A 57,671-nucleotide genomic window follows, 5' to 3' on the forward strand; every position below is an offset into this window, starting at 1 on the left:
GAACGAAATTTAGCGACTATGCAAAATGCTATAAATAAAAGTATCGAGGGCGACGGTGTATTATCTCCAACTGGTTTAACCGGAGGTGATGCTGTTAAAATTAAAAACTATCGAGAAAATAGGAAAACCCTTTCTGGAGATTTGATGGTGTTAGGGATCCAAAGTGCTATCGGTGTTAATGAAGTAAATGCTGCATTAGGAGCTATTTGTGCAACTCCAACAGCAGGTGCGAGTGGGACGATTCCGGGAGTCCTATTTAGTATTAAAGATACGTTGCAGTTAAGTCATGAAGATATGATTCATTTTCTATTTACTTCAGCGTTATTTGGAACGATAGTCGCAAACAACGCTTGTATTTCAGGAGCGTACGGAGGATGTCAAGCTGAAGTAGGCAGTGCCTCAGCGATGGCGGCTGCAGCTGCGGTAGAAGCTGCAGGTGGAACGCCACAGCAATCTTCTGTAGCTTTTTCGATTGCATTACAAAATTTACTCGGTTTAGTTTGTGATCCGGTCGCTGGTTTGGTAGAAATTCCTTGTGTAAAGAGAAACGCCATTGGAACGGCAAATGCTTTAGCAGCAGCGGACATCGCATTAGCCGGCGTAAACAATATCATCAATGCTGACGAAGTTATTGAAGCGATGTATAGAGTTGGAAGACAGATGCCTCGCGAATTAAGAGAGACAGGTTTAGGTGGAATTGCAGCTACACCTACAGGGATTGCAATTAAAAATAAAATTTTTGGAGAGAAACAATCAAATCAATGAACAATTATCGGGTATATTGTGAAAAAGTTAACAATCTATTCTCTATTGTTCGCCTAAGGATATCTGTATATTGGGAGAATTACTAATAAAATATACTACTATATAAATGAAACATTTTGTAAGTGGTAACAACCCCATCAAGTTGATGCTTCGCTAATTTTTTGATTTTGATTTTGATTAACTTAGAAGAAGGATATACGATGTGGCGCACTTTATGAGTAATTCATTTTTCAAGAACGGTCTATATTCCAATGCCTTAAATAGAGAAGTAAGAATAGGAAACTAGGAGGGATTATTATATGAATGGGAATACTGCAAAAAACATAGAATTTCAAGTTGATAATACTGCAATAAAAAATGAGAAATATCTAGACCCTAAAAAGTGGCATAAACAGGATACTACCTGGGCATTGAGTCTATTTGGAACAGCAATTGGAGCAGGAGTACTCTTCTTACCTATTAATGCAGGTTCAGGTGGTTTATTATCATTACTGTTAATTACCATACTTGCATATCCAGTTATGTATTACTCACATAGGGCGCTTGCTAAAATGATATACGCTTCTAATTCTGCTGATGAGGGAATTACGGGTACTATAAGAGAGTATTTCGGAAATAAGGCAAGTATCATTTTTAACATTGTATATTTCGTCTCAATTTATACGATCGTGCTGATGTATTCGGTTGCACTTACAAATACTGCAAGTAGTTTTATCGTGAATCAATTGCACATGCCGGAGCCTCCAAGGGCCATTTTATCGCTTGTATTAGTACTCGGTCTTATTGCTATACTAAATTTTGGTCAAGATATTACTGTAAAGATAATGAGCATGCTAGTATATCCTTTCATTGTTTCTCTACTTTTTATCGCAATATCTTTAATTCCACAGTGGAATACGTCAATGCTAAGTTTTTCAAGTATTTCTACTGCTTCAACTGGAACAGGATATTTTGGAACAATATGGATGATACTACCAATCATAGTATTCTCGTTTAATCATTCTCCTATGATTTCGTCATTCGTTATGAAACAGAGAGCTACGTATGGAATAGATGCTACTGATGCCAAGTGTGCTCAAATACAAAAAATTTGTTATATCATGACATTCGCTGTTGTTATGTTCTTTGTTTGGAGCAGCACTTTAAGTTTGACTCCAGATGATCTTAAAGTGGCAAAAGAACAGAACTTGTCAATCCTATCATATCTTGCTAATGAACTTAATTCGCCAGTAATCACTATTGCAGCTCCTATCATTGCGTTTGTGGCTATTACAAAATCTTTCCTTGGCCATTATATAGGAGCGTATGAGGTAATGCGTGACATGATTATCAAGTCCGGTAAAAAACGTGGGAAAGATATAGGAGAGAGAACAGTTAAGACAATGATTCTTACTTTTGTCGTATTAACATGCTGGTATGTTGCTTATACAAATCCAAGTATTCTTGGAATCATTGATGCTCTTAGCGGTCCGTTAGTCGCTGCTATCTTATGTCTATTACCGATGTATGCGATTCGTAAAGTACCAGTACTAGCAAAATACAGAGGGAAAATGAGTAATGTATTTGTAATTGTTATAGGAATACTTACTGTTCTAGCAAGTATTAAGTCATTATTTTAATTTACTATTGTTAGTTTAGATGTAAAAATAGTGAGATATGAAAAGAAAATGAAAGATTCCTAGCGGATCTAAATTATATATTGTTAAACCACAGAGATTATAATTTTGGACAAACTATTCACCTTAAATAGTTTGTCCTTTTTTTATTAGAGGTATAACTTCTATTAGGGGTACCGCCACATCGCTATCAAGCTAAGCTTATGTAAAGTCAATTGTAGGCGAGATTTTTTCTTTTTTCTAAAAGGCAAGTGTAGATGATTGAAAAATTTGCATACGAAATAAACCCTAACGGGTTTCACTTTTTAGAATTAAGCGGCTTGATTATCAGACATGGTACAATTGTAAACGACACCTAATATATCAAAGACCGTTTTTTTCTCATATCGATGAGATTTCCGCCCGTTTTGTTGTAGGAGATTGAACAGGCGAAGTAGAACCTTTGATAGCTCTTGGGTGTCTTTCTGTATAGCTTGGAAAAGAAGAAGAAAATAATCTTTAATCATATATATGGCCTTATACTCACTCAGTTCTCGTTTCTTTCTTATAAGAAGTAAATGCCGCATTTGAAACATAATAGAAGAACAGAGTAGAATAGCAATCAATTGTCCATACAAATGGCACTCCCACCTTTCTGATTTTATCTTTTTACACTGATGAATTTGAAAGAATGATTTCCACGTTTTAAATAAAATTTCGATTTGCCAACGTAAAGAGTACCAATCATGTACTTGTCCCATCGGGACAATATCTATAGGGGTGTTTGTCATATATACATTGATACCACTAAGTCGTTTACTACGAGGAGAATACTTCATTCCTTTCTTTTTTTCTCTTACAGTTTGATCTTGTAATCGTTTTTGTTGCTGTTGTTTTGTTAATCGATGAACAATTACACGAGCTGGCACTTTATAAATCATTCCTACATAAGCATCAGCTATTTCACATGTTTGTCCTGGTTGAAGGGAGTTCATTAGAGTCTCCATATCTATCTGTATATACTCTGTACCTTTCTTAATTCTTCCGTCTTGAAAATAATCAGGGTTAGGATTTTTTTGATGCATACGTGTATTCGACTTGATACGAGAGATATAGTAGGCCTCTTTATCTTGTATATGTTGAAGATCTTTCAAGTGAAAATAACCTAAATCTCGGATACATAAATCATTTGCTGTCACAGTTGGGACACACAGAGAGCCGTAAGTGCGATCATGTTGTTTACCTGGACCTGTATGAATATGTAGGAACTGTCCACTTAACAAATCATACTCAAGTTGAATTTTTATTCCAGCTGTATGGCTGCATCCTCCTGCACCTGGATAAACCGATGAAAATACATCCGGGAGTTGAAATGCAGTTGAATCTAAAATACGAATACGCTTGAAAACAGAAGTGTATGGAGAAGAAATCGGCATAAATGCGGCCAATTTTTTGCTTAGTAGTTCGGCTAGTAGGTGTTGTAAAAGTTGGACGGCTGCCTTATTAAACCGTTGATTCAGTCCCTCAGGGCTGATGAGTACTTCTTTTGATGCTTCTAAACAGCTAGATAATTGAGTTAAAGAAGTCATAGCTACATTTTGGCTCACCCATACACACAAAGCTACTAAATCTTTTGCTTGATACTTACTAGTTCGTTGTACAAAACCAACATCTCTAGCATGATCCCGTAAGGTATTTGGAGATAAAAAACTTTGAATCTCTTGAGCAAATAGTTGTAATTCATCAGACACAGAAACAGACATAAAAAACGCCACCCTTTCCTATGATTCTACAGAAAGAATAGCTTATTTTCATTGTTTTTGGGATAATTTCTTAAGTTTCATGAGAATATATTTACAAGCCCAAAATATGTTTGACAATCAAGGATTACATTTGTAATATTAATTTATAGATTACAAATGTAATACAAGGGGTTGAATTTTATAAAATGAAAAAATTACCTAAAATATCGGAAGCTGAATTGGAAATCATGAAAGTTCTTTGGTCAAAATCTCCTCAAACGGCAAATGAAGTGATTGAAGCGCTAGAGGTAACGATGGACTGGAAACCGAAAACCATTCGAACGCTTCTTAATCGATTAGTCCAAAAAGAGGCAGTTTCTTATCATCAGGATAAAGGGCGTATGTATGCATATTATCCTTTAGTGTCGCAAGAAAGTTATTTACAAGTAGAAACCAAATCGTTCCTCAAACGTTTCTATGGTGCAGCATTTAAACCTTTACTTGTGAATTTCTTAAAAGAAGAAAAATTGTCCTCAGAGGATATTAACGAACTCAAACGTATTTTAGATGAGAAGAATGAGGAAAATCAGAGGAAGGATAGATCATAATGATAGATATGTTTGTAAACGTCTATCTACCTCGATATTTTGATTGGGTAATAGAAACCTCCATTATGGCAAGTATATTAGTTGGCCTAATCTTATGTATCAAAATCTTGCTTAGAAATAAGTTAACTCCACGATGGCAGTATTTATTATGGATGATATTAATTGTAAGGCTTTTATTGCCATGGTCACCAGATAGTTCCTACAGTATCTATTCTATTCTTTCGTACAGTAATGAAACTTCAGTTATCTTTCACCAAGACCCTGTAGATCGTATACAAGGATCGACAGATATAGGTGATACAAAGGTAATCACAAAAGAAGATACCTATGCATCTGGTTCAACACAAACAGCGGAGGAAAGTAAAAAACAAACGTACAATAATGAAAAGCAAGATGATGAGACGTTTTCATTTTATACAATCCTTTTATATATTTGGCTTGCTGGGGTTATCATTCTGAGCCTTACTACCATCATTATGAATAGGCGTTTATTACTCTACATAAAAGAACAACCTGTTATTACGGATGAGAGAATTGTCCGGATTTTTGAAAACTGTAAGAAATCTATGTCTGTTCAACGGGATATCCCACTACTTTTAGCCGGAAAGATTTCAAGTCCAACTGTGTTCGGATTCATTCGAACAAAGGTGTTATTGTCTAGTGTACATATGAAAGTATTAGATGAGCATCAGTTACGATACATTTTTCATCATGAATTAGCCCACATCAAACGAAGAGATGTTGGTGTGAATTGGCTTATGCATGGCTTACTGATTCTAAATTGGTTTAACCCGATTCTTTGGTATGCTTACTCATGTATGCGGGAAGATCAGGAACTGGCGTGCGATGCGCTTGCTCTTACATTTATAGATTCAGAGGAAAACCTTGCATATGGCCATACTATTATTACTCTTTTAGAACATTATACAAGTTATTATCAAATGCCTAGTTTAGCGAACTTAAGTAGAAATAAAAGAACTTTAAAAAGGAGAATTCGTATGATTAAAAACTTTCAAAAGAAATCATATCGTTGGTCTGCATTTGGAGTTGTTGCTATTATTGCTGTTTCATCTCTTTCCTTACTAAATGCACGTGCGGATGGAATAAATGCAAACCAAAAAGAGAAAACAATAGGAAAAGCTACAATAAAAGAAGTAAAGGAACAATCTGGTGACTCTCTTCAAAACGCTGTAGAAAAAACACTAGGTACGCCAGAAAATGCAAAGAAAGATTGGGGAATGTCAAAAGAGGCCTATAAAATGGCTACGGATTATCTGTATTTGGCTGAAAAACATTTGACAAAAGAGGAATTTGAACAGTATATACAATTTTATAAGGAGAAACTTTCTATTCAGAAAAAAGCGATGGTTTCAAAAGAAGTACCTGAGAATTTTGAAGGGGATGTAAAATGGTTTAAGGAAGAACTGTTGAGTCAAGAAGATAACAAAAAATTAAATGATCTCTATAATCAATCACAATCATTGGGAGACAAAATTGACAGCCATTTAAGATACACTTTAGAAGAGGCACAAAAGGTTGTTGATTTTCAAATTAACAAACCAACTTATACAGTTGAGGGCTACTCACTAAAGAGCGAATTAGCTGGATCATTCCTTACAAGAAAGCCAGAAATACTTGTTGAATCAAAATATGTAAAGGGGAAATATAGTTATACAATTTATCAGTCACCACTTTTAGAACAGAAAAAAGATCCGTTTAATCGTAATGGCAATGACAATATAGAAACTTATGAATTAGAAGGAAATCAGGTATTCTATGGTACTGTCACTTCAGATAAAAACTTACAAAGTATGAAGATGATTGTTCCCGCAAAAGGAAAGAATAGTGCATATCAGATAGTTATTACAAATCCTAGTACCGGCTATCAATCGGAAACAGTGCCTGATAGGAATGTAAACAAAGCGGAACTGGAAAAAATAATGCTTTCAATGTTGAAATAATAAAAAGGTGTTTTGAAGAATTATATCTTTAGAACACCTTTTCTGGTGCATTGCCAACCAAGCAATTATTTTGGAGCCCCCCAATGCGAAAATTTTATCTCTCGACAGTTATATATGAGCTGACTTCTCAAAAAAACTACCTGTAGATAAAGAAAATTTTCGTTTAGGGGGTACTTCAAAAACTTTGCTTGATAGCGATGGGGTACCGTCACATCACCATCAAGCTAACAAATAAAACTACCCCCAAAAAGAAAAAAACGATATTCTTTCTATCTAAATTGTAGAAGGATTATCGTTTTTTTACTTTTATAAATGTAAAAAACTTTTGACATTTCTGGTGGATTTATATAAACTGAAAATGTAAAAAGTTTTTGACAAAATTAGAGGTGATGTTCATAAAAATGGAGAACATAATTCGTATTTTACGTAAAGAGCAAAAGCTTTCCCAAGAAGATTTAGCTAAATTATGTCGTGTTTCAAGACAAACGATTAATGCGATTGAGAATAACAAATATGATCCTACATTGGAACTTGCTTTTAATCTAGCTAAATCCCTTGGTGTAACAGTTGATCAATTATTTATTTATTAAATCTAGATAAGGAGAAGAAACAAATGAAAAATGGAATTAATATCTTATTTACTTGTTTTTACATTGTGATTATGGGTTTACTTGCTTTTGAATGGTATGAGAAGCAACAGCTCTCTATAACTTCGTTATTTGTAGCAACAATCATTTTGCAATCATTATTTATGAAGAGAATTTTGAAAGGGAAAAAAGAAAGTGAGAATTTTATTGATGAAATGTTTTTACATATCAGACAGAAAAGCTTATCAATTTGTTGTTTTGTAATGTATGTATTAACTTTAGGTACTTTATTTTTATCAGAAGGAACATGGAATTTTAACCATATGCATAATAAACCGTTAATCTTTCTGGTTTTCTTATATCCTATCGTTTACCAAATAAGTCATATATTCGTTTCAAGAAACAACTCTTAATAGACTATTTAAAAGTAGAAAAAAAACGCTATTCTTTCTGTAGAATCATAGGAAAGGATGGCGTTTTTTTGTTTAAATCTCTAGTACACCAATTAATCAAAAATAAAATAATTCTTCAAATTTTTTATCTAGCGCTATACAGAGTACTAATGCTAACTTTGCAGTTGGACAAAATTGTCCTGTTTCAATAGAACTAATTGTTTGTCTAGATACTCCTACCATTTCAGCTAATTCTCCCTGTGATATTTTTTTCTCAGCTCTTGCTACTTTCAAACGATTTTGCAGTACTAATTCATCTTTCAATTATCATCCCTCCAGAAAGAAAACTATGGCACTTGCAATTGTACTCATTATAGCTAAAATGCTTGCAATAAGAAATTTTTGTTCTTTTAACTTTCTAAACTTATAAAAGCTTGTACTAGCTATATAACCAGAAAAAATTGAAATTAATTCGTAACTTTTAATACCATGCATCAATTTCCAAGAACTGAAAAATAGGACTAAAACAAGTACAGCTATTAAGCCGTAACTAGATGAATCTAATTCAATAAGTTCTTTACGTTCATCTCTCCCCATTTTTTTGTATTTTCTTAATATCTCTTCTTTTTGCATGATTTGTAACCACCCCTTATTAATTATATGTTTATTGTACAGTTTTATTATCATTATGACAAGTTAACTTGTCATAATGATAATAAAACTTGTCCTTCAAGTGTAGAGAAATACAATTGGCAAAGATATAAAATTTTCATTATGGGGGTAATTAAGAAGCTTAGGTTGATAGCGATGTGGCTGTACCCCTATTACAGCAATCTTTTTTTGCTGGTTGTTATGATTTTAATCCAAGTATATTAGAGCGTAGAATTCATATACATCAAGCTAATATAATATTTTGAAGTATCCCACATCTGTTTTCTTAGGTTGATGAGAATGGGCCGGGGTACCCCATTGTATGGCTAACAACTAAAATGGCTTCATTTCATTACTTGTCCAAAGCCAATTTATCTCCCACGTATTAACTACGCGTTTCTTGAGGAAGGAACTTTTTGTCTGAAAAAAATTAAAATCTTATTAATTTTTGTAATTAGTAGAATTTTTTATAGAAAAAATTCTCTTAATATATTAAAATAACAACGTATTATGTCAGATTTTAATTAGGGGAGAGAAAATTTTTATGTTGAAAAAAATCATTCCAGTTGCTTTAGCATTAAGTACAATTACTTTTTCAAGTGCATTTGCTGCGCCTTCAGCGCAAGCAAGTACAGATTCAAACCGCTACATAGACGTACAAATGCTCGGTATTAACGATTTTCATGGGCAACTAGACACTGTAAAAAAAATTAACAATAAAGATGCAGGGGGAATCGAGTACTTAGGGGCTTATTTACGTGATCGTGAAAAACAAAATCCAAATACATTAAAGGTACATGCTGGAGATGTTGTTGGAGCAAGTACTCCTGTTTCAGCATTATTACAAGATGAACCTACGATTGAATTTCTAAATGATTTGAAATTCGATGTTGGAACCATCGGAAATCATGAATTTGATGAAGGCGTTGAAGAAATGAACCGTCTTATTTATGGTGGATATCATGAGAAAACAGGTAATTTTAAAGGAGCAAAATTCCCATATGTTGCCGCAAATTTTTATAATAAATCCACTGGTCGTCTATTTTTACCACCATTTACTATAAAAAAGGTACAAGGAGTTCCTGTTGGTTTTATCGGAGTCGTAACAACAGATGTTCCTAACCTTGTTATGCCTACTATGCTAAAGAATGTAGAAATTACAGATGAAGTTGAAGCCATTAACAAATCCGTAAAGCAATTAAAAAAACTAGGAGTTAAATCTATCGTTGTTCTTGCACATAACGGGGGGACAACAGATGGAAATGGCGTAACAAATGGTGATATCGTCCGATTAGCAAATGAGACTGATCCAGAAGTCGATGTTATTTTTGGAGGACATAGTCACACTTATGTAAATGGGACTGTTAATAATAAACTTGTTGTACAAGCAAATTCTTATGGTATGGCTTTTGCTGATGTTGATGTAAAGATTGATCGTAAGACAAAAGATATTGTTGAGAAAAAAGCAGAAATTGTTACAACTTACCATGAAGGCATAGAGCCTGATAAAAAAATAAAGAAGAAGATGGAAAAATATCAAGAAAAAATCGCACCTCTGGTCAATGAAGTAGTAGGTAAGTCTATTGCTCCAATAGATCGCAAACTAAATACAGCTGGTGAATCTACCCTCGGAAATTTAGTTGCTGATGCTCAGCGTGCAACAATGCAATCCCAAATTGCTCTTATGAATCCTGGTGGTATTCGTAATGACTTAGATGCAGGTGATATTACATGGGGAGAGATATATGGTATTCAACCATTCGGAAATCAATTAATAAAAGTAAATTTAACGGGTCAAGACATTCGTGATATTTTAAATCAACAATGGCAAAAAGACATAACAAGAATGCTTCAAATTTCAGGAATCCAATACACTTGGGATGCGAACAAGCCTAATGGAGAAAAAGTAACAAATATTCGCTTAACAAATGGAGAAGAAGTTATTCCTTCTAAAACTTACAGCGTCGTTGCGAACGCATTTCTAGCTTCAGGCGGAGATGGATTTGTGTCCTTTAAAAACGGGAAAGATGCTGAAACAGGACCAACTGATTTTGAAGCATTAGTAGATTATATAAAAAAATCAAAAGAACCAATTCAGGCTATTATTGATGGAAGAATTCAAAAAATAAATTAGTTTTTTATTAATCTCAATAATAAATAGATTACCTGTGCGCTATACTTTTTAGTGTGCAGGTAATCTATTTTTATGGATTTGCAAACTATGGGAATACACTATAACACAAGGAAATGGAAAGAGGTCTCATTTAGATACTCTGATTTGTATGGTATTAAAGCCAATTTGGTAGACAATACAATTTCAGCAATCATTATTCTCACTTTGTAAGCACAAGTATTACACACCCAGTCTATTAACTGCTTATTGATAATATTAGATCATATGATATGTGTCGATGTCCGCTTAAAACACTTAACAGTTTCTGCATCTGCCGGATGAGTTTAGTTAAATTAGTTTCCGATACATGTAGTCTATATTCACGATTCATTTATGCAAGAAACAATACATCTTCTACTAATTTTATGATGCGTTTTGAGTCACCGTACATAATATTTAGAACGTTATATAGCTGATTAGGTCGATCTGCTGTACCCCGTAATAATATTTCTAAGAAACCATGAATTTATGTAAGTGGTGTTCTAAGTTCATGAGTGGCATCAGCAATAAAGAGACCACATTACAAACTATCACAATGACTAAAATTTAACTTTGTAACTGAACTTTCCATTTCTTATAAAAATAAAATAATTGAAAGAGCACTATAGCAACGGAAACAAACGTAATAAGCAAAAAAGTAGTTAATTCTAATTGTACAGAAGATAATATAAATAAAGCTAAAGCAACTAAAGGAATTGAAAAAACGGAATTATAAAATCGTTTTTTATGTATTGAATTATACTTACTAGTTTCACACGTATTATTAACCACTAATGAATCACCTCAATATCTTAATTATATGTAAGTCTATTGTAAAAATGGTAAAGTAATGCATATAAATATATTATCATACAATCCCTTGATTTATCTAAAAATTACGATTATTTATACATTGAAAGAATATTAAATTCTTTTTATTGATACCTAAAAATATTTAAAACAATATATTGGGTTCTGTTACAAAAATTATCAAAAACGTTAAACTCTAGAAAAAAGATCATGAGGAGAATACTGCGTAGGATATTATTTTAGAGATTTTTGGTTTAATAACTGAAAACTTAAGCTCTACAAACGAGAAAGTTTGGTGATTTGTCAACCATTCTCGTTTACTATCAATTAATATAAAATCTTAAGTTGATGAATTAAGGGTACAGCCAGTATTTCGGAAAAACTCTAAGCTAAGAACATGCAAGGTTTTATACAATTTTTCGGATAATCCAGTAACAAAAGAAAGCCTTAAAATCGCGCCAGGATAGGAATGTATAAATAAATGAATAGAGTCATACAAAAATAAAAAGGTGTATTCCTTGTGAAAGTAGTAATCTGCCCTTTTTTTTTCTACCAATAATAGGACGTTATGTTAACTGAATATAAATTTTTATTCATACCTATTTTCATAGTTTAAAGAAACAGTCTAAAACAACTGTATAGAACCTTTTTAAAAAAATCCCCACTTTGTTTTGAGATATATAGCAAGAAGCTGATATATTTTAGTTTCATCAAAAATCAAAATAAGAATTCAATATACAAAACTTAAATTTTACATATTTTATAAAATTTAAGGAAATACTACTACTGAAACTAAAAACAAGGGGGACAATTTATGGCTACTAATTATAGAACATGGCGTGTATATTATCCAAGCAGAACATAAGGATGGGTCAATTTTAGTTTTGGGAAAGAAGTACGTGGAGATGCAGTATTTCATATTTCTGCTACCGAAGCTGAACTTATTGAAAGTCCTGATCCGCTAGTAAGAGCAGGAACTCATAAAGGTTCGGCTCCAAGTTATGTGAAAAATGTTAGTCCCCATTGGTATAGTGATGGCACAAGCGGTATCAACTATTGGATACAAGTAGATTGGGATGAACCATTGAATGTTCGTGTGGATATTACTGTTTTTGATCCTCCAGCTGCAAATGATGTCACTATTTTTTAATCTTTAATTTTAAAAAAACTACAATAATACCATGATATGTATATCTTAAAAGGAGTTGAAATAGTAATAATGACAAATAATAACAACTCAAAGGATTCAGCACTTAATCCTAAAATAACAACCGATTCTATCCGTATTTTAGATGCAAAAGCTTCCAAAGAAATGGAGTCTTTTCTCGATCCCCAGCATTTTGCTGAAGAAGAAGCTAAGTTTGATTTTCCTACGGAACATCATGGAGATACAGCAAATTTCCATGTCTATTACAATCCGCAATTGGGCCCTAATGGAATAACACTTTCAGATGGTGTATTATCAGTATGCGAAAGAGACTATAATACAATCTCATCATTTTTTGGCGGTTTATCAGCTGGTCCTTTTAACATTATTATTTCACCAGGAATACAAGGTGCTTTCCATCATAGTTGTAGTGGGACTGACATATATTGTGGAGTGAAAACAACACCGCATTTAGATATTGATTTCACCCGATTAGTAGCTGTTGCTGAAATAGTTGAAGTGTTTTCTGCAGTACAGAATCGTGGCTGGGATTGTGGGGCAAGTAATGGAGAGGGCCTATCACGTGTCCTAGCTGCTGAAATTTACCCAAAAGCGCTTACCGGGGGATTAGTTACCGCTCCAATCTGGCTTGACGAATCTGATCGACCTAATTATGTCGATAACAACGATTCTACCGATAGAAATCCTATATCAAATGGCTGCTCAGTTCTGTTCTTGAATTATTTACATTACCAACTTGGCTTTAGTTGGAGCCAAATCGTTCAAGCGGGAGGATCTACCCTTGCAGATACTTATAGAGAACTAACAGGAAAATCTGATGGTTTTCAGCAATTTAAAACATTTATAGATGAACGTTATCCTGTAGGAATATCTTCTAACTTAGACAAAGACAATCCATTCAATTAATAAACAGGAAATTAATAAGATAACTGTTATATACCCACAAATTATATCCAGAAAAATTATTTTTAAATAAAAAAAATAACCGGTTCCTTTTATATAAAAGGAACCGGTTTCTATTTTATTAGGAGTACAGAAACAATTCTAAATATGAGAAAGCCAATCTGGAATTTAATCACAATATTTAAAAGAACTTTAGATTCCTTAGTTTTTTATTGCTTTTTGTTTGAAGGGGTCCCACCAATATAACGCCAATTTCGTACACTAAGGAATTTTCCATTTAAAAAACTTGATTTTTCCGTACGTTAAGAAGGTTCCTTACTTAATAAATTTATCTTTATGTAAAAAAACTCTCCACCAGTCAAGGTAGAGAGGTTGAAAAAAATCTTTTTCCATTTGATAATCGTGTGTCCTACACTTTGGCCTGCAGCTGGATCAACCATGATAACATTTGGAGTTGCTGTTAATGTCATGATTTTTAACTCCTTTTAATTATTGATTTTTTATGGGATATCACTTTCGTATTTATAGCCTAGAACTGTTATTGAAGCAAGTTGGTCTGAGTCTTCTTGCCATGGATCCATTATCTTATTTACCCCCGTTAATGGTGGGTTAAGACCAGGGTTATTGTTTTGCCAAATATGCCATAAACGATCAACCTCAGCATGATGTAACCAAAACATTGGATCAGTAGGGGAATAACTGAGGTCATCCATGATCCCCCCGACCCACTGATGCACCTGGTTATGGGCAGGAAGTTCTGTGCCATCTGATCTTACTCCATTTCCTTCTAACCCATACGTGAATTTTGTATACTTGTTAACCGTAAATCCAGAAAGCTGATGATCAAAGCCATTAATGATGTAGTCGACATCACTAGAAGTAGGTTTTAGGCTTGAATCAGCATTCTTATATGTACGAGGAGGTACTGGATTACCACTTTCTGGATCAGTTGCAGGTAGAAAACCTTCTAACCAAGATGGAAAATCATCCACCCATCGCCAATACGGAATAGTAATGAATGTAGTCGCTTGTGGACGTAATGAACGGTCGGCTTTTTGTAACTCTTTTTCAAATTCTAATAGAAAGCGTCTATGCCATGATAAAAATCTTAAGGCTCCCTTTGCACCCATGGAACCATGCTGATTGTGGGACATATCGGCATGGATTTCGGTTAAATTTTTATAAGTCCCATCTTGAATCAACTTATTAACTGCATTCTTAAATGCCTCAATTTCACTATTGTCCAGGTTTTTCTGATTTTTACGAACAATTTGAACGGTGGCATCGTCCATAACTACTGTATCTTCGTCTCTCTCAGTAGGGCTAATGCTAGCAATAAGTGATTCTAACTCATGGCCGATTTTTTCTGTATCTACTTTGATTTCCGAAAAGAGTTTACGATGTTGATGTTGTGTTGTTATCAATTCAAATCCTCCTTTATCATGTAGTGTATATAAGGACATTTAACGTCTATTAAAGTCCTTTTTTATTATTCGACATGCGAAGAAGGTTATCCATATTTCAGATATGTTTTTTTTTTACATCTCAGGGGTCACCATACATCGCTATCAAGCTAAGATTTCGAGACCCTCATCACCATCAACCTAAAGAGTAAAAATTCCCCATAACGAAAATTCTATTCATTATTGACTACTGATAATGAGACGTTATGTAAACCACACATGTATACGATAGACACTGTTTCTTATTCAACTAAATGACAGATCAGTTAAATAAGGAAAAATATAACTTTTATTACTATTTCACTCCATCTTTATATATAATTAATTTGTATTTTTTATATAAATAGGGGGAAATTTATGACTACAAATAAGGACTACATCCGTTATATTCGTGAAAAAGTAGGGCACGATTTAATATTTCTTAATTTTGCTGGAGGTATTGTTTATAACGAACGAAATGAAATTCTTTTACAAAAACGGGGAGATAGAAATGAGTGGGGTCTTCCAGGTGGTGCTATGGAACTTGGAGAATCTCTTGAAGAAACCGCTAAACGAGAAATACTTGAGGAAACAGGATTAAACGTTGAGGTTGAACATCTTATAGGTGTCTACTCTAAATATTTTGGTGAGTTTCCAAATGGAGATAAAGCTCAGACTATCGTTCATTGTTTTCAATGCAAGCCAATTGATGGAGAACTTACTGCAGATGGTATTGAAACTTTAGATTTAAAATACTTCCCAATAGACCAAATACCGAAATTATTCACAAAACTACACGAAGATGCCTTAGAAGATTGGCTTTCCAAAAGAAAAGGTGTATTTAAATAAAAACTTTTAACTTCCTATATCGAAAATTATGTAAATAAGCTATCCATATGGATGGCTTATTTTATTTTTGGTTAACTTTTTCCAAAATGCTGGTGATACCAAAACGCCAACAAGTAAAAATTTTATATTACTCTTAGAACGAGCTTTTTGGGTATTTCTGAATTCTTAGTTTGATAGGAATGCGTCACTAGCCTATATATTAAAAATAGAGGCTTAAAAACGGTTTTTGTCGATTTAAAAGCTTAACAAAATTGTTTAATTTTATGAAGAAAGTAAGAATTACCAATATAATTGGTAGTTCTTACTTTTTTTCACATACATATTATTAACATTATAGCATTAAAAATTTTTGCACGGAGAGTGAGGTTTCTATATGCACTATGATGAAGATATAAGTTTAACAGGACGTATTGTGTCACCTGGTGAAGCACAATATGATTCAGCACGTAAATCGTTTAACACATTTTTTAATAGATTCCCTTTTGTTATAGTCTTTGCACAAAATACTCAAGACGTTGTGAATGCAGTACGATGGTCATTACATAATAATGTACCTATCCGAGTACGTTCAGGAGGTCACAATTATGAAGGCTTGTCAGTTTTAGATGGTGGTATAGTAATTGATGTCAGTGAGATAAATCAAATAAAAATAGATCCTACATCAAAAACTGTTATAGTAGGAGCTGGTTGTAAAAATCTCCAGTTAGCTGAGATTCTTGGGAAAGAAGGATTAGCTATTCCTAATGGGGTCTGTCCTAAACCAGCTATCGCGGGAATAGCTTTAGGTGGCGGTCAAGGTATTCTTTCTCGACCATTAGGACTACTACTTGATCATGTAGTAGAAATAGAAATGGTTGATGCAAATGGATGTGTATTGCAGGTTAATGATCAGGAGCATCCTGATTTATTTTGGGCTTTACGTGGTGGAGGCGGAAGTTTCGGTATTTGTACATCTTTTCGCTTTCGTACTCATGAAATTAAGACTGTTGGTTTTGCTGAAGTTAGTTGGGGGCAACAAGATTTAAAAGCCGTTATACAGGAATGGCAAAAGTATACTCTACCTACTTCTGATAAACGCTTTACTCCTACATTATTATTGTCGTCAGAAAAGACATCTCCATTGTTGATGCATGGGATTTTTCATGGGTCAGTTAAAGACTTACAGAAATTGATACAACCACTTCTCCAAATTGGATCACCTATAAAGGTAGACATAAAAGAACTGTCTTATTTAGAAGCTATAACATTAATATCCAATCATCAGCCTGCAACTCCTTTTCCATTTAAAAGCGTAGCACCTTTTATGGACTCTTTATTACCTGAAGAAGGTATTGCTACGATTGAACAATTTATGAGTCAAGCTCCACCTAATGCCACTGTTTCCATGTTTTTTCAGGGCTTAGGTGGGACGGTTTCTGAAGTACCCGAGGAAGATACTGCTTATTTTTATCGAAAAGCTCTAGTGAATATGGTGTTATTTTCCACGTGGGAAAAACCTGAGGGAGCTGCACAAGGGATTCGCTGGGTAGAAGATTTTCGTCAAGCAATGATTCCTTTTACGAAAGGTGTCTACGTTAACACACCAGATCTTTCAATGAAAGATTGGTCAGATTTATATTATGGTGAAAACTTCAAAAAATTGACTCAAGTAAAAGCTAAATACGATCCAGAAGATATTTTTAATTTTCCACAAAGCATTCCACCTGTATATAGAAAATAGAATTCTTTTGCCGGTCTTAAATTTTGCAATTTAAAAAAACAACTTTCTAGTCTATGAAGTATTCCGTTTTATGTCTTTCTTCAAAATTCTATCCTATTACACAAGATTGATTTAGTTATATAAAACTGTATCTTAAACTTTTTTGTCTAAATAGTTTGTCATTCCTCGTCCTTGTTGTAGAAAGACGTGAAAGTAGGAACTAATTTTATAATTTAAAATGCCGAATTTCCGACGGAGACTCTCCATTTAGTACCCATTCCCTTGTCCTCATATGGAGACAAGGGAATGGGTACTTTTTAAACGGAGACAACAAAGTGGATATTTTTTAAAACGTCTTTATCATGCATGAAAATACTAGTGTGAAAAATAGTTTCTATTGAAATGACTATGAATCCATGTCTTTTAAATAGAGCTGTTGTTACGCTGTAACCAGTTTGTTTATTTCTACTAATTACATAAGTCTTATCGTTTTTGCTCCAGAACCCATACCACTACATTTTTCTGCCTCTTTGGTAAAGCACCGAATAATCCTTACTTATACCATCGCGATTTCTGATAACTTACATGTAGAGGTATCACTCAATATAACAAAAATGTAATGTTAATGAAATGTAATTCCACCGATACTAGTAATGAAATTATATAAAATGAAGGGGAGTTAAAGAATTTTTATAATGAAAAAGGAGAAGTATTAATGCGAAATATATTAAGTGTAGAAAAAATTGAAAAATATTATGGTAATAAAGATAACGTAACAAAGGCTATAGATAATATTAGTTTTAAGGTAGATGAGGGGGAATTTGTTGGGATAATGGGGCCCTCAGGAAGTGGAAAAACTACACTACTTAACTGTATATCAACGATTGATCATGTTACGACGGGAAAAATAATAATCAATAATAGTGACATTACTCGGTTAAAATCAAAGTCACTAGATAAGTTTAGAAAAAATGAATTAGGGTTTGTATTTCAGGACTTTAATTTATTAGATACTCTTACTGCTTATGAAAATATTGCCCTAGCGTTAACTATAAAAGGTGAGGAAAGTTCAAAAATTGATGGCAAAATACAAGCGGTTGCAAAATATTTAGACATTGAACAAGTATTAAGCAAATACCCTTATCAAATATCGGGCGGACAAAAACAAAGGGTTGCTTCGGCAAGAGCTATCGTAACAGATCCATCTTTGATACTTGCAGATGAACCAACAGGATCGTTAGATTCTAAATCAGCTAGATTATTACTCGAAAGATTTGAAAGTCTTAATAAGGATTTAAAGGCTACCATACTTATGGTTACTCATGATGCATTTACAGCAAGCTATGCTCGTAGAATTCTTTTTATTAATGATGGCAAAATATTTATCGAGTTGGTAAGAGGAAATGATTCCAGAAAAGAATTCTTTACTAAAATTATTGAAGTTATAACCCTTCTTGGAGGTGACGATAATAATGTACTCTAAGCTTGCTATTGGGAATGTAAAGAAAAGTCTTAAAGATTATGCAATATATTTCTTAACACTAACACTGGCTGTTTGTATATTTTATAGCTTTAACTCCATAGAATCACAAAAGGCACTTATGGAAATTAGCGCTTCAGATAAAAAGTATGTGCCTACAGTAATGAACGCTATCTCAAATGTGTCAGTATTTGTATCCGTAATATTAGGTAGTTTAATATTGTATGCAAATAATTTCTTAATTAAAAAACGTAAAAAAGAATTAGGAATATACATGACTTTAGGTATGGGAAGAAGAAACATATCCAGAATATTAGTAACAGAGACATTTCTAGTTGGCGTTATATCTTTAGTGAGTGGACTTATAATAGGTATTGGAGTATCGCAGGGATTATCTACATTTGCATTAAAGTTATTTGAATTGCCCATCAATAAATATAAATTTGCAATTTCAACAGGTGCTATAGGTAAAAGCGTATTCTACTTTGGAATCATGTTTTTGCTTGTTATGTTATGTAATGTATATGTTGTTTCTAAATACAAAATAATTGATTTGTTAACAGCAGGTAGAAAAAACGAAGATGTAAAATTTAGAAATCCTCTTATCTATGTAATCACATTTATAATGTGTGTAGCATCACTTGGATATGCATATGTGACTGTACTAAAAATTGGATTGAATTATCAAAATCCTATGCTCGTGGTATCAATCCTTCTTGGCATATTAGGTACATTTCTGTTTTTCTTTAGTTTATCTGGATTTATATTATATGTTGTAAAGAAGAATAAAAAAGTCTATTTTAAAGGGTTAAATATATTTATCATCAAACAAATAAATAGTAAGGTTAATACAAATTTTATATCCATGTCTGTAATCTGTTTAATGTTATTCCTTACAATGGTGGCTTTATCTACAGGAATCAGCTTCAACAGAATGATGGACGCAACAATAAAAGAAGAAACACCATTTGATGCCAGTATTACGTTGATGAATAGGGATGAAAGTTACACGATAGAAGACGTATTAAATACATCAAATTTTAAACTAAGTAATAATGAAAAATATGTATCTTATAATGTATATTCAGCAAAGATGGAAGTGGGGGACGTTGTACCAGAAGTAACTAAAAATGCTAAGAATATCGTTGTGGATTTCATTAAAGTATCTGATTATAATCAAATTTTAAATCTCAAAGGTGAAAAGAAAATTACTATAAATAACAATGAAATTTTACTTTTATCAAATGAAAGCCGGTTGGTTAATTCGATAAATGAAAGATTAAAAAATAGCAATAAGGTGAATATTAAAGAAAAAGAATATCTGGTAAAACACGCTAAAGTTATACAAGAGAATCTTTACACTACTGATGCGCCACTTAATTTCTTCGCAATCGTTATAAATGATGAGTTTTTATCAGGCTACAAAATTGGTACATCCGTACTTAATGTAAATTATTTAGATGGAAATAGAGAAGAATATAATAAAAAATATGATAACGTTGCAAGGGGCTTTTATGACGAAAATGGCCCGAAATTAAATATTGCATATATATCAGGCAAATCAAAGGATGAAGTTCGTGCAGAAAGTAAGGGATTGAAAACCATCATACTGTTTATTGGGATATATATAGGTATTGTATTTTTAATAACGAGTATGGCTGTATTAGCTCTTCAACAATTATCAGAAGCCAGTGATAGCATAGAGCGATATAAATCTTTGAAGAGAATTGGTTCAAACGGAACAATGATCGACAAAACGATTTTTATTCAAACTTTCGTATACTTTAGTCTTCCAGTTATTCTTGCCCTAATGCATTCTGTAGTTGGAATTTATGTAATCAATAATTTTATTAACGCAATTCAACCAACAGACATTACTTTACCAGCATTGATGACTGGCTTAGTATTTCTTGTAGTTTATGTAATATATTTCTACATGACATATGTCGGGTATAAAAATATTATAAAAAGTAATACTTGATTTTATAATGCTCATTAGGGCTATTACACCTTGTTTCTCAAGATGTAATAGCCTTATATTCTGTATAGGGAGGGAAAAGTCATGAAAAAAATCATTCTGATAGAAGATGATGAAATCATCAGAGAAGAATTACAACATTTTTTTATAAAGTATGGATATGAAGTAAAGGCTCCCACAGATTTTAATCATATTATCGAATATATAGAAAGTGAGAATGCAGACCTTATATTACTAGACATAAATCTTCCTGTGTTCGATGGCTATTATATATGCAGAGAAATACGTAAAACTTCAAATGTTCCAATCTTCATGGTTACAAGCAGAGATAGTGATGTAGATGAACTAATAAGTATGAATTTAGGAGCAGACGATTTTATAACAAAGCCGTATAATACAGAAATACTATTAGCAAGAGTAACAAACATTTTAAGAAGAACTTCTGGAGATTTCAAGACGAATCATATCTTAATTTATAGAGATTTTAATTTAAATCTTTCAAATGCAACAGTTACTTATCAAGACAAATCGGTAGAGTTAACTAAAAATGAAGTTAAGATACTCTCATGCTTAATAAATAATCGCGGAAATATTGTAAAAAGAGATTCACTCATAGAAACTTTATGGAAATCTGATTATTTTGTGGATGATAGCACCTTAACTGTTAATATAAATAGATTAAGAAAAAAGCTTGAAGAGATAGGTATAGAAAATCCAATTGCAACAAGAAGAAGCTTAGGGTATATAATGCCATGAATATAGGTGAATTTATTAAAGATAAAATAGTAGTAATACTATCTAATGTACTGGTATTTATTATATTAGCAGGTATATTACTGACTGCGCATGTTCAGTTCATAATCATATTCTTTGTCTTTTGTATTTGGTTTTTTCCATTGATTTCATATATGGTTATAGAATTTATAAAATGTAAAAATTTTTATAATGAGATTAATGGCATATTAGAAAACTTGGAGAAAAAATACCTACTTCCAGAGGTAGTAAAGGAAGCAACCTTTATACATGGGGAAAAGCTTAACACTATACTGAAAGAAGTAAGTAGAGATATGCATGAAAATGTAAAGTATTATAGAGATATGCAATTGGATTACAGAGAATATATAGAGACATGGGTGCATGAAATTAAGACACCAATAGCTTCTACAAAGCTTATAATTGAAAATAATCAAAATGAAGTAACTAATAAAATTGACTCTCAAATGGATCGGATTGAGGGGTTTGTAGAACAGGTTCTGTATTATTCTCGAAGCAGTAACGTTAATAAAGATTACATTATCAAGCCAATCAACCTTGATAATGTAGTAAGGAATGTAATTAAAAGAAACTATAGGGATTTTATTCATAAGAAAATAAAATTAGATATACAGGATATTGATGAAATCGTATATGGTGATGGAAAATGGGTTGAATTTATTATTAATCAAATAATAGGAAATTCTATAAAATACTCAAATAATAAAGAACAAATGATACGTATATACTCAATTAAGAAAACTAACTCAGTAATACTAACTATAGAGGATAATGGAGTAGGGATACTAACTAAAGATATAAATAGAGTTTTTGAGAAAGGGTTTACTGGAGAGAATGGAAGAAGATTTAGCAAAAGTACAGGAATGGGCTTGTATCTATGCGAAAAACTGTGTTCAAAATTAGGATTGAAAATTGGCATTGAATCTGAAATGAATAAAGGAACTAGAGTTACATTAATATTTCCTTTATCAGGTATGGTACCTTTTGAGTCTTATTTATAAAAGAAATGCTACATCTTCCCACAATATAAGGGGTAGCACCACATCGCCATCAAGCTAAGGGTACCAAGAGGGTATATGTGAGTGTACTTTTTTGGGATTTCTACGATTACACTAAAAATGTGCATAACAAATAAGCCTATCAAATTAATGTAAATACTAATGATTTTATAGAATCACTTTAATATACAAGGATGATTACTAATGAAAATAATTACTTATCTTTTAGCTATATTAACTCTAATTGTTATGATTGCTACCATTATTTTTGATATGAATTTACCGTATAAATTAAATTATTGGTTAAGTATTCTATTAGCTCCATTTGTTATTATATTAGGTTTCTATAGTAATGAAAATTCTAATTTTAATAAATAAATTAGAAGAAAAACATAAAAAGATTTCATCATACCGGATGAAATCTTTTTATATTTTTTCTCACTAAAATCTCCTATTGCCATCAAGGTAAGAAATTCGTAGTTACATAAAACGAAATAATGAGCTAAATTCTTATTAATCACTAGCCTTAGAGAAGTGATTTTTTCCTTCTGGGGCATTTATTTTTCTTAAGTTGATGGATGTGTGGCGAGACCCCTATAAAGGTATAGTTTTCTTGCTTTCATATACAATCATGTCACTTAAGTAATGTGAGCGTCGCTGCTATTACATTGTCGACAAATGAACGTTGGGGGCGAGATTTCATCATAACCGTTAGACCGATTAACGCTACAATCAGTGCCTGTGCCAAAGACTTTGCATCTGTGTTGACTTCCAGCTCACCTGATTGGATTCCTCGTTCGATCGTCTCCTGAAAAATGACAGCGAGGTACATTTGATGTTCTCTGGTCAAAATTTCAAATCTCTCATCATGAGGTGCTAATTCAACCATTGTATTGATACAAAAACAACCTTTACTAAGATCCCCCGCGTATTCTTCATTGACGACATCGGCAAAGAAAATAGCAAATGACTCTTTTACAGAGGAGTGACTTTGAAGCCTATTTCGTACATCAGATGCCCGAGACATGGTATATCTACGAAGTGCGGCTTCAAACAATTCTTTCTTATCTCCAAAAGCCGAATAAATACTAGGGCGTTGAATGCCCATTCTAGAAGTAAGATCACTTAATGAGGTAGCCTCATATCCCTTCTCCCAAAATAACTGCATTGCTGCATCTAAAACTTGATCCTCATCAAATTCACGAGTTCGTGCCATTAAGAATTCTCCTTCTCAAACTTTGATTTTATTAATTGTTTTAGGATAGGTGTGTAGGTAATTACAATTGTTTTTTTATTACCAAACAGTATGTAATTATTATATAATTAGCCATTATTTATGTCAAATCAAGCTCCATTCATTTAATGTAACATAAAATTTAGTGCAAAAATCGTTGACATCATAAATGAGACTAAGTTATATTTACCAGTAATCATATTGTACTGAACGGTATGTTATGATTAAAAATCTAATGTGATTGGAGGTTAAGGTATGTTTAAAACAGAGACAAATATAGAAGATGATCCACTCTACACTAAGATAAGTCATAAATCTTCCATAACAAAACCTAATTTGAATCAACAGCCATCCATGTCTCACGCTTTGGCATTATTGTTTGCGACTGCCTGTGGAATGTCTGTTGCCAATATTTACTTTGCACAGCCGTTGCTTGATCAACTATCTAATGAGTTTAGTATTAACCATTCCATTATTGGTGTTGTTATTACCGTTACACAAATTTTTTATGGAGTGGGCTTACTGCTACTTGTACCGCTTGGAGATTTGCTAAACCAGCGACGTCTAATTGTCGGTCAGATGCTATTATCTACAACAGCTCTGGTTATAGTTGGTACTGCTTCCTCCAGCATGGTACTTTTCGCAGGTATGGCTTTGGTGGGACTGCTTGCAGTTGTGACACAGACTCTCGTGGCGTTTGCAGCGACCATCGCTTCCCCTACAGAAAGAGGACGTGTCGTTGGCATTGTAACAAGTGGGATAGTTATTGGCATACTTCTCGCACGCACTTTTGCTGGTATATTAACAGATGTTGCGGGATGGCGTTCTGTATATCTATTTTCTGCTGCGTTCATGCTTTTGATGGTTTTTATGTTTATAAAGATGTTGCCCAATGTTAAACGCGAGGTAAAATCGCTATCCTACCCTGAGTTGATTAGATCGGTGCTTACTTTATTTATTCAAGAACGAACGTTACGTATTCGCTCCGTTCTAGCCATGCTGATTTTTGCTGATTTCAGCATTTTGTGGACTTCACTAGTACTGCCACTTAGTACACCGCCAATTGCTCTATCTCATAGTGCAATTGGCGCATTCGGTCTTGTAGGTGTGGCTGGAGCCTTAGCTGCGGCACGGGCAGGGAAATGGGCCGATCAAGGTTACGGACAACGAACGACAGGTATTGCTTTAGCTCTATTATTGATTTCATGGTTGTTCATCAGTTATATAGAGCAGTCATTAATCGCATTAGTGATAGGGATAGTTCTACTTGATTTGGCCGTACAGGCAATACATGTCACGAATCAAACCATGATCCTTCCATTGCATACAGAAGCACGGAGTCGACTTACTGCTGGATATATGGTGTTTTATTCTATCGGCAGTGCTGGTGGTTCAATAGCTTCGACTCAAATATACGCACACTTTGGCTGGGGAGGGGTTTCCTTACTCGGAGCCTCTGTCAGTGCTTTCGCTCTTCTTTTTTGGGCTATGACCAGACGAGTTAAGAGTTCATGAAATAAACGTGTGTTAGCCAATATGAGAAACACGTTACTACTATAAAGGAAATGATTAATTTTTTTGACTTAAAATCTAATTGGACTAGGAGAGATGACAAATGGAAATAGGTATTACGTCTTTTGTAGAAACGAAACCAGATGTACATAGTGGTGAAGTGATAAGTCACGCACAGCGATTGCGTGAAGTTGTTGAAGAAATCGTTCTTGCTGATCAAGTAGGACTTGATGTGTTTGGTGTTGGTGAGCACCATAGGAAGGATTATGCAGCATCCTCTCCAGCGATGGTTCTATCAGCGGCGGCACCACAAACGAAAAAGATACGGCTGGCGAGTGCAGTAACTGTACTTTCTTCAGCTGATCCTGTGCGCGTTTTTCAGGATTTTTCTACACTGGATGGCATTTCAAATGGACGCGCAGAGATTATGGCGGGTCGTGGTTCCTTTATCGAATCTTTTCCATTGTTTGGCTATAACATGAAGGACTATGAAGAACTGTTTGAAGAACATTTGGACCTACTTCTCAAAATACGTCAGTCCGAAAAAGTGACTTGGGAAGGCGGACATCGACCAGCAATCAATAATTTAGGTGTGTATCCAAGACCTGTTCAAAATCCTTTACCGATATGGGTTGGTAGCGGTGGAAATCAAGAGTCTGCTATCCGTGCTGGTTTTCTGGGATTACCACTTATGTTAGCGATTATTGGTGGTAGCCCAATGCACTTTGCACGAATTGTACAGCTATATAAGAAAGCGGCGGCTCACGCTGGTCATGATGTATCAAAACTTCAGGTGGGATCTCATTCGATTGGATTTGTTGGAGAGAATACGGAATTGGCAGCAGATACATTTTTCCCGTCCACTCAGGCAGGCATGAATAAACTTGGTAAAGAGCGGGGGTGGCCTTATTATGATCGTTCCAGCTTTGATGCTGCACGAAGTTTTGAAGGGGCATTGTATGTTGGTGATCCAGATACAGTCGCCGAAAAAATCATCCATCTTCGTAAGCATGTCGGGATTACACGCTTTATGATGTATGTACCATTAAGTACCATGCCGCATGATCAAGTCATGCGTGCCATAGAATTGCTTGGAACAGAAGTTGCCCCTCGTGTAAGAGAGGAAATTGCCAAATGGGAAGCTGAAGGAGAACAGGAGACACATCTATTCCGTTGATTATTCCATAAGGATTGCATCAAGTCTCATTATTTAACTGGAGGAATTTATATGAAAATTGACAGTCGAGTATTACCAGAATTAAAACAGGCTTTCTCACAGTTTCCAGGCTTTCAATTAGAGGGGGATTTAGAGGCGAGTCGAAGTCTCTTGTCGAATCCATATTTGGAAAAATCAGAGCTTGTACACATGACCAAGCGAATGATTCCTGGCGCTGCTGGCGAGATGTTAGTTAAAATTTACGAACCCGTTGAGAACAATCTTGATAAACTTCCAGCTATGCTGTGGATTCACGGTGGCGGATACGTAATGGGACACCCCGATATGGACGATGTTTTGTGTGAACGCTTTGTTCAGAATGCTAAATGCGTTGTTGTGTCTGTCGATTATCGACTTGCTCCCGAACATCCTTATCCAGCGGCTATCGAAGATTGTTATGCAGGTTTGGTTTGGATGACAAATGAGGCAGACTCGCTGGGCATTGATGTGAATCGAGTTGCGATCGCCGGTGCAAGTGGAGGCGGTGGACTAACCGCAGCGCTTGCGTTAATGGCTCGGGATAAAAGAGGCCCATCTATTATATTCCAGATGCCGCTGTATCCGATGCTTGACAACCGCAACATAGCACCATCAAGCTATGAGATTACAGAAGACCACGCAACATGGAATAGAGCAAACAATTTGACGGCTTGGAGTATGTACTTGGGCAAGGAGAAAGATTCCAACGAGCTATCTCCCTATGCCGTACCTTCGAGAGCAGAAAATTTAGCCGGGCTACCGCCAACTTATACATGTGTAGGTCAACTCGATTTATTTCGAGATGAAACCATTGAATATGTAACACGACTTGCACAAGCAGGAGTAGACGTTGAATTTCACCTCTACCCCGGCTGCTTCCATTGCTTTGAAGTATTTGTGCCTGAAGCCGTAGTAAGTCAGCGTGCCAGTCAGAATTATTTTGATGCGATAGCACGGGCACTACATCCATAATTTATCTTGGCTCAGTCATCAGGGTGTTCAACTGAAGGCATGAGTGATAGCTCTAGGATTATTCGATGAGCAAAGATTACAGGACGAAGTACAAATAGTGCCACCATATACTTTAAATTTTGCACCTTACTCATTGATTAAAAAATAGTAAATACTTCAAAGTTTAAATAGCTAACCAAGGTTTCAAAATAGTGTGCCAGCAATTCAATCTTTTTACTGCGGTTACGATCATAAGCACAATCAACACTTTGGAGCGGATTTCTTTCGTAAGGCGAGTTACTTTTTTAATCGTATTCGTACTAAACAACAGCAGGAAACGGCGATAGACTGCATCCGTAGCTGGATATTCATTTCAAGCTCGAAAAAAATAGAATTAAGTTCTTTTGGTAGTTGATGATATTGGTTATTTTATTTTATCGTAGTTAAGGCACCTCTTCTGTGGTAGTGATTTCTAGGCAAACTCACTATACCAAAGATCGAGGTGTTTTTTTATTTTAATCAAGTTGTCAAGTACACAATTGATAGACTCTAAATTGAATATTGCTAAAGCTTCCCACTTATTTTATAGGTGCGAAAGTTGGTTCTGTCGAAAAGTTTTTTACAGATAGAAAGTTAGGATGGGGTATAGCTGAATTCTATAAAATTGTGAGTAATTGCTGTAATTCATTGAGTTCTGGTGCAAAAAATCGCTTAACCTTGGACATACTGATCACACACATTTTGTAGAGTAATAGTATCAGTATATCCAATATTTATAGATTCGTTGCAATGGTCCTGAAGTTTTTGCATCAGAACCCAAAAGACACCCAAAGGTGCCTTCCTCCGATGGTACGGCGGCATGACTTTAGGTGGCATTGCAAAAGTGGGTCAGTTACAATATTTACAACCATTTTTAATGATTATTTTTTCAGTTTTATTCTTAGGTGAATCAATTACATGGCTAACGATTGTCTTAGCTTTTATTGTTGTCATCTGTGTAATTGTAGGTAAAAGTGAGCCTTCAGCTAAGAAGGAATCTTACTATGAAAAGCATGTACTTCATAAATAAGGTATCAAGTTTATACCAAGCTAATTATTTATTTCAGTTAGAAACATCATAAAAAATTCAATGTCTTAGAAATGAAATTCAAACAAATTAAATATTAGATATTCACTCCGCTTTAATAGGGTGAATCTTGAGATGTATTTAGTTATCCATGAAAAGAAAATTGGAAGTTATGGGACCAAATAGTAACGGAAGAGAAACAACATACAGATTAATTTAATGTACTACTAAATACAAAGCGATTGAGGATAGTACAGATTTTACAAGATCGAGAAAAAACTTCACTTTTAATTTGTTAATCATGGTAAAAATTAAACAACATGAAGTGTATTACTAGCTATTATAGTAGTAGCGATCGGTTATTACATGTTTCAATCTATTACAAATCCTAAGCTAGTAAATGCGGCAGAGGGAAACAATGTTCAACAAGTGAGCAGTCTACCTAAAAATAAATTAGAAAAATCGATACCTAATCGTTTTGATGGTAAAGAAAGAAAAGTTGTATATTTAACTTTTGATGATGGACCAGGAAAATATACAGCTAACTTATTAGATGTATTAAAGAAAAATAATGTGAAAGCAACATTCTTTTTAATTGGTGCCAATGTGAAAAGGTTACCAGATTTAGTGAATCGAGAACATGTAGAGAATCATTATGTTGGAATGCATAGCATGACACATGATTTTAAAAAGCTATACACCAATCAAGAATATGTTAAAGAAATGAAAGAGGACCAATCTTTAATTAGAAATGTTATTGGAAACTCACCGAAATTAACACGGCCACCATATGGATCAATGCCTGGCTTAAATGAATCACTTCGAAATGAAGTGTTTAGAAATAATTTGAAAGTCTGGGATTGGACTATTGATTCATTAGATTGGAAATACAATAAATTACCCGTTGATGTAGCAGCCCCAAAAATTGTGCAAAATGTATTGGCAGGTGCGACATCTTCAAAAGAAATTGTTTTAATGCATGATATTCATCCACAATCTGTCGCGGCAGTTCCAGCAATTATAAAAGGATTAAAAGAAAAAGGTTATGAATTTGAAGCTTATGATGAGAATAATCATTTTCCAATAAACTTCTGGCATGATAATCGTATATAAAAAGATATATATTAGTTAAAAGAAACTCAGAATGGAATTAGCAATTTATATAGGGTTTATATATTCGTAAGAGCGTGTTATTTTTAGTGTATAAAATGCTGAATTACCTAAGGAAAAAGTTTATTTAGTATCCTTTTTCACGTCCGCATAACGAGACAAGAAAATGGATACTTTTTTAAACGGAGACTCCAAAGTGGACACTTTCTAAAAATAGCAAATACTAATTAAATGTGAAGTTAAAATTCAATTCTGCATAAATAGGGGTATCACCACATCGATATCAAGCTAAGGTTTTAAAGTACCTCCTAAATGAAATTTTATCTTGCTAAGATATTTTTGCAAATCTTATTATACTACGTTAAGGGACTATTTATTCTCTATTTATGATATTGAAGTTTAAGTGAGATATATGTAGAAACAACTTAAATATTTAAGGGTTGTATTTAATATAATTAATATTTAAAAATAACTTTGACATACAATTCACTTTATCTTATAGTAAGTACTACACTAACTACTAAAGGAGTTTTTATGGAAGAACTATATAAAGAACTTCAAAAATGGGGATTTTCACAATATGAATGTAAAGCGTATATAGGCCTTTTAAAAAATTACCCCATAACAGGATATGAAATAAGTAAAAGGTCGGGTGTACCTCGTTCAACGATTTATGAAGTGGTGGCGAAATTAATAGATAAAGGTGCGGTTTATACAGTTCCTTCTGATCCTGTAACCTACGCTCCCTTACCAGCTAAAGAATTAATTCGTCGATTGCGTAACAATCTCGAAAATTCTATGGATTATCTTGAAAAAAATTTATCTGCTTTAGAAAGTGAACAAGAAGTAGATGTAATTCATCGTATTAGCAGTGATGAGCATGTTGTTACTGAAATGATTGATATCATAGATAAAGCAGAAGAAGAAATATGGTTGTCGATTTGGGAGCCACAAGCCTCGTCTTTAAAAAGTGCTATAGATAGACGAATAAATGAAGAAATCCATGTTTTCTCTATTCTTTTTGGAGCACCTGATATGCAGCTTGGTGTAACTACTCATCATAATTATATGGCTCCAGAAGTAGCTGAGGAACGTATGAATGGTCGATTAACGATTGTAGCACGGGACAATAAAGAAGTATTAATTGCAAATTTTTCTCCAAATACACCTGCATGGGCAATAAAAACAGAAGATCCAGCCCTGGTACTAATTGCAATGGAGTACATTCGACACGACATTATGTTCTCAGAATTAGTTAAAGAAGTTGGTCCAGAGAAAACGGAAGCTCTTTGGAAAAACAATGCTAATCTATTTCATGTTGTCACTGGAAAACGGTTCAAATAAATTGAACCGTATTTTCTTTCATTTTTTTCGTAGTAGTTAGTGTGTTAGCTTCTATTTTTAAAAAAATAAGGAGGGAATGAAATGAGTCTGTCGAACGTCCAAGTGAATTCATCTCAGAGAGATGAAGATAGCTTTATCAAAGGAGTAAAAGATTGTATCCCTACATTACTGGGTTATTTAAGTATCGGAATAGCGGCAGGTGTTATCCAAAAGACTGCGGGACTTAGCATAGCTGAGATAGCTCTTATGTCTTTAATCCTCTATGCTGGCTCTGCTCAATTTATTGCTGCAGGAATGATGGCAACAAGCAGTGCTCTTACTGCTATTATTATTACGATTTTCTTTGTTAATCTTCGTCATATATTACTTAGTGCAGCACTAGCACCTTATTTTCGGCATCTTTCTTCATTTAGGAATATGTTAGTAGGTTCTCTACTAACCGATGAGACATTTGGTGTTGCTATTAGCGAGGCTGCAAAGAAAAAACAAATCAGTGAAAGATGGATGCATGGCCTTAACATAACAGCTTATATAAATTGGCTTGTAGCTAATTTAGCAGGAGCATTTTTGGCACAGTGGATTTCCAATCCTGAAGAATTCGGTCTAGGATTTGCCTTGCCAGCAATGTTTATAGGGATCCTTATACTAACAATGTTAGGACGAAGTACAATTAAACTAGATATTGTTGTCGCAATTATAGCAGTTGTTATTGCTGTGGGAAGTTCTTTCATATTGTCCAGTAGTATGGGAGTTATTGTTGCTACAATTATTGCTTCAACAATAGGAATGGTGGTGGAAAAATGGAAGTAAGATGGGGAGTTTTTTTAATTATTCTAGGGTCAGCTATAGTAACGTTTATTCCAAGGGTCGTTCCTCTTATGGTACTAAGTCGTTTCGAATTACCAGCATGGGCAATGCGATGGTTACATTATGTCCCTATTTCTATTATAGCTGCTTTGATTGGTCAAGAGATATTTATACATGATGGAAAGATTACATCACTTACAAGTAATATTGAATTTTTTGCAGCCATACCAACTTTCTTTATTGCAATAAAAACACGTAGTTTATTGGGCACCGTACTAGGAGGTATTATTTCCATTATAGTTTTGCGTTTTTTGTTTTAAAACTAAATACTGTATTCAATCAATTATCACGTTTAAATGCCAAGCCATTGTACGAAAGATAACTATAAAACCGCGGGATAGAAGAGAAGGATTGAAATATATGTTGAATTAATATCGTACCATACTTGAATTGAACTGATATTCCGCGTCTTAATAATCTTGTAAAGTCCTAAAATAAAAAAATATGCATTTTAACTTGGAAAAACAATTTTTTCATTTTGGTGTATTTATTTTTTTTACTTGAGGAGCATGTGATTTTATCAGATTGAAAAGCTATCTTGCTTGGTCTTGAATTTGAAAGTAGTTTAATCACTCATGATTCTATAGTATTTCCAGATAAACTAGAGAAAATAGATGAAGAAATAAAAAGTACAAGGGATAAAAGCTCAGCTTTAATATTCCCAGAAGAAGATTAAAAAAAGAAGTAGAAGATATATCAATCGTTTTACAGAGCAATAGTGAAATATCCCCTCTAAATAGACGGATAAAATAATAAATTTAGATACCGATATGGAATAATGTTTATGGAATCGATTTCTATAATTTTCTACAGAAAAATATCTTTGATTTTTTGCATACTTTCACAATATATATTGTGAATTTAATAATTTTGAATTAGCCAATATCTATATACATGTATGCATGCCATAAGCATTCGAAGAACACACCTTATTTTTCAAAGGGGATACAAAAGATATGAGTAAGTTATTTAAAAAGAAATCTGTTACACAATTATTGGAGCATAGTAAGAGTAAAACCTTAATGAAAACATTGGGTTCATTTGATTTAGTTATGTTAGGATTAGGTTCAATAATTGGAACAGGAGTTCTTGTGTTAGCAGGATTAGTAGCAGCAAGAGACGCTGGACCAGCAGTTGTTTTTTCATTCGTATTGGCAGCAATTGTATGTGGATTTATAGCTTTATGTTACGCAGAGATTGCTTCTATACTTCCGGTTTCAGGAAGTGTATATATGTATGCCTATGCAACAATTGGTGAATTAGTTGCACATTTAGTAGGTTGGATGCTACTTTCAATATATATTTTAGCGACAGCAGCGGTTGCTAGTGGATGGACAGGTTATTTCCACAATTTAATAAGTGGATTGGGTTTAGAGATGCCAAAATCACTGCTAATGATTCCATCTCAAGGTGGTATGATGAATCTACCAGCGATAGTCATTACATTGATAATTACATGGATGTTATCGCGTGGTACAAAAGAAAGTAAACGTATCAATAATATAATGGTGTTAATTAAAATTGGAATGGTTATATTATTTATTGTAGTCGGAGTATTTTATATAAATCCGGGGAACTGGGTACCACTTACACCATATGGTATAAGTGGCGTTTTAACTGGTGGGGCAGCTGTATTCTTTACTTTTATGGGATTTGATATATTAGCAACTTCGGCAGAAGAAGTAAAAGATCCACAACGCAACCTTCCTATTGGTATTATTGTATCGTTAATCATATGTACACTTATATATGTTATAGTGTGCCTTGTTATGACAGGTATGGTTTCCTATAAAGAATTAAATGTACCTGAAGCAATGGCTTATGTAATGGAAGTAGTAGGACAAGGTAAAGTTGCTGGAGTAATTGCTGTAGGAGCAGTCATTGGTCTTATGGCTGTTATTTTCTCTTCGATGTATGCAGCAACACGAGTATTCTTTGCAATGAGTCGTGATGGACTGTTACCCAAATCACTCGCGAAAATTAATACGAGGACTGGAGAACCGACTTTTACAATAGGCTTGGTAGGGATAGGAAGTTCTTTTATAGCTGGGTTTATTGATTTGAAAGAATTAGCGAATTTAGTTAATATTAGTGGTTTGGTAACGTATTCAATGGTGGGGGTATCAGTTATTATCCTTCGTAAGACTCATCCGAATTTAAAGCGCGGCTTTATGGTACCATTTGTACCTATATTACCAATCATTTCGATTGCAAGTTGTATATTATTGATGGTAAATTTACCATTAGGAACATGGTTGTACTTCTGTATTTGGATAACTATTGGGGTAGTAATATATTTCGTATATTCAATAAAACACAGTAATTTAAATGAGGAAGCAATTTCAAAAGCAAACAGTTTCGATACCGATTAATTTAAACACCAATAAAATATAAAAATGACTTTTGTTAATTAACAAAAGTTATTTTTTATATTATCTTATATCTATATATAAGATAATATTTATCATAGAGCTAGTTTTAATTTAATTCGATATGTTAGGTATTTTCTTAGTTCGGTGGAGTGAAAGCGATACAAGAGTAAAAGAAGCGGAACAAAAAGCAAAAGAAATCCGTTCAAGTATTAATATCAAACCAGAAATGAAACATTTATATATTAAAGAAGTGTAGAAGGACATGAATCTCTAAACTAAAATCGCATTAATAAACAGGGTGAAGTAGCTACTTTTATGAATTTTGTAGGTACTTTTATGTCCCAGAAAAGAGACATGAAAGTCTAAACTTTTGGAACTAGGGACAAGAAACCTTAAACTACTTAGCTTATAATAAAATATCCATGAAAGTATTCTAAATAAATAGATTTATACAAAAGACAAGAAGCTTCTTAATTGTAAGAAGCCTCTTGTTTTTTTGTTTTAGACAAAGCAAATTTATATCAATTTTAAATAACTAACACAACCATAGATATTAAAGAAATAGCATCTATATACTTATTAGTATGGGGATTTTCCCATTGGAAACCTAATAGTTATTTTGCCAACTTTTCAATGATTGGAGCTTTAGCAGATAATTCACCAGTTGCCATATTACTCATAAAAGATGCCCCATAAATAGTAACTGTATCCCCAACTTGAATATCCTCAAGCACTTCAGAAGAAACAACAGCAGTAACAGTCAGGCCTTCACTAGAAATTTGGACAGTTTCCTTCGTTTTATTGATTACACTTCCAGTGTGCATTTTATATTGTTTTTTTAACACGTTTTCCTCATTTTCTTTTTGAACAATTGCATATTTAGCTGTAGCTGGATCACCTGGTATTGAGCCTATAAACATAGGAGCATAAATGGTAACTGTATCCCCAATCTGAATATCTTTAAGTACCTCAGGGGAAGAAACGATAGCGTATACGCTTGAGTTTTTACCAGAAACCACTAATCCGTCTTCTGTTTTTTCAATTACTTTACCTGAAAGTTTTTGATGTTGATCCAGAGCATTTTGTTCTTTTTTATCGACTTCTGATATAGATTTCGATTTATCTACACTTGTATTAGCAGTCACTGTCTTACTTGCCAACTTTTCAATGATTGGAGCTTTAGCAGATAATTTACCAGTTGCCATATTACTCATAAAAGATGCCCCATAAATAGTAACTGTATCTCCAATATTTATATCTTGTAAGACTTCAGAAGAAACGGTAGCGCTAACCGTCGAACCTTCACTAGAAATTTCAATAGTGTCCTTTGTTTTATTGATTACACTTCCAGTGTGCATTTTATATTGCTTTTTTAGAACGTTTTCTTCATTTTCTTTTTGAACAATTGCATATTTAGCTGTAGCTGGATCACCTGGTATTGAGCCTATAAACATAGGAGCATAAATGGTAACAGTATCCCCAATCTGAATATCTCTAAGGATCTCAGGGGAAGAAACGATAGCGTATACACTTGAGTTTTCACCAGAAACCACTAAACCTTCTTCTGTTTTTTCAATTACTTTACCTGAACGCTTTTGATGCTGATTTAGAAGAGGATTAGTATTTGTATAGTCTTTTTCTTTTAAGTTACTATTCATTTCTCTAGATATCATATCAGTTTTAGCAGTAAGTTGAGCGGCCTCGGCGCGTGTTATGGATCTATTTGGTTGCCAGCCGTTATCAGTACCATTAGAAATTTTTAAGTCAATCAAAATATTTGCATATTTTTCTCCCCAATGTCCTTTTAAATCTTCAAATTTACTTTGGCCATTATCATTTGTTGTACTCTGTAGTTTATAAGCATTTACTAGCATAGTAGCCATGGCAGCACGAGTAACTTTTCCGGATGGATTGAAGATTCCATTCCCTTCTCCTTTAATAATGCCCGTTTTTTCAGCGGCAGCAATATATGGAGTAGCCCAGTGGCCTTGGGTATCTGTAAAAGAAGGTTTTGCTTTTGTATCAATTTTTATCCCTAAAGCTTTTGTTATAATTGTTGCGGCGGAAGCTCGATCTAACGTAGCGTTTGATCCAAAGGTACCATCTGGTAAACCTGATACAGCTTGTTTTTCCAATAAATAATTAACAGATTGCTCTGCCCACTTTGGAACATCAGGAAACTTTTGAGTATCCGCAAAAATACTAGAAGAATAGGATAATATAGCCCCTGCGAGAAGACCTGTTGTGATTAATTTGCGCTTCATAAAAATATACACCTCTACCAATCTATTGTATTACCAAATTGAGATTTTTTATTTTTATATTTATATGTTTGTGATGATGCTGATATTAAATAGACATCTATTCGATTTGGTGTAACGATTATAGTTACTTATATGTACAAGTGTCAATGAATAAGATTTACATAAATGCTTAAAATTTACATAAATAATAAGTATATATTATTTTTATTAAATAAAACTTAATATTATGTTGACGTATTAATGTAGGCTTAATTATAATAAGATTGACAACGAGAGATTACAAGTGTAATATTCAGTTATAGATTACAAATGTAATACAGAGAGGTGTAATTTTAAACAATGAAAGAATTACCTAAAATTTCGGAAGCTGAATTAGAAGTTATGAAAGTACTATGGTCGAACTCTCCACAAACGGCAAATGAGGTGATTGAAGCGTTAGAGCTGAAAATGGATTGGAAACCAAAAACAATTCGAACGCTGATTAATCGATTAGTCCAAAAAGAAGCAGTTGCTTATCATCAAGATAAAGGACGTATGTATGCTTATTATCCTTTGGTATCGCAAGATAGTTATTTACAAGTAGAAACGAAATCTTTACTTAAACGTTTCTATGGTGCAGCATTTAAACCTTTGCTTGTAAATTTCTTAAAAGAAGAAAAGCTTTCTTCAGAAGATATTAACGAACTTAAACGTATTCTGGATGAGAAAACTGAGGAAAATCAGAGGAAGGATAGATTATAGTGATAGAAAGATTTATAAATATCTATCTACCTGCTTTTTTTGATTGGGTGATTGAAACCTCTATTATGGCTAGTATATTAGTGGGTCTAATCTTATGCATCAAGATCTTGTTTAGAAATAAGTTAACTCCACGCTGGCAATATATGCTATGGATCATATTAATTATAAGACTTGTATTACCTTGGTCGCCAGATAGTTCCTATAGTATCTATTCTGTTCTTACTTACAAGAATGATGATGCATTCATTTCTAGCCGAAATCCTGTAGCTAATTTTCTTACACAAGAGCGTATACAAGAATTAAAAGATATAGACGATACAAAGGTTCTCACAAAAGAAGATACTTATACCTCAAGTTCAACACAAACTACTCAGACAAATAAGACACAAACATACAATAATGAAAAGACGGTTCCATTCTATACAATCTTTATATACATTTGGCTTACTGGAGTTATCCTTCTAAGCTTTGCTACTTTTATAATGAACAGGCGTTTATTACTTTACATAAAAAAACAACCTGTTATTACAGATGAGAAGATTATCCAGATTTTTGAAAATTGTAAGCACTCTATGTCTATTCAACGGAATATCCCTCTATTTGTATCTGGAAAGGTTTCCAGTCCAACAGTGTTCGGATTTATTCGTCCCAAGTTGTTATTGTCAACTGTACATATGGAAATATTAGATGAACAACAGTTACGATATATTTTTTATCATGAATTAGCTCACATCAAGCGAAGAGATGTCGGTGTGAACTGGCTTATGCATGGCTTACTCATTTTAAATTGGTTTAATCCAATTCTATGGTATGCCTACTCATGTATGCGGGAAGATCAAGAACTAGCATGCGATGCATTAGCTCTTACATGTATAGATTCAGAGGAACAAATTGCGTATGGACATACTATTATTAGTCTATTGGAACACTACTCAAGTTATTATCAAGTACCAAGTATAGCAAATTTTAGTAAAAACAAGAGAGCGTTAAAAAGGAGAGTTCTAATGATTAAAAAATTCCAAAAAAAATCATATCGTTGGTCTGCGATAGGGGCTGTGGCAGTGATTGCAGTATCATCTCTATCCTTATTAAACGCCCGTGCTGATAAGCCGACTAACCCTGAGAAACAACAAATAGAAGTGAAAAATAATATGAAAGAATTAAAAACACAAACCAATATTCCTATACAGCAAATTGTAGAAAAAATGATTGGTACAAAAGAACAAGCAGAAGCAGAATTTTTTGTTTCAGAAGGAGACTATAATACTTTACTTACAGAGCTTGGAGTGGCGAGGAATCTGTTTACGAAAGAAGAATTTGATCGATTCATTACTTTGGAAACAGAAGCACATATTTTAGATAAAAAAGTAAGGCAAGTAGGAAGTCCTGAAAAGTTAGACCCAGAAGAGGAAAAAAAATATGAGAAAAACAGTGAGGAAATTGGACCATTTAGAGATAAAATTTATTCGCATTTTAGATTAACTAAAAAGGAAGCACAGAAATATGTTGATTTTCCAATTAAGACCCCAAGTTATGTGGTAAAAGGGTATAAATTAACTGGACAAGATGTTCAAACACCGATGACTACTGAAAAAATGAATCCCACTATTGTTTCTCAATATCAAAATGAAGATAATGTGTATTTTGTGTACCAAACTGCAGATACTGATCAGGGAGTAGCGGAGAATAATGAAAAGGTAACAAATTATGAATTAGAAGGTACAAAAATAAGCTTAATTGAAAGTCTCGATACAGAGGAACACTATAAATTCATGCAAATGATTGTTCCTGCAAAAGGAAAGAATAGCGCTTATCAAGTCATAATTCTTGCAGGTGATTTAAGTAAAGAAGAAACAGAGAAAATTATGCTGTCCTTTTTAAAATAAAAATAGAGTCTCAGGATCCCGTTCTTGAGGCTATATTTTTTTAGCTTAAACGAAACCTATAAGTGGGAAGAGAAATTAGTATAGTCTATATAATAAGAAAGTAAAATGATATTTAGTTTTGCTAGCTTGATTGAGGTGGATAAAAAATAACAATTAAAAACATAAATTGAATCTAGGTAGGTATATTGTATGGAGAACAGGAGGGAATATGATTCAAAAAGAAGTAATGGAAGAATACTAGCAAATGGTGATGTATTTTAACACTATCACCTGGATTGAGAAGTAAAACCTCATCATTTAGATATAGTTTTACTTGCCCTTTTATAATAAATGCTATTTCTTCACCTTTATGTGCCACAGGCTCCATAGATGAAGCGGTTTGAGGTAGCAGATTCATATTAAAGCCAATTCCAGTGATCCATCTAAATTAGGAGAGAATAACTCATACGAAACATTACAGCTTTCAGGGAAAGTTATTTTTTTCTTTGATCCGCTCTTACAACTAATTCTTCTGTATTAGTATCTTCCAAGAAAAAATTAAATAAAGGAATAGTTAATGCTAAAGAAATTAACTTTAGTGTTTGTAAGGATGGATTCGTGATCCCTTTCTCAATCTTACTTAACATGGAAGGTGTTATATCAGCTATTACAGCTAAACGTTTACTAGTTAATCCTGCACCTTTTCGAAATGCCATAATTTTTTGAATAACATTAATATTTTTCATTTAAATAATTTCCATTAAATGAGCGGAGTATATTAAATTAAAATTAATTTTATTTACTTATACTTAATATACTGTTAATATATATTTAATTAAAATAAATTATGATTAATTTTCAAACTGGCAACTGATGCGAAAACGTGGAAAAAGAATCTACTTAGAAGTAAAGAGATTACTGTTATTGAATATACAACAGACTATAGTAAAGCGGTAGAAAAAGAAGAATACAAGCTAATAATGTATTCTTAAGTTTTTAAAGGACGTGAAATGAATATGAAACCAGTTTTAAAATATATAATTATTTCCCTTGTTTTTTCAATAGTAGGGGTGTGTTGGGCGCTGTTTGACATCTTTATGTTAGATGCAGACTGGCTATTGATTTGGATAGGTGTATTAATGGCATATCTATCGTTGTATATTGTGATAGGTCTATATAGTAGAAAAACGTACGACTCAAAATTGGCTAAAGTGCTTCTAAAAACAATAATTACAACCTTTAGTTTTGGAGCATTAGGAATATCATTCGGAGTTGTACACGAGATATTAGGACCATTGAGTATTACTTTAATGACATGGTATTGGTTTATAATGCTATTTTTATATTTAATACCCATAATATTATTAGTGATTTTAGTATTGGTAAATAGTAAAAATCATAATTTCCCTTGGGTATATAGTATACTTATACTTCTAAATATACTTCTTACGTTATGGCCGTTATTATGGCCGTTATTTATTAATTTTATGGGATCTGCTATGAATGCAAGTGCAGGATGGTAGCAGCTCACAGATTATAAAAAGATTAAAAGAAAAAGGTTATGAATTTGAAGATTATAGCCGAATATAAAAAAGTATGAATGAATTAAATGAATGGAATAAGAAATTAATATAGGGTTTAAATATTTGTAAGAGCGTGTTTAGCAAAATATATAACAACACGCTCTTTTAACTGGCTATTTTTTATTATTTAAATTTAAAAAATAGTATTGCTGAAATGAAAAAGAGAGTTTTGCTCTCTTTTTTTGCATTTCAGCAAAACCTAATTAAATGTGAAGTGAAAATTCATTAGGAATTTATATTAGTAGCGAACGATATTCAAGAAGTATCTACTTTCGTGTCTAAAAAGTGTCCATTTTCATGTCTTTCTACATTACTGTAGAAAGACATAAAAGTCTAAACTAAAATCTCATGAACAATCGTAGATAAATAGCCATTATCATAAATTTTGTCGGTACTTTCATGTCTCAATAACAGGACATGAAAGTCTAAACTTTTTGAACATAGGACAAGAAACTCTAAACTACTTAGCCAGTAATAAACTAATATCCGAAAGTAAACTTTTGAATATTAGTTTATTTTCACAGTTTCAAAAAGAAAACCCACAGCAATTGCTATGGGTTTTCTTTTAATCGACCAAGATTATATTGTAAATGCTCATAGCATTATACGTTGTATTTTATTCATGTTGAATCCTCCAGGTTAATTTTATTAACTTGATAATGACCTCAAATAAGCTTAAATCTGTTTGATCTTTTTTTACTGTATATACTTAGCTTTTTATTTGTTTTATTAATGCATTAGCTGCTACAAGTAACATGAAACTATTGAAGACTAAACCTCCTATATTTACGTAAAAGAGTTTTGTTTGTGTGAAACAATACTTTGATGAAGCGTATGTTCAACATATAGGAGATGATTCCATTTACCACTTGAATAAAGAAGATGCAACAGAGATAGCGACGCAATTTGCAAATCGTTAATACTTTTCTTTAAAATTCATGTTTTATAACTTTCAATTTTAAACTACAAAAATCCCCAAACTAATTTTTTTGTTTTGGGGATTTTTCATTGTCTTGGCTTGATGGTAATGTGGCAATACCCCAGCATACAGTATAAATTTCGAATTTTCGTTTTATCTATTTTTTCCGAATAACATATATTGACAAAGCAACAGTTACGATATAGAATTGGTTTTGTTCACCGGTGAACATTAAGTGGGATTTTTGATTAGTATCATTTTTATTAATCTTATATAACATCAAGATATTCTATCTCTTTTCTATATAGTTTAATATATTATTAGTTATTTAAAATCAATAAAACGGTTTATATTGATAAAATTATTTAAAGGGATGATTGTATGAAAAATGCTATAGCGGTAAGAAATGTTCAAAAGTTTAGTTCTCACCCCTTATCTACTAATTGTGCTGAGATATTTAAACGTAGTAACCATGCATTAATAGGTATTAGTCCGTTTAATAGTAGATTTTCAGACGAATATATTAATAGACTGATTGAATGGGCATTACATACGTTTGATGATGTCAGTGTTTTATTAGCTGGAAAAGAAGCTGCAAATTTACTTGAGGCTTTAGGAACACCAAAAGGTAAGGCGGAAAGAAAGGTTAGAAAAGAAGTATCACGAAATAGAAGATCAGCTGAAAAAGCACTAAAAGAGCATGGGGGTAATGTAAATGCTATCCATACTTTTTCTGATTTTAGTGACAATTATGCATATAACAGCATGAGAGCAGAAGCGGAACATATCTTTGTAAACGAAACTCATTTTCGAAATGCTTGTTTAGAAATGTCACACGCTGCCATTCTAGGTAGAGCAAGGGGAACCAATATAGATATTGATCAAATTTCAAATGACATGCTAAATATTGCAGTAGAATATGTCATTGCAGAACTTCCATTTTTCATTGGAGGAGCTGAAATTTTGGGAACTCAAGAAACTGTACTTATTTATCATAAACCATGGGAACTTGGTGAACAGATAGTTAGAAATGATTTCTCTATCAAGATGAAACCAAATCAAGGATATTTGATGGTTCAAGAAACGGAATGTTTATCTTAATAAATATTAAGTATCCAATACAAGGGGGAAGTAATATGTCAAATACAGTGCAAACGGTAAATATATTATCAGAAGAATTTCAAGAAGATCCATATAAGTATTTTTCATACCTACGTCAGAATGACCCAGTGCATTATGAACCTGAGATTGATAGTTATTTTATTAGCAGATATCAAGATGTTCGTAATATATTAAATGATACTGATACATTTACAACAAAATCATTAGCTGAACGTGCTGAACCAGTAATGCGTGGGCCAGTATTAGCACAAATGCGTGGAAAAGAGCATGTAGCTAAAAGAAAAATTGTTTTAAGAAGTTTTATGGGAGATGCTTTACAAAAATTAATGCCCTTAATTAAAAAGAATGCAGAAGATTTACTATCTCCACACCTTCCAAATGGAAAGATAGATTTAATTAATGATTTTGGCAGAACATTTGCTGTTTATGTAACAATGGATATGATTGGATTAGATAAGAAAGATCATAAGAAGATAGGTGAATGGCATAGCGGTGTAGCTGAATTTATTACCAGTATAAATCAACCACCGGAGGCAAGAAAACATTCTCTCTGGTGTAGTGAACAGTTAGCTAATTATTTAGAACCGATTATTAAAGAGCGGCGGTTAAACCCGCAGGAAGATTTAATTTCTAAATTATGCAGTGCTAAATATGAAGGCATAGCTATGACTGATACTGATATTCTAGCATTAATTTTAAATATACTATTAGCTGCAACAGAACCTGGTGATAAGACTCTTGCTTTATTAATCTATAATTTAATTAACCAACCGAAACAATTGCAAGATGTATTAAATGATCGTTCATTAGTACCCTTGGCTATTGCTGAAACTTTACGTTATAATCCACCAGTGCAATTGATTCCTCGTCAATTAGCAAAAGACACGGAAATAAGTGGTATCCAATTATCAAAAGGAACTACTGTATTCTGTATGATTGGTGCGGCGAATCGTGACCCTAACGCATTTGAAAGACCTGATGAATTCAACATTTATCGTCCGGATCTTGATATTAAAAAGGCATTTAGTGGTGCTGCAAGACATCTTGCATTTGGATCAGGTATTCATAATTGCGTAGGGGCAGCGTTTGCAAAATCAGAAATTGAAATAGTTGTAAATGTAGTCTTAGATAATATGAAAAACATTAAATTGGAAGAAGATTTTCAATATGTTGAAAAAGGACTTTATACACGTGGACCTATTTCTATGCCTATTCTTTTTGATAAGTTAGTTTAAAAATCATTGCTATTTTGATTGTTAATAAAATTCGATTTTTGCTAAGGGGCTAAAAGCCCCTTAGTTTTTCTATTTTTATGGAAAGGTTAAACATATATACTTTTTAAGCTAAAATAACAAAACATTAAATACATTTTTTCCAAGCTTCTAAAAAATTAGTTACAACTTGTAACTCGGAATCATTAAATTGTTGGAATAACTCATTGTAACGTTCATGTGCAATTTTGTGTAACCTCTTATGAACAATAGCTAACTGAATTCCTTTATCAGTTAAAGTATAAAAGATTTCCTTTTTATTATCTGCATTTTGATGCGGCAATAAAATTTTATCATCTATAAGAACGCGAATAGCTTTAGAAATAGTTGCTTTAGAAATATTTAATTCCATAGATAATAGAGTGTTATTCATTTGTTGTTTATTCTCATGAATTACCGAAACTATATGTAGTTGCGTCAGAGTCCAATTTTTATTTATGTTCTCAGATTCACTAACTAATTCTTTTATCATTTCTTGAGATGCATATTTTTTCTTTTCTCTTGTTATGACAAAATCTTCAATAGCTTTTAAGGTTTGTTCATGGACAATATTTATCATTATAAATTCCCCCTATCTAGAATTATTGTTTACCGGTTAACTATATAGAAAGTTTACCAGTAAACAATAATTCGGTCAAGAATTTTAAAAAAGTGACTTGTATGCATTAAAAATAACTTTTATAAAATAATAGAACTTTATTAAGTTTGTTTATGAAAAGGGTATACAGTTAAAATGCTTATGTAATAAGCTAAATTCTAATTTTGCAATTGACAATTGTTAGGTGAAGATATAAAATCAAAATAGTTTACCGGTAAACAAAAAGATAAAGAAGGGTAGAAGTATTTAAATGAATAAGGGCATAAAACAGAAAATCTACGATAATTATTTACATTTATTACATCTCAATGAACAAAAGGCAGATAAGGACGTTGAGACTTTTTTTAAGCAGGCTAAAATGGAACAAATAGAACATGTACCAACAAATATGACAAGTATACACGTAATAGCCTGTATTGGTGAAAACCAACCAATAAATAATATTACAATTGCAAGGAAAATGAATTTATCTAAAGCGAATATCACAAAAATTAATACCAAATTAATAAGAGAAAATTTAATCACTCGTTTCCAGTCGATTGATAATAAGAAAGAGGTATATTATGAACTAACTCCAGCAGGACAATCACTTTGTGAATTGCATCAGAAAATCCATGATCAGAAAGAGAATGAATTTTATCAGTTTGTCGATTCATTTTCCGAAATAGAACAAAATGCAATATTAAAATTTTTACAGAATACAAACGAAAGAATGTTGGGGAAATAAAGTTATTTCACCTTAAATTAGTTAGCTGATTATTAATAATCTTTTAGGAGGGATAGTATGAATCGCGTTAAATCAAGTACTTCTTTTCTTTTATATTTGTTGTGTATTAGTGCTTTTTTCGCTTCTTTAAACCAAAATATTTACTCTCCAATAATCCCAATAATTCGAGATTCATTTCATGTTTCTATAACAATGGTTAATCTTTCAGTCTCAATATTTATTTTTATTACGGCAATTATGCAAATTGTTTTTGGTTCTATAATTGATTTTAAAGGGGCTAGGACTATTCTTATTCCTAGTATTATTTTGACAATTATAGCGAGTATTGGTTGTGCGATTACAAGTAATTTTACAGTGTTTTTAATTTGTAGAATTTTACAGGCTATAGGAACAGCTGCAATACCACTTATTGCGGCAACTACAATTGGCTCTATATTTCAAGGAGAACAACGAGGAAGTGCAATGGGTACATATCAAACAATGTTATCTATTGCGCCTGCTGTTGCACCTGTACTAGGAGGTTTTATTGGCGGAAAATATAACTATCCGGGTGTTTTTTGGCTACTTGTAGCAGTATCTTTAGTTCTGTTTATTATTAATTGGTTATATTTTCCGAAAGATCAGGTGGAGAGCAATAAAGCTTTGAATGTTAGAACTTTACTATCGCACTATGCTTCTATATTTAAAAGTAAAGTGGGAAGTTCTATATTAATATTAAGCTTCTTTGCATTTTTTCTCTATTTTTCTTTCATCGTTTACTTACCAATTTTATTAACAGATTATTACCAATTAAGTTTACAGATAGTAGGTTTACTTTACTTACCGATGGCAATAAGTTTAATAATTGGCAGCATGACTTTTAAAACTATTCAATCTAAAATTTCAATAACTAAACTTTTTATAACTGGAAATGTAGTCTTATCTTTGAGCGCTATATTATTTGCTGTGACACACTCGAATACTTTAATTGGCGTAACAATTGCTTTAATTCTCCACGGAATATCAATTGGTATCCTCACTCCTTTATTTGCTACTATGATTGCAAATGAATTTGAACATAATAGAGGAAGCGCGATGGGAATGTTTAACTTTATTAGATATATGGGAATGGCAGTAGGACCAATTGTTTCGGGGGTATTATTAACATATTTCCAACCTACATTTGTATTTCTTATATTTGGAGGATTTTTTATCTTTCTCACTTTTGGTATGCTTATTCGGATTAAGAAGAGATTTATTAAAATTGTGACAAAAGAAGAAACTCTAAAATAAGAAAAACATTTAAGATTCCAGCATAGAAAGTTCATAGTGCTTAAACTACCCCACTTTCACTTCGTTTAGAAGTGAAAGTGGGGTAGTTGGTAGTTCCAGTTGATTTTTCTTTAATCTGTAATAACTGTTATAAATTAATTTTAATCATCTTATGAATTAGGAGAAATCGTTATACGTTATAATTATTAATTGTTTTTTTGTTTTACTTGTTCTTTTAATTCATCAGGGGTCTTACCGCTAATTACAAATTTAAACTTCATTATATTTGTTGTTAATCCATCTATAATCTTAGAAGAAATTAATATGGAGTAATACAGTTCTAATAAGAAGTGTAGAACGGCATGAAAGTCTAAACTAAAATCACACTAACAAACGTTGATAAATAAAAAGTAAATAAATCTTTTACTTTCCTATCAAAATAGTTTAGAGATTCACGTCGTTTGTAAAAAGTCATGAAAGTAAGAACTAATTATATAGTGTAAAATACTGAATTATCTACAGAGAAAGTTCATTTAGTACCCATTTTCTTGTCTTTCTACATTTGTACAACAAGTGTAGAAAGACGTGAAAGTAGGAACTAATTTTATAGTGTAAATTGCTGAATTTCCGATGGAGACTGTCCATTTATTATCCACCTTCTTGTCCTCATATGGAGACAAGAAAATGGGTACTTTTTAGAACTGAGACACCAAAATGGATATTTTTTAAAACTTCTTTATCATGCATGAAAATAAATGTTTAATAAATAGTCCCTAATTTAAATATAATTATATAAAAAAACATAGATGTAATAGTCATTTTTTCTTATACTTAATATAAAGAGGGGAACAACAATGAAATTTAAGATAAAACAAAATCCTATTCATATGATTATATTTTTATTAACCATTTTCATTTTTATTGCTATGCTTTTCACACAAGGAACTAAAAATATTTACCTCAGTTGCATGATTCTATTAAATATAATTAATTTTATATATATTTACTTTAGATCTACTTATAGAATTACTGACAAATCATTAATTATCAAATATTATTTTACAAATACTGAAATACCTTATAAAGATATTCAACAGATTAGATACAACGGAAAATCACTGAATTCAACATATTGGTCAAGACAGCGATTAGAAATTATATATGGATTATTTAATACTTTAACAGTTTGTATACCAAAAGAAGAAGAGAAATTCATTAATTTATTAAAAGATAAATGTCCTAACATTAAAATAATAGACAAGCCCCTTAAATAATAAAACTGATAGAATTGTTTTTATTTAATATCTAGGAATTTACGAATATAAAAGAGGTCTGAAAATGAATCTAGCAACATTCAAAAAAGAATATAAAATAAATTTTTTGTTTTGGGGTATACCAATGTTTATCTTTATGAATTTAATATTTTATAAAGATATTATCGAATACGTTCAAAATAAAGATTGGATTAATATTATTTCAGATACTTTTATGTCTCTATTGATAGTAATACTAGGAACAATATTATATCTAGCAATTTCAAAACTCAAAAACAAATGAAATTTAAGTATAGAATAAAAAAGGAGATCTAAATAAAATGATCTCTTTTTTTAGTTCTCAGGAAAACTTAGTTAAATGTGAAGTGAAGTTAAAATAAAATTCAAATCTACATTATTAACAAAAGATATTCATGAAGGATCTACTTTCTTGTCTAAAAAGTATCCATTTTTATGTCTTTCTACAACTTTCTACAAAGAGGGGGAGGTCTACTTCCCATCACCGAAGTGTTCGTTAAATTCATATTTAACGAACAGTTCAAGAGGTTGGAAAGTATATGCTATAATTAAACTATTAAAATCATATATAGGGGTGGCAATTTTGAAAGAAGACACTCGCATTAATCCTCAAGATTACTCGTATGCATTTAGATTTAGCAGATACGACTGTTTTAAAGTGCGAACAGGAATTTGTTCTTTACATTTAACGAATGAACAGTATCAAAAAATTAAAGAACGTGAAAAAAATAAAGATTTTAAAGCAGGATCAGTTGATTACTGTAGACTCTTTGCTTCTCACATGATTAAAGAAGATTGGTTTAAGAAGAATACTTTAATTGATGCCGATCACTATAAGTGTGGACATGTGGCATTGGCTAGCGGTCAGCACCGGACTTGCATCGCAAAAACAATAAAGCGAGATAGCTTAACTTTAAATACATTTAAGTATAATGATGGAATATGTAGAGTCTGTTCTTTTAAAAAAGGTGAAGGTCAAAAGACAACCCTTCAAAAATTAATAAATACATATAAGAAAAGAAAAAGAAAAAAATTCGCAAATCATAATTTTATAGATGATGAGGGAATTTATTATTACTAATGAGAATTAAGGAGCAAATGTATGAATAATAACGTTCTATACGATGTTACTACGTATGATTTAAAAGGTTTATGCACACATTTCAATATTGAGGAAGAGGATATTTTAGAATTTTTTGATGCAACTGCTTTAAATGGGATTCAATCTAATGCAGAATCATTTCTTAAATATTTTAAAATAGATAGTGCTAGAGTTTTAGAAAAAGAAATTTATCTTACTTCCCTCCACGTTACAACAGTAAATGATCAACTGGATTCAATAAAAAGGTTTGGGCTAGTAAATCTGCAACAAGCTGTTACATTAGAAACACCTATACAAAATTATTTATTGAAAAAAGGTATTTCGATAGATATTGAAAGGAAAACTATTGGCTACAATGGACAAATAATTGATATAAGTAGAAAATTTAATGGTACATTTGACAGTTTAGGTTGGGTTACCTTTAAGTTATTTACAGACTATGCAATAAATGCATTTTTTACAACTGACGATGTTACCAATTATGACGCAAAAGTTCATGAGCGGCCGGAATTTTTAAAAAATCTATCGGAATTAATAGATGCCCCTGAGATTAATAATGATTGGAAGGAAAAGCATTGTTGCTATGTACTAAAATTCCAATCACATTTAAGTAATTTTGATTGCATGAGCTTTAGAGGTGTCGAATCTGACGATCAAGAATTAGAAAAAAGGATCTGGATCATAGACAAAGTATTAGAAAATCAAAGGTATGGATATAAAGAAACTTGTTATTCACATTTAAAAGGACATGTATCAATCCCCTTCCGAGATATTAAAACCATTTATACTCTCGATGAGTACAAAAACGCTTATCATGTGAAATAATCAGTGTTTACAATAAATAAATATAATTCAAACTGTTCGTTAAAAGTGTATTTAACGTAAACAACAAATGTAGGAATCTTAAATTTTAATTTATATCCATCAAGAGAGAGTCTTTATATACCAATTATATTAGGATTCAAATTATGTATTTTTCACATAATAAAATCTAATTTAAAACAAATAATAAAAGTTCAGCAACTTTGCATTGCTGAACTTTTATTATTTATTCTTTCCAATTCTTCCTAAGCTATCTTTAATAGTTGTTTCCCCAAGTTGAGTGTATAACAAAGCTGTATCTTGACTAGTATGCCCAAGTTGCTGCATCACTTGTAATGAATCTTTTTCTTCCATATATAATTTATTTGCCAATGTATGTCTTAATTTATGAGGAGACATTCTTTTTCCATAGGCCTTAGTATATTTTTCTACTATATCTTGGATAGCTCTAACTGAAAGAGGTTGTGCAGTATGTTTATATTTCGATAAAAACACATTTTTCAATTCTTTCCCTGGAGCATATTTGTTATCTCTAATCTCCATATATTTTTCAAGATCATTTAATGCAATTGGGGTAATCCAAACGGAATCTTCTTTGTTTCCTTTTCGGATTACATCAATTAGTCTTTCCTTTAAGTTTATGTCTTCCATGCGGAGATCGGCCAATTCACTTACACGAATACCGCTACCAAGAAAGAGGGAGAGGATAGCTACATCACGCGCCTTATCTCTTAGGAAATAGAATAACTGATGTTTTGTTAAAGATTTTTCATGTTCGTACTTAACATAATTCAGAAATTCCTGATCATCATCATTATGGAATATTTTAGACCTCATACGTTTTGCACGAGCATTTAATGTTTCTTTATCTTTATGTATTTCAATTTTAGCCATTACATTTCTATAAAAATAGCATTCTCCATCTTCATTCTCTGATAGGGAGGTGAGGTACTTAAATAAAGACTTTAAGGCCGAAATTTTTCTGTTAACAGAGGAATTCTGCATATTTTGTTGTAGTTTTAGAAACCTCATAAAGTTCTCAACATCTTTTTTCTTTAAATTCTCCAAATCAGAGAAGGATATGTTTTTAATGGGCTTAAATTCAATAATTTGTTCAGATAATAGCCAATTAAAGAAGACTCTAAAATCATATACATAATTCAGTAGGGTGGAGGGAGAGGCATCATGCAATTCTTTGTACTCCACAAATTCTTCTATGTAAAAGGGCATTTCATTTAAATTCTCGTATAATTTCTTACGATGTACGGATTTTTGACGTTGTTTATTGTAATCCATAAAAATCACCTCATATATACTATAACAGAAAAGAGATACGAACACAAGTTCGCATTAAATTCAATTTTTACACAAACTTATTTATATAATTAAATTATGAGATGCTAAAAATACTAAATAGTGAATGGAATAATGTATTTACTCAAGTAAAAATTATAGATAATTAAGCGAGAAATTTGTATTTGACCATAAAAATTAGTGCAAAAACTAGATATAAATGTATGGAAAATAAAACAAATTTGCTATAAAAATTCATACAAAAGAATAATACATGAATATAGTTTAAAAGTCTTTATAAAAATATAAATTGATTTATATAATCATAATTATGGGGGTTTAATTAGATCAACGTGAGAAAAAATCTTATAAAGTAAAATGTAATTTGCTATAAAAATTAGTAATGAGTTATTTAAAATTTAATAATTTCTATATAAAGTATGAATTATATAGATACATACCAACATACTAAGATTCATGCAACTAAGCTCAAAATCCCTAGATACGGTTAGTAGATTTTTATTTAACTCCTTTATTGTTCGTAAAATTGGTATTTCGTGCGAACTTTGTTTGCATTTTTAGAATATATAATTACCGCTCTTCTATTGTCGAATTTCGTTGATTCCGATATTCTCTCTCTATATTAGAAATATCCTATGGAATGAGTTTTTTCTATTTCTATAAAATAAGTTTTTTATGGAAACTCTTATCTTATATTGATTCTTTCTTATACGGAACAAAAGAGTAAAGATAACAGACATTTATATATAATAACTTCTCACTTAAATTCATGTTTAATGTATGATTTCCATATAACAAAGAAAAAAGCATCCGTTTGGGACGCTTTTCTAGTTTTATTTTAAAATTATCTCTTTGGGATCAGTAATAATTTGCTGACTCTCATCACCTTTATCAATTTCTTTTCTTAAGTATTCAAGTGTAATTTCAATTTCTTCCTTATTCTCATAATAAATTCCTTTTGTACTTATAATTTCTTGCTCTATTTGTTTTTCTCTTTCTTGAAGCGGATTGATTTCTGCTCTTATGAATAGTTTTTTTCTTTCCCCTTCAAACTTTTCACTCGTTTTTTTTAGAATTTCAATTTTTTTCATTAGAGTACAGGATTCAAGTTCCTTTTCTTTTTCTACTTTTACAATCGCTTTATACTTTTCTATTAATTTTTTTTCCCACTTTAATAATTCATCAAGAATATATTTTTCCATCGCCTAATCCCCTCCAATTAAACTATTCGATAAGAACTATAAATATCCTTTTATATGAATAAACTAATTATATGTTTGGAATAATAATCCTAAATAGAATGTGGGAAAATAAATGAAAAATTCCTTTTTAAGTTAAGATTGATTACTCTCAAGCCACCGTATCATTTGTTTTCTTAGCTCCTATTAGCTAAGCGCTTTACGTTCAGTAACTGGGAGAAGACTAAGAATCTTATAGTTTATAAAGCGTGGAGTTGGCTCAATATTTCAGCTACTTAATGTGACTTTTTTCTTTTGGCTTCAAATGCGATAGCCCGTCCTTATACACAACATAATAGTGTATTGGGCCCTTAGCTTTATAGAAGCCCATTTAACTCACGGCCACCTTCACAGAATCCAGTTGCTTGTTTATAAGTGCCACTTCACCTCTTTGATATATTTATTCGCTAGATTGACAAGCATTTCAAATCCCATCCCACAGTTTCCTAGTTCCATTTTTATTCAAAGAATTATTTTGTTGAGTTTGATTATGCAATATTGCATAATCTCTACTTTCAATCTTTATACATGTGATAATTTAATTATAAAAATATAAAGTATTAGCAAGGGTGATTTATATGAGCAAGTTTCGAAAGAAGATGATTAAACATTTACAAACCTTCTGGGGATGCTTAGCATTCGGTGTATTAATGTTGGCTATCTTCTTAATTATGGATTTAACAGAAACACCTTTTAATGCATTAGGATGGAGAGACTGGCTAGGTTCTTTAGTAGGCGCAGTCATTTTATCCATTGGAATGTTTACTTTAAGTAAATTGGATTCAAAATAGATATTCCATCAATACAGTTTGTAGGCTGTATGCTAAAACTCAGTACATGTAGTTTTCTATGTATCTCTTTGCATTGAGCAGTTTGCAAAAGCTAATCGCTCAATGCAAAATAAAATTTTTACTAATACAATAAATGTATTGTTTACTTCAAATAAAGTTTTAGTTTTAAATGCTTTTCGTGCTTAGAAATCAATATATAATTGATTTCTCACAATGCTTGCGTTAAATGAAAAGATGCGAAGTCTTAGAATAAACTTCGCATCTTTTTTATTTCTTCCATCGTTCCTATACTCAAGTTATTATTCTTCTAACTTATACAACTATTACTACAAGGAAATTAGCATATGATTTAGGAAAATATATTGCGCTTGTAGACATTTATAGCAAATATAAGAGCCCTCCCAATTCAGGACGGCTCCTATATTCGCTATAATTAAATTCAATTTTATGAACTGAATTTTGTATGATAAATCCCTATAACTTTTCAAATTATTTATTTGATATAGATTGAAGTTCGCATTGTATTAAATGGAGCGTTTATAGATGTTTTTTGATATTCAAATGTTCCTTGCTGATGCCCAGAAGCATCCCACTTATAATACCAACCAACAATTGGTTTTCCGCCAATTATAGTGGATCCAATACTTTTCACATTAAAACCATCCATTTTCGTAAATGGATTTTGACCATATCCCATTTCCTTTGTAGTAATATATAAGTATTTTCCCCCGTGGTCACGTGTTGTGCTAAAACTGTTTGGATTAATCGTTTCTACTCCGCCCTGCTCAGATTCTACTTGTACAACGTTTAGTGAAGTAAGTGGTGCTGCAGGTCCAGCATAAGCTTCTGTTGCCATTCCTAATCCGACAAACGCAGTTATTGCTAACGATGAAATACCAAGTACTGCTTTTTTAAACATAATAACATCCCCTTCTATCTATTATTTTCTCTTTCATTGCCAATATAATCCTATTACCTTTATATGTATATAGTTTAAAACTGTAGAAATATTAATGAGAATATTCTATTTTATGTTTCTACAATTCTATTCCATATTATGACTAATTCACAATGTATAACAAAATACGCGTACCAAATATATCCTAATCCGCTTTTATCTTATGAATCTATTTGGTTCTTGCTTTTTTGCTTCATCAGGCCATTCTTAATTATTAGGGGAAAACTACAAAATGAAGGATAGGAATAAAGGGAGAAAAAATATAATCCATGAATGCATTTGCTAAGTATCATTATCAGTATTCTCATTGTCTTACTATATGCATGTCAAGTTTAAAAATTATGATATAAAAATTGTCTTGGAAATAGAATAATAAGAGAATTAAAGATGCAAAAACTGCAGGTTACAGAGCATCTAAAAGATATACTTAAAAACCCGACTCTTATGAGTCGGGTTTCGTTTGTCACTCCTTTATATTATAGGACGTATATATCAACACTCCACTAGTTTGCAAACCTAAAACTTCAATAACCTATCTTGCCTTGGGGTTAACAATATATTATTACATCTTTGACCTTATAGATTCGTATAAACTCGACATTGCCCTTTCCTCTACTTAGGCTTACTTTTGTTTTAGGTCCTCTTGCAATTTCACTAATTTTTCTGCCATATCCTCTGTTTGAATTAATGATGAAATAGGATCACTTGAAAAATAATCTTTCATATCAATTTCAATTACACGCCCATTTTTCACAGCATCTAACGACTTCCAATTTGATGGAGCTGTATCGACACCCTTTTCTTTTGAAGTGATGACAAAAATATAATCTCCTGCATAGTCACCAATTTTTTCCCATGAAACATCTTTGCGTGACTCGCCTTTATCTATAATATTTTTTTTAATACCTTCACTTGGCTTTAATGCCAACATCTCATAAAGTGCGTTCCCACCACGTTCACTTGTATTTCCTACAACAATTGCTTGCTTAATTGTGGCAAGGTCAATAATTGAGTAGGTCGCATCTTTTGGCATCGCTTTTTCTACTTTCTCCTTAGCAACAGCAACGCGCTTATCAAAATCAGTCAAATATTCTTCCGTTTCTTTTTCACGATTTAAAATTTTCCCCATTGCACGTAGTTCTTCGTGGACACCATTATATTTTGATGTATCATACACAACCGTAGGTGCAATTTTTTTATATTTCTCTACTGATTTCGGATCCCAAGTAATAATTAAATCTGGCTTTAATTCAAGCATTTTCTCTACATTCGGTGTATTACCTGAACCAATATCCGCAACAGTTTCATCTACATAGGGCTTCATTAATTGTCCATACTCTAGCATCGTAATTGTTGTGCCGACAGGTTTCATACCTGTTGCTAAAACATGTCCTAAATTCCAATCAACAATGACACGTTTAGGATGCATCGGTACTTTCACATCGCCTTGATCCGTTTTTAAAATACGTTCTGTTTGTTTATTTTCCGCCTTGCTTTCTTCTTTGTTATCTGAACAAGCTGCAAGAGCAATCATGCTAAATGCGACTAGGAAAATCATCAACCATTTTTTCATTTTTTACACTTCTCTTTTCTTTTATTTTGAAATCAATTCGGCTATTTCTTCATCTTTTAACAGTGCCAAATAAATTGTAAAGTGCTTCTTCTCAGCCATATACTATTGCAATGGCTGGTGTATTGAACATGCCCGATTTCATAACAGTACATCTGTTCGGTCATACTCTAACTGCTACATTCTATTATGGTATTCTTATTGTGCTTGCTTTATCGTTCTTTCTACTTCTGTTTGTCCATAAGCCAATCCATACGGTAAGCACAGTGGTTCACCTGTACGTGGATCATCGATTACATCCGCTTCAATATTAAACGCGTCTCGTAGTACATTAGGTGTCACAACTTCTCGCGGCGTTCCTTCACTTACAACGGTTCCTGCTTTAATTGTTATCATGTGATGGGCAAATTTTGTAGCATGGTTCAAATCATGTACAACCATAACAATCGTACGTCCTTCTTCTTCGTTTAACTTTTTCAACAGTGTCAATACTTCAAGCTGATGTGCCATATCTAGGAAAGTCGTTGGTTCATCAAGAAATAAAATTTCTGTTTGTTGTGCAAGTGCCATTGCAATCCAAGCACGTTGTCGTTGACCACCCGATAGTTGGTCAACACCTCGATTAATAAATTCCTCCATACCCGTTACATGAATCGCCCAATGAACAATTTCTTTATCCTCTCTTGATAATGCCCCCATCCCTTTTTGATGAGGGAATCGTCCATAACTAATTAATTCATACACTGTTAGACCATCTGGAGCTTTTGAATTCTGAGGAAGAATCGCGAGCTCCTTTGCGACTTCTCTGGTGGATTTTTTGTGAATCATTTCTCCATCTAACATTACACAACCAGCAGTTGGCCTCATCAAACGAGCCATTACTTTTAAAATAGTCGATTTACCTGATCCGTTTGAACCAACTAAAGCCGTAATTTTTCCATTCGGTATTGAAATATTCAAGTTATTTACAATAATACGTTCGTCATAACCAATCTTTAAATCTATTGTTTCTAATCGACTCATTTTGCGCGACCTCCTATTTTCACATCTGAAACTGTGCTTTATACAGTCGACTATAATTACCACCACTTCGAATCAATTCCTCATGTGTTCCTTGTTCTTTAATGCCTTCTTCCGTCACAACGATAATACGGTCAACATTACGAATCGTTGCTAAGCGATGCGCAATAACAAATGTTGTGCGCCCTTTCGATAATTCTGTTAACGCTTTTTGAATTGCTGCTTCTGTTTCCGTATCAAGTGCCGAAGTAGCCTCATCTAAAATTAAGATTGGTGGATTTTTTAAGAACATACGTGCAATAGAAAGACGTTGTTTTTGACCGCCTGAAAGTTTCACACCACGTTCTCCAATCAATGTATCCAATCCATCTTCTAAATCTTTAATAATATCAGCAAGTTGTGCTCGGCGAGCAGCTTCCCAAATCTCTTCTTCGGTAGCATCTAATTTTCCATAGGCAATGTTTTCGCGAATCGTGCCATCAAATAGGAACACATCTTGTTGAACAATACCAATTTGCTGGCGAAGCGACCTTTGTGTCATGTTTCGAATATCAATACCGTCTACCTTAATACTGCCTTCTTGAATGTCATAAAAACGAGGAAATAGACTACAAATCGTTGTTTTCCCCGCACCTGATGGACCGACAAAGGCGATGGATTCACCATGCTTTACGTGGAAACTTATATTATTCAGAATCGGTTCTTTTCCTTCATAAGCGAATGTGACATTTTCATACGAAATATCTCCATTTACTTGTTGAATCTCAATCGCATCCTTTATGTCCTTCTCATCTGGTTCTGTATTCAATAATTCTAAATAACGTTTAAAACCTGCGACACCTTTTGGATATGTCTCAATAACCGAGTTAATTTGATTAATTGGTCCTAAGAAAATATTTGATAGTAAGATGAACGCCATAAATTCACCAAACTCCATCTTTCCTTGAATTACAAACCAAGATCCACATGCTAATACGAATATCGAAACACTTTTGATTAAGAAATAACTAACTGACGA

49 protein-coding genes and 2 pseudogenes (2 of these 51 cut by a window edge) are annotated in these 57,671 nt (G+C 32.6%); 35 read left to right on the forward strand and 16 right to left on the reverse strand.

The annotated features are described in order from the left end of the window. Nucleotides 1-765 carry the 3' portion of an L-serine ammonia-lyase, iron-sulfur-dependent, subunit alpha gene (gene sdaAA / locus ACXY7N_RS16695; RefSeq protein WP_016135624.1) on the forward strand. 126 nt of this gene lie to the left of the window's left edge, so only the last 765 of its 891 coding nucleotides appear in the window; its start codon lies off the left edge, out of view; its stop codon occupies nt 763-765. Between the two features lie 299 nt (nt 766-1,064). Beyond that, entirely contained in the window at nt 1,065-2,384 is a 1,320-nt protein-coding gene (locus ACXY7N_RS16700) for an aromatic amino acid transport family protein (RefSeq protein WP_016135623.1), read from the forward strand. A 308-nt stretch (nt 2,385-2,692) separates the two neighbouring features. On the opposite strand, the gene ACXY7N_RS16705 is transcribed toward ACXY7N_RS16700, so the two are convergent. Further along, nucleotides 2,693-4,123 carry an IS4 family transposase gene (locus ACXY7N_RS16705; protein WP_353811635.1) on the reverse strand — a complete coding sequence of 477 codons (1,431 nt, stop codon included), beginning with the start codon at nt 4,121-4,123 and terminating at the stop codon, nt 2,693-2,695. Nucleotides 4,124-4,308: 185 nt separating this feature from the next. Between ACXY7N_RS16705 and ACXY7N_RS16710 the strand changes: the two genes are divergently transcribed. The 4 genes from ACXY7N_RS16710 to ACXY7N_RS16725 all read left to right on the forward strand — a co-directional run bounded on the left by ACXY7N_RS16710 (nt 4,309) and on the right by ACXY7N_RS16725 (nt 7,671). Beyond that, nucleotides 4,309-4,710, forward strand: coding sequence for a BlaI/MecI/CopY family transcriptional regulator (locus ACXY7N_RS16710; protein WP_000735928.1), 402 nt, complete (start codon nt 4,309-4,311; stop codon nt 4,708-4,710). Continuing rightward, a complete protein-coding gene (locus ACXY7N_RS16715; RefSeq protein WP_353811634.1) occupies nt 4,710-6,671 on the forward strand; it encodes a M56 family metallopeptidase in 1,962 nt (653 codons plus the stop codon). The genes ACXY7N_RS16710 and ACXY7N_RS16715 overlap by 1 nt, the downstream gene beginning before the upstream one ends. A gap of 401 nt (nt 6,672-7,072) precedes the next feature. Continuing rightward, a complete protein-coding gene (locus ACXY7N_RS16720) occupies nt 7,073-7,261 on the forward strand; it encodes a helix-turn-helix transcriptional regulator (protein WP_002165486.1) in 189 nt (62 codons plus the stop codon). Nucleotides 7,262-7,284: 23 nt separating this feature from the next. Beyond that, the gene (locus ACXY7N_RS16725; protein WP_016135620.1) at nt 7,285-7,671 is read left to right on the forward strand and encodes a hypothetical protein; all 387 of its coding nucleotides are present in this window, start codon (nt 7,285-7,287) and stop codon (nt 7,669-7,671) included. A gap of 96 nt (nt 7,672-7,767) precedes the next feature. Here ACXY7N_RS16725 and ACXY7N_RS16730 read toward each other — a convergent pair whose 3' ends face one another. Together ACXY7N_RS16730 and ACXY7N_RS16735 are read right to left on the reverse strand one after the other, a co-directional pair. After that, complete coding sequence (locus ACXY7N_RS16730; protein ID WP_000651002.1) at nt 7,768-7,974, reverse strand: helix-turn-helix transcriptional regulator; 207 nt, start codon at nt 7,972-7,974, stop codon at nt 7,768-7,770. 3 nt (nt 7,975-7,977) lie between these two features. Next, on the reverse strand, nt 7,978-8,283 hold the full coding sequence (locus tag ACXY7N_RS16735; RefSeq protein WP_016135619.1) for a DUF6442 family protein: 306 nt from the start codon (nt 8,281-8,283) through the stop codon (nt 7,978-7,980). Nucleotides 8,284-8,845: 562 nt separating this feature from the next. Here ACXY7N_RS16735 and ACXY7N_RS16740 point away from each other — a divergent pair. Continuing rightward, on the forward strand, nt 8,846-10,435 hold the full coding sequence (locus tag ACXY7N_RS16740; RefSeq protein ID WP_353811633.1) for a bifunctional metallophosphatase/5'-nucleotidase: 1,590 nt from the start codon (nt 8,846-8,848) through the stop codon (nt 10,433-10,435). 2,047 nt (nt 10,436-12,482) lie between these two features. Further along, nucleotides 12,483-13,337, forward strand: a complete 855-nt coding sequence (locus tag ACXY7N_RS16745; protein WP_016135616.1) for a hypothetical protein — start codon at nt 12,483-12,485, stop codon at nt 13,335-13,337. 299 nt (nt 13,338-13,636) lie between these two features. On the opposite strand, the gene ACXY7N_RS16750 is transcribed toward ACXY7N_RS16745, so the two are convergent. Together ACXY7N_RS16750 and ACXY7N_RS16755 are read right to left on the reverse strand one after the other, a co-directional pair. Further along, nucleotides 13,637-13,804, reverse strand: coding sequence for a hypothetical protein (locus ACXY7N_RS16750; RefSeq protein WP_016135615.1), 168 nt, complete (start codon nt 13,802-13,804; stop codon nt 13,637-13,639). Between the two features lie 30 nt (nt 13,805-13,834). Further along, nucleotides 13,835-14,758, reverse strand: coding sequence for a tyrosinase family protein (locus ACXY7N_RS16755; RefSeq protein WP_016135614.1), 924 nt, complete (start codon nt 14,756-14,758; stop codon nt 13,835-13,837). Nucleotides 14,759-15,154: 396 nt separating this feature from the next. Here ACXY7N_RS16755 and ACXY7N_RS16760 point away from each other — a divergent pair, with 396 nt between their 5' ends. The 6 genes from ACXY7N_RS16760 (at nt 15,155) to ACXY7N_RS16785 (ending at nt 22,557) form a co-directional block, all read left to right on the forward strand. Beyond that, nucleotides 15,155-15,625, forward strand: a complete 471-nt coding sequence (locus tag ACXY7N_RS16760) for an NUDIX hydrolase (RefSeq protein ID WP_016135613.1) — start codon at nt 15,155-15,157, stop codon at nt 15,623-15,625. 373 nt (nt 15,626-15,998) lie between these two features. Continuing rightward, on the forward strand, nt 15,999-17,345 hold the full coding sequence (locus ACXY7N_RS16765; RefSeq protein ID WP_016135612.1) for an FAD-binding oxidoreductase: 1,347 nt from the start codon (nt 15,999-16,001) through the stop codon (nt 17,343-17,345). 694 nt (nt 17,346-18,039) lie between these two features. After that, nucleotides 18,040-18,807 (forward strand): ABC transporter ATP-binding protein, encoded by a 768-nt coding sequence (locus tag ACXY7N_RS16770; RefSeq protein ID WP_016135611.1) that lies wholly within the window; start codon nt 18,040-18,042, stop codon nt 18,805-18,807. Beyond that, entirely contained in the window at nt 18,797-20,785 is a 1,989-nt protein-coding gene (locus ACXY7N_RS16775; protein ID WP_016135610.1) for an FtsX-like permease family protein, read from the forward strand. The genes ACXY7N_RS16770 and ACXY7N_RS16775 overlap by 11 nt, the downstream gene beginning before the upstream one ends. A gap of 81 nt (nt 20,786-20,866) precedes the next feature. After that, nucleotides 20,867-21,538 carry a response regulator transcription factor gene (locus ACXY7N_RS16780; RefSeq protein WP_016135609.1) on the forward strand — a complete coding sequence of 224 codons (672 nt, stop codon included), beginning with the start codon at nt 20,867-20,869 and terminating at the stop codon, nt 21,536-21,538. Then, entirely contained in the window at nt 21,535-22,557 is a 1,023-nt protein-coding gene (locus ACXY7N_RS16785; protein ID WP_016135608.1) for a sensor histidine kinase, read from the forward strand. Before ACXY7N_RS16780 ends, ACXY7N_RS16785 begins: the two co-directional genes overlap by 4 nt. A gap of 631 nt (nt 22,558-23,188) precedes the next feature. Here ACXY7N_RS16785 and ACXY7N_RS16790 read toward each other — a convergent pair. Next, a complete protein-coding gene (locus tag ACXY7N_RS16790) occupies nt 23,189-23,770 on the reverse strand; it encodes a TetR/AcrR family transcriptional regulator (protein ID WP_016135606.1) in 582 nt (193 codons plus the stop codon). 273 nt (nt 23,771-24,043) lie between these two features. Here ACXY7N_RS16790 and ACXY7N_RS16795 point away from each other — a divergent pair, with 273 nt between their 5' ends. From ACXY7N_RS16795 to ACXY7N_RS16805, 3 genes are all read left to right on the forward strand, one after another. Then, on the forward strand, nt 24,044-25,303 hold the full coding sequence (locus ACXY7N_RS16795) for an MFS transporter (protein ID WP_488592491.1): 1,260 nt from the start codon (nt 24,044-24,046) through the stop codon (nt 25,301-25,303). A 100-nt stretch (nt 25,304-25,403) separates the two neighbouring features. Beyond that, complete coding sequence (locus tag ACXY7N_RS16800) at nt 25,404-26,477, forward strand: LLM class flavin-dependent oxidoreductase (protein WP_016089100.1); 1,074 nt, start codon at nt 25,404-25,406, stop codon at nt 26,475-26,477. Nucleotides 26,478-26,528: 51 nt separating this feature from the next. Then, nucleotides 26,529-27,467 carry an alpha/beta hydrolase gene (locus tag ACXY7N_RS16805; protein WP_016135604.1) on the forward strand — a complete coding sequence of 313 codons (939 nt, stop codon included), beginning with the start codon at nt 26,529-26,531 and terminating at the stop codon, nt 27,465-27,467. Nucleotides 27,468-27,649: 182 nt separating this feature from the next. Here ACXY7N_RS16805 and ACXY7N_RS16810 read toward each other — a convergent pair. Further along, nucleotides 27,650-27,819, reverse strand: a pseudogene (locus ACXY7N_RS16810) (IS4 family transposase); the annotation flags it as partial. A gap of 435 nt (nt 27,820-28,254) precedes the next feature. On the opposite strand from ACXY7N_RS16810, the gene ACXY7N_RS16815 reads away from it, so the two are divergent. The 6 genes from ACXY7N_RS16815 (at nt 28,255) to ACXY7N_RS16840 (ending at nt 34,205) form a co-directional block, all read left to right on the forward strand. Continuing rightward, nucleotides 28,255-28,515, forward strand: a complete 261-nt coding sequence (locus ACXY7N_RS16815) for an EamA family transporter (protein ID WP_267865372.1) — start codon at nt 28,255-28,257, stop codon at nt 28,513-28,515. 336 nt (nt 28,516-28,851) lie between these two features. Further along, nucleotides 28,852-29,625: a peptidoglycan-N-acetylglucosamine deacetylase gene (locus tag ACXY7N_RS16820; RefSeq protein ID WP_050582732.1), complete on the forward strand. Its 774-nt coding sequence runs from the start codon at nt 28,852-28,854 to the stop codon at nt 29,623-29,625. 531 nt (nt 29,626-30,156) lie between these two features. Next, on the forward strand, nt 30,157-30,966 hold the full coding sequence (locus ACXY7N_RS16825) for a TrmB family transcriptional regulator (RefSeq protein ID WP_016135601.1): 810 nt from the start codon (nt 30,157-30,159) through the stop codon (nt 30,964-30,966). Between the two features lie 81 nt (nt 30,967-31,047). Then, a complete protein-coding gene (locus tag ACXY7N_RS16830; protein WP_454497760.1) occupies nt 31,048-31,776 on the forward strand; it encodes an AzlC family ABC transporter permease in 729 nt (242 codons plus the stop codon). Then, nucleotides 31,767-32,093: an AzlD domain-containing protein gene (locus ACXY7N_RS16835; RefSeq protein ID WP_488592492.1), complete on the forward strand. Its 327-nt coding sequence runs from the start codon at nt 31,767-31,769 to the stop codon at nt 32,091-32,093. Before ACXY7N_RS16830 ends, ACXY7N_RS16835 begins: the two co-directional genes overlap by 10 nt. A gap of 696 nt (nt 32,094-32,789) precedes the next feature. Then, complete coding sequence (locus tag ACXY7N_RS16840; protein WP_488592493.1) at nt 32,790-34,205, forward strand: amino acid permease; 1,416 nt, start codon at nt 32,790-32,792, stop codon at nt 34,203-34,205. Nucleotides 34,206-34,819: 614 nt separating this feature from the next. Here ACXY7N_RS16840 and ACXY7N_RS16845 read toward each other — a convergent pair. Continuing rightward, on the reverse strand, nt 34,820-36,469 hold the full coding sequence (locus tag ACXY7N_RS16845) for an S-layer homology domain-containing protein (RefSeq protein WP_488592494.1): 1,650 nt from the start codon (nt 36,467-36,469) through the stop codon (nt 34,820-34,822). Nucleotides 36,470-36,808: 339 nt separating this feature from the next. Between ACXY7N_RS16845 and ACXY7N_RS16850 the strand changes: the two genes are divergently transcribed. Together ACXY7N_RS16850 and ACXY7N_RS16855 are read left to right on the forward strand one after the other, a co-directional pair. Beyond that, a complete protein-coding gene (locus ACXY7N_RS16850; protein WP_098412692.1) occupies nt 36,809-37,210 on the forward strand; it encodes a BlaI/MecI/CopY family transcriptional regulator in 402 nt (133 codons plus the stop codon). Next, on the forward strand, nt 37,210-39,096 hold the full coding sequence (locus ACXY7N_RS16855) for a M56 family metallopeptidase (RefSeq protein WP_098412693.1): 1,887 nt from the start codon (nt 37,210-37,212) through the stop codon (nt 39,094-39,096). Before ACXY7N_RS16850 ends, ACXY7N_RS16855 begins: the two co-directional genes overlap by 1 nt. Nucleotides 39,097-39,349: 253 nt before the next feature. Here the strand turns inward: ACXY7N_RS16855 and ACXY7N_RS16860 are convergent. Further along, nucleotides 39,350-39,821: pseudogene (locus tag ACXY7N_RS16860) on the reverse strand (helix-turn-helix domain-containing protein); the annotation flags it as partial. A gap of 270 nt (nt 39,822-40,091) precedes the next feature. Here ACXY7N_RS16860 and ACXY7N_RS16865 point away from each other — a divergent pair. From ACXY7N_RS16865 to cypX, 3 genes are all read left to right on the forward strand, one after another. After that, entirely contained in the window at nt 40,092-40,598 is a 507-nt protein-coding gene (locus ACXY7N_RS16865) for a DUF3902 family protein (RefSeq protein ID WP_141533922.1), read from the forward strand. Nucleotides 40,599-41,958: 1,360 nt separating this feature from the next. Continuing rightward, nucleotides 41,959-42,678 (forward strand): tRNA-dependent cyclodipeptide synthase, encoded by a 720-nt coding sequence (locus ACXY7N_RS16870; RefSeq protein ID WP_098412697.1) that lies wholly within the window; start codon nt 41,959-41,961, stop codon nt 42,676-42,678. A 35-nt stretch (nt 42,679-42,713) separates the two neighbouring features. After that, on the forward strand, nt 42,714-43,934 hold the full coding sequence (gene cypX / locus ACXY7N_RS16875) for a pulcherriminic acid synthase (RefSeq protein ID WP_078205084.1): 1,221 nt from the start codon (nt 42,714-42,716) through the stop codon (nt 43,932-43,934). A 124-nt stretch (nt 43,935-44,058) separates the two neighbouring features. Here cypX and ACXY7N_RS16880 read toward each other — a convergent pair whose 3' ends face one another. Further along, entirely contained in the window at nt 44,059-44,529 is a 471-nt protein-coding gene (locus ACXY7N_RS16880) for a MarR family transcriptional regulator (RefSeq protein ID WP_070169561.1), read from the reverse strand. Between the two features lie 289 nt (nt 44,530-44,818). Here ACXY7N_RS16880 and ACXY7N_RS16885 point away from each other — a divergent pair, with 289 nt between their 5' ends. The 6 genes from ACXY7N_RS16885 to ACXY7N_RS16910 all read left to right on the forward strand — a co-directional run bounded on the left by ACXY7N_RS16885 (nt 44,819) and on the right by ACXY7N_RS16910 (nt 49,765). Beyond that, a complete protein-coding gene (locus tag ACXY7N_RS16885) occupies nt 44,819-45,295 on the forward strand; it encodes a MarR family transcriptional regulator (RefSeq protein WP_046956890.1) in 477 nt (158 codons plus the stop codon). Between the two features lie 57 nt (nt 45,296-45,352). Continuing rightward, complete coding sequence (locus ACXY7N_RS16890) at nt 45,353-46,567, forward strand: MFS transporter (protein WP_088060823.1); 1,215 nt, start codon at nt 45,353-45,355, stop codon at nt 46,565-46,567. A gap of 833 nt (nt 46,568-47,400) precedes the next feature. Further along, complete coding sequence (locus tag ACXY7N_RS16895; RefSeq protein WP_098412699.1) at nt 47,401-47,820, forward strand: PH domain-containing protein; 420 nt, start codon at nt 47,401-47,403, stop codon at nt 47,818-47,820. A gap of 64 nt (nt 47,821-47,884) precedes the next feature. Next, the gene (locus ACXY7N_RS16900) at nt 47,885-48,103 is read left to right on the forward strand and encodes a hypothetical protein (RefSeq protein WP_098412700.1); all 219 of its coding nucleotides are present in this window, start codon (nt 47,885-47,887) and stop codon (nt 48,101-48,103) included. A 318-nt stretch (nt 48,104-48,421) separates the two neighbouring features. Next, nucleotides 48,422-48,919 carry a hypothetical protein gene (locus tag ACXY7N_RS16905; RefSeq protein WP_240523606.1) on the forward strand — a complete coding sequence of 166 codons (498 nt, stop codon included), beginning with the start codon at nt 48,422-48,424 and terminating at the stop codon, nt 48,917-48,919. Between the two features lie 21 nt (nt 48,920-48,940). Next, nucleotides 48,941-49,765 (forward strand): hypothetical protein, encoded by an 825-nt coding sequence (locus ACXY7N_RS16910; protein WP_098412715.1) that lies wholly within the window; start codon nt 48,941-48,943, stop codon nt 49,763-49,765. A gap of 219 nt (nt 49,766-49,984) precedes the next feature. Here ACXY7N_RS16910 and xerS read toward each other — a convergent pair whose 3' ends face one another. After that, nucleotides 49,985-51,058, reverse strand: a complete 1,074-nt coding sequence (gene xerS / locus ACXY7N_RS16915; protein WP_488592495.1) for a tyrosine recombinase XerS — start codon at nt 51,056-51,058, stop codon at nt 49,985-49,987. A gap of 851 nt (nt 51,059-51,909) precedes the next feature. Then, on the reverse strand, nt 51,910-52,278 hold the full coding sequence (locus ACXY7N_RS16920) for a hypothetical protein (RefSeq protein ID WP_016135590.1): 369 nt from the start codon (nt 52,276-52,278) through the stop codon (nt 51,910-51,912). Nucleotides 52,279-52,892: 614 nt separating this feature from the next. Here ACXY7N_RS16920 and ACXY7N_RS16925 point away from each other — a divergent pair. Next, complete coding sequence (locus ACXY7N_RS16925) at nt 52,893-53,105, forward strand: hypothetical protein (protein ID WP_016135589.1); 213 nt, start codon at nt 52,893-52,895, stop codon at nt 53,103-53,105. Nucleotides 53,106-53,598: 493 nt separating this feature from the next. Here the strand turns inward: ACXY7N_RS16925 and ACXY7N_RS16930 are convergent, their stop codons facing one another. The 4 genes from ACXY7N_RS16930 to ACXY7N_RS16945 all read right to left on the reverse strand — a co-directional run. After that, nucleotides 53,599-54,024 carry a DUF4879 domain-containing protein gene (locus tag ACXY7N_RS16930; RefSeq protein WP_016135588.1) on the reverse strand — a complete coding sequence of 142 codons (426 nt, stop codon included), beginning with the start codon at nt 54,022-54,024 and terminating at the stop codon, nt 53,599-53,601. A gap of 661 nt (nt 54,025-54,685) precedes the next feature. Next, entirely contained in the window at nt 54,686-55,636 is a 951-nt protein-coding gene (locus tag ACXY7N_RS16935) for an ABC transporter substrate-binding protein (RefSeq protein ID WP_016135587.1), read from the reverse strand. A gap of 195 nt (nt 55,637-55,831) precedes the next feature. Continuing rightward, the gene (locus tag ACXY7N_RS16940) at nt 55,832-56,656 is read right to left on the reverse strand and encodes an ABC transporter ATP-binding protein (RefSeq protein WP_016135586.1); all 825 of its coding nucleotides are present in this window, start codon (nt 56,654-56,656) and stop codon (nt 55,832-55,834) included. 19 nt (nt 56,657-56,675) lie between these two features. Further along, nucleotides 56,676-57,671, reverse strand: partial view of an ABC transporter ATP-binding protein gene (locus ACXY7N_RS16945; RefSeq protein WP_016135585.1) — the 3' portion only. The gene runs 720 nt beyond the window's last position; only the last 996 of its 1,716 coding nucleotides appear in the window; its start codon lies beyond the right edge, outside the window; its stop codon occupies nt 56,676-56,678.

This window comes from Bacillus sp. 5w2 (assembly GCF_054353775.1).

What these genes read in the sequence shown, in the direction of transcription:
- ACXY7N_RS16715 (WP_353811634.1), top strand. Translation starts at nt 4,710, where the DNA reads ATGATAGATATGTTTGTAAACGTCTATCTACCTCGATATTTTGATTGG.
- ACXY7N_RS16705 (WP_353811635.1), bottom strand. Translation starts at nt 4,123, where the DNA reads ATGTCTGTTTCTGTGTCTGATGAATTACAACTATTTGCTCAAGAGATT.
- ACXY7N_RS16780 (WP_016135609.1), top strand. Translation starts at nt 20,867, where the DNA reads ATGAAAAAAATCATTCTGATAGAAGATGATGAAATCATCAGAGAAGAA.
- ACXY7N_RS16835 (WP_488592492.1), top strand. Translation starts at nt 31,767, where the DNA reads ATGGAAGTAAGATGGGGAGTTTTTTTAATTATTCTAGGGTCAGCTATA.
- ACXY7N_RS16830 (WP_454497760.1), top strand. Translation starts at nt 31,048, where the DNA reads ATGAGTCTGTCGAACGTCCAAGTGAATTCATCTCAGAGAGATGAAGAT.
- ACXY7N_RS16735 (WP_016135619.1), bottom strand. Translation starts at nt 8,283, where the DNA reads ATGCAAAAAGAAGAGATATTAAGAAAATACAAAAAAATGGGGAGAGAT.
- ACXY7N_RS16890 (WP_088060823.1), top strand. Translation starts at nt 45,353, where the DNA reads ATGAATCGCGTTAAATCAAGTACTTCTTTTCTTTTATATTTGTTGTGT.
- ACXY7N_RS16770 (WP_016135611.1), top strand. Translation starts at nt 18,040, where the DNA reads ATGCGAAATATATTAAGTGTAGAAAAAATTGAAAAATATTATGGTAAT.
- ACXY7N_RS16870 (WP_098412697.1), top strand. Translation starts at nt 41,959, where the DNA reads ATGAAAAATGCTATAGCGGTAAGAAATGTTCAAAAGTTTAGTTCTCAC.
- ACXY7N_RS16800 (WP_016089100.1), top strand. Translation starts at nt 25,404, where the DNA reads ATGGAAATAGGTATTACGTCTTTTGTAGAAACGAAACCAGATGTACAT.
- cypX (WP_078205084.1), top strand. Translation starts at nt 42,714, where the DNA reads ATGTCAAATACAGTGCAAACGGTAAATATATTATCAGAAGAATTTCAA.
- ACXY7N_RS16865 (WP_141533922.1), top strand. Translation starts at nt 40,092, where the DNA reads ATGAAACCAGTTTTAAAATATATAATTATTTCCCTTGTTTTTTCAATA.
- ACXY7N_RS16920 (WP_016135590.1), bottom strand. Translation starts at nt 52,278, where the DNA reads ATGGAAAAATATATTCTTGATGAATTATTAAAGTGGGAAAAAAAATTA.
- ACXY7N_RS16845 (WP_488592494.1), bottom strand. Translation starts at nt 36,469, where the DNA reads ATGAAGCGCAAATTAATCACAACAGGTCTTCTCGCAGGGGCTATATTA.
- ACXY7N_RS16925 (WP_016135589.1), top strand. Translation starts at nt 52,893, where the DNA reads ATGAGCAAGTTTCGAAAGAAGATGATTAAACATTTACAAACCTTCTGG.
- ACXY7N_RS16840 (WP_488592493.1), top strand. Translation starts at nt 32,790, where the DNA reads ATGAGTAAGTTATTTAAAAAGAAATCTGTTACACAATTATTGGAGCAT.
- ACXY7N_RS16885 (WP_046956890.1), top strand. Translation starts at nt 44,819, where the DNA reads ATGAATAAGGGCATAAAACAGAAAATCTACGATAATTATTTACATTTA.
- ACXY7N_RS16850 (WP_098412692.1), top strand. Translation starts at nt 36,809, where the DNA reads ATGAAAGAATTACCTAAAATTTCGGAAGCTGAATTAGAAGTTATGAAA.
- ACXY7N_RS16825 (WP_016135601.1), top strand. Translation starts at nt 30,157, where the DNA reads ATGGAAGAACTATATAAAGAACTTCAAAAATGGGGATTTTCACAATAT.
- ACXY7N_RS16880 (WP_070169561.1), bottom strand. Translation starts at nt 44,529, where the DNA reads ATGATAAATATTGTCCATGAACAAACCTTAAAAGCTATTGAAGATTTT.
- ACXY7N_RS16910 (WP_098412715.1), top strand. Translation starts at nt 48,941, where the DNA reads ATGAATAATAACGTTCTATACGATGTTACTACGTATGATTTAAAAGGT.
- ACXY7N_RS16940 (WP_016135586.1), bottom strand. Translation starts at nt 56,656, where the DNA reads ATGAGTCGATTAGAAACAATAGATTTAAAGATTGGTTATGACGAACGT.
- ACXY7N_RS16805 (WP_016135604.1), top strand. Translation starts at nt 26,529, where the DNA reads ATGAAAATTGACAGTCGAGTATTACCAGAATTAAAACAGGCTTTCTCA.
- ACXY7N_RS16760 (WP_016135613.1), top strand. Translation starts at nt 15,155, where the DNA reads ATGACTACAAATAAGGACTACATCCGTTATATTCGTGAAAAAGTAGGG.
- ACXY7N_RS16745 (WP_016135616.1), top strand. Translation starts at nt 12,483, where the DNA reads ATGACAAATAATAACAACTCAAAGGATTCAGCACTTAATCCTAAAATA.
- ACXY7N_RS16785 (WP_016135608.1), top strand. Translation starts at nt 21,535, where the DNA reads ATGAATATAGGTGAATTTATTAAAGATAAAATAGTAGTAATACTATCT.
- ACXY7N_RS16895 (WP_098412699.1), top strand. Translation starts at nt 47,401, where the DNA reads ATGAAATTTAAGATAAAACAAAATCCTATTCATATGATTATATTTTTA.
- ACXY7N_RS16795 (WP_488592491.1), top strand. Translation starts at nt 24,044, where the DNA reads ATGTTTAAAACAGAGACAAATATAGAAGATGATCCACTCTACACTAAG.
- ACXY7N_RS16720 (WP_002165486.1), top strand. Translation starts at nt 7,073, where the DNA reads ATGGAGAACATAATTCGTATTTTACGTAAAGAGCAAAAGCTTTCCCAA.
- ACXY7N_RS16710 (WP_000735928.1), top strand. Translation starts at nt 4,309, where the DNA reads ATGAAAAAATTACCTAAAATATCGGAAGCTGAATTGGAAATCATGAAA.
- ACXY7N_RS16740 (WP_353811633.1), top strand. Translation starts at nt 8,846, where the DNA reads ATGTTGAAAAAAATCATTCCAGTTGCTTTAGCATTAAGTACAATTACT.
- ACXY7N_RS16775 (WP_016135610.1), top strand. Translation starts at nt 18,797, where the DNA reads ATGTACTCTAAGCTTGCTATTGGGAATGTAAAGAAAAGTCTTAAAGAT.
- ACXY7N_RS16930 (WP_016135588.1), bottom strand. Translation starts at nt 54,024, where the DNA reads ATGTTTAAAAAAGCAGTACTTGGTATTTCATCGTTAGCAATAACTGCG.
- ACXY7N_RS16900 (WP_098412700.1), top strand. Translation starts at nt 47,885, where the DNA reads ATGAATCTAGCAACATTCAAAAAAGAATATAAAATAAATTTTTTGTTT.
- xerS (WP_488592495.1), bottom strand. Translation starts at nt 51,058, where the DNA reads ATGGATTACAATAAACAACGTCAAAAATCCGTACATCGTAAGAAATTA.
- ACXY7N_RS16700 (WP_016135623.1), top strand. Translation starts at nt 1,065, where the DNA reads ATGAATGGGAATACTGCAAAAAACATAGAATTTCAAGTTGATAATACT.
- ACXY7N_RS16765 (WP_016135612.1), top strand. Translation starts at nt 15,999, where the DNA reads ATGCACTATGATGAAGATATAAGTTTAACAGGACGTATTGTGTCACCT.
- ACXY7N_RS16790 (WP_016135606.1), bottom strand. Translation starts at nt 23,770, where the DNA reads ATGGCACGAACTCGTGAATTTGATGAGGATCAAGTTTTAGATGCAGCA.
- ACXY7N_RS16750 (WP_016135615.1), bottom strand. Translation starts at nt 13,804, where the DNA reads ATGACATTAACAGCAACTCCAAATGTTATCATGGTTGATCCAGCTGCA.
- ACXY7N_RS16725 (WP_016135620.1), top strand. Translation starts at nt 7,285, where the DNA reads ATGAAAAATGGAATTAATATCTTATTTACTTGTTTTTACATTGTGATT.
- ACXY7N_RS16935 (WP_016135587.1), bottom strand. Translation starts at nt 55,636, where the DNA reads ATGAAAAAATGGTTGATGATTTTCCTAGTCGCATTTAGCATGATTGCT.